We start from the raw sequence: 56,128 nt of genomic DNA, 5'->3' as shown, positions 1-56,128 counted from the left end.
CGGGCCATCGGGATCACTTCTACCGGCAGTGGGAACTGGCCCATCACCTCAACGGTTTTGGTGTTGTCGATGATGCAGATGAACTTGTCGGCCACGGCGGCGACAATCTTCTCGCGGGTCAGGGCAGCGCCACCGCCCTTGATCATGTCGCGGGTTCCGTTGATCTCGTCGGCGCCATCCACATAGACGGAGAGGGCGTCGATGTCGTTGAGATCATACACTGTGATGCCGAAGCCCTTGAGGCGCTCGGTGGAGGCCACGGAGCTGGATACCGCCCCCTTGATCTCATCCTTCATGGTCGCCAGCGCGTCGATAAAGTGGTTGACGGTAGAGCCGGTGCCCACCCCGACGATGGTGCCGGGAACCACGTACTTGAGCGCAGCCCAACCGGCCGCCTTCTTCATTTCATCTTGAGTCATGATCGTTCCTTAAGAAAAAAGCGGGCGCATTATATCCAACCCTGTACCCCGTCGCGACCTTGTTGCTCACGTTCCGGGGCAAAAAGCAGTGCGTGGTAAATCGTTTGCCTGTTTATTCTGCGTTTGCGCGCACAAAGCCGGGTCAGCCGGCTAAACACAGCCTATTCAAAGCGCCAGCAGTGGCTCGGGGTGATGATCTGGGGCAGTGGCACATCCCACTCCTCTTGCGGTACCTCCTCCACCTGCTGGCAGTCGTGGGCAATGCCCAGCGGTTTGGGGCCCAGCTTGTGCTCATGCCAGATGGCCAGCGTGCGATCGTAGTAGCCGCCCCCCATGCCAAGGCGATTGCCTGCAGCGTCGAAGGCAACCAGCGGGGTGCAAATCAGATCGAGGGTGCTGTGGGGCACCACCTGCAGGATATCCAGCTCTGGCTCTTCGATGCCGTAGCGGTTGCGCACCATGGGGCTGGTGGCGGTGTAGCGCAAAAAGAGCAGGTGACCCGGGGTAAAGGGGTGGAGCACCGGCAGGTAGACCTCTTTGTGCTGGGCCCACAGCCAGTGGATGGTGGGCAGGGGGTTGATCTCCCCGTCATTGGCCAGATAGAGGGCAATGCGTTTGGCGGCGAGGATCTCGGGGTGCTGCTTGAACTGGGCCAGCAGCTGTTGGGCTGCCTCTTGCTGCTCGGCCGGACTCAAATTTTTGCGACGTTGACGAACCAGTTGGCGCAGGGATTGACGTTCGGGTTGGGACTCATGCATGGGGAACCTCTGGTATAGCTGCGCATCGATGGCTTGAACGCGCTCTACCTTAGCACATTCACTCTGGACGTTAAGGGGGGACAGGGGCTGCGGTGCAGCCCCTGTTGCTGGCATGTCGGCATGCCAGCGTCTGATGTTATTGCTTGTCAGCCTTGCTGCGCATCTGATGTTTCACGAACACTGCAATTAGCGCCGCCACAGCGAGTGCTAATCCTGTGTAGAAGCGCATGGGCGTTATCCTGTTACTTGTCAGCCTTGCTGCGCATCTGGTGCTTCACGAACACTGCAATTAGCGCCGCCACAGCGAGCGCCATCGGGTAGAAGCTCATGCTCACCACTGCCAGCGGTGAGAGGGCGAAGATGGAGCCCAGCAGCAGTGCCTGTGCGCCCCAGGGGATCAGACCCTGGATCACGCAGGAGAAGATATCGAGCATGGAAGCGGCGCGGCGCGGGGTGACCCCGTGGTGCTCGGCCAGATCCCGGGCCACCTTGCTGGCGACGATAATGGCCACAGTGTTGTTGGCGGTGCAGAGGTTGGTGAGGCTCACCACCCCGGCGATGCCAAGCTCGGCCGCTTTCTCGTTCTGTTCACCGTTGTGCTCGCGGGTGAAACGGGCAATCAGGGCGCTGATGCGCTCGCTGATCCAGGCCAGCCCACCCTGACGCTCCATCAGGGCGCCGAGGCCACCGATCAGCATGGAGAGCAGGAAGATCTCCTGCATGCCGGTAAAGCCCTGATAGATATCCTTGCTGAATTGACCGATGGCGTAGCCGTTGACCATGCCCACAGTACCTGCGGCCAGAATGCCGATCCCCAGTACCACGAACACATTCACCCCGGCGAGCGCCAGCCCCAGAATGAGCAGATAGGGCATTACCTTGACCAGCTCGATGGCGTTGCCGTTGGCAGGGGCTTCACCCACTGACCCCAGGGTCAGATAGAGCAGGATCACCGCGATGGCGGCAGGAGCGGCAATCTTGAAGTTCTCGCGAAACTTGTCCTTCATCTCGCAGCCCTGACTGCGGGTGGCCGCAATGGTGGTGTCGGAGATGATGGAGAGGTTATCGCCAAACATGGCGCCGGAGAGAATGGTACCCGCCATCAGCACCGGATCGATACCGGCCGCTTGTGCCACACCCAGCGCAACCGGCGCCACGGCACCGATAGTGCCCATGGAGGTACCCATGGCGGTGGCAATAAAGGCAGAGATCAGGAACAACCCGGGCAGCAGCGCCCAGCCGGGGATGAGCGACAGACCGAGCGCCACGGTGGCATCAACGCCGCCGGTGGCCTTGGCCACACTGGCAAAGGCGCCCGCCAGCAGATAGATGAGGCACATCGCCATTATGTTGCTGTGGCCGACCCCCTTGAAGAAGGTCTCCAGATTGCTGTTGAAGCCCTCCTTACCAAGCAGCAGGGCGAGCATCACGGCAGGCAGGGCCGCCACGGGAGCGGGCAGCTGATAGAAGGCGAACTCGACCCCTTGCAGGGTCAGCCAGGTACCGGTACCGATAAAGAGTGCGAGAAAAACCAGGAGTGGCAGCAAGGCCCTGGCACTGGGTTGGATCTGGATCATGTGTTCCTCTGAAATTGAACAATGACCTCCTGTCATGCGCTGCTTTATGCCGTTATCGAAGATAAAAAGGGGAAAACAGGGCGGGCATCCTGCCGCATTGGGAGGCCACAGTAGTGACTCGCCCCTTTCTGGTCAAGGTAGACGTCCAGACGGATAGGTGTTTTTGTCTGGTGATTTTGTCACTTTGATTAAATCCGTTAAATGTTCGGATTAAATGAAATATCTCGTTGATTTGTCGGAGCGCTTGGTTGACTCACTGTGGGCTTTTCAAAGCGGGCGCAGGCTGGTAAAACGGTCTCTTTCCATAATTAAAAGTGATGAGAGGGTGGAGATGGACAATCCGATCCGTGTGGCCGTGATGGGCTGTAATGGTCGTATGGGCAAGGTGCTGCTGGAGGCCATCACCAATACCGATGGCGTGGTGGTCGGTGCGGCGCTGGAGCGCCCCGGTTCTGTGGTGATCGGTCTCGATGCCGGTGAGCTCAACGGGCTGGGCCATCTGGGTGTGGCGATCAGCGACAGCCTCGACAAGGTGCGTGACGCATTTGATCTGATCATCGACTTCACCCGCCCCGAGGTGACCCTGGCCAATCTGGCCTTTGCGCTGGCCCACCACAAGCAGATGGTGATCGGCACCACCGGCTTTGACGAGGCAGGCAAGGCGGCGCTCAAAGAGGCGGGCCAGCAGATCGGCATCGTGTTTGCCTCCAACTATTCGGTGGGTGTCAATCTGGTGTTCAAGCTGCTGGAGCAGGCCGCCAAGGTGATGGGGGATTACACCGATATCGAGATCATCGAAGGGCACCATCGCCACAAGGTGGATGCACCGTCCGGTACCGCGCTCTCTATGGGAGAGGTGGTGGCCAAGACGCTCGGACGTGACTTGAAAGAGTGCGCCGTTTATGGCCGCGAGGGGATCACCGGCGAGCGGGATCGCAACACCATCGGCTTTGCCACCATCCGCGCTGGCGATCTGGTGGGGGAGCATACCGTGATGTTTGCCGATATCGGCGAGCGGGTGGAGATCAGCCACAAGGCATCCAGCCGTCTGACCTTCGCCAATGGTGCGGTGCGGGCGGGCAAGTGGCTTAGCCAACAGCGAGCCGGTCTATATGACATGCAGGACGTACTCAATCTGAAGTGATCGACCTGATAGATCTGTTGTGAACCACCCCGGCTTGCCGGGGTTTTTACTGTCCAGCAATAGCATTAATGTAAAAATGGCAGCTTTGGTGCTGATTTTGCCTGAGTCAGGATAAAGAGGCTGTTTTGCTTGTTCTGCCAGATCGTCCCTCCCAAAATGTCATCGTCAGGTAACGAAGTTGAGTGGCATTTTGGCTCCCCCTGCGATTTTTTTACAGATCATCGAAAAGACTAAAAATTCAAACAAAGAAAAACGTTTTCTATTTTTTAGGTGCAATCTCTTGCCATTAAAATGGCATTTTTTTTACTATTTATATTTTTTGTTTAAATTATAACTCATTGTTTTGAATTTAAAATTAATCTGATTTTGTTGTTATTGAAGGTTTGACTGCCTCTTTTGATGGTGGTTTTTTCTTTTCTTTCAAAAATGGGGGTTGCAAAGGCGGTTAGTGCATAGATAATGGGTAAAGTTGCTTTTTTATTGAATTTAGATGCATTCAATCTGAGAAAAGACGTTGAATTGCCACTTTTTTTAAGTAAAATGCGCCCAATTTGCCAGAAATCTGCCGGTTTTGAGCCCTGTTTGAGACAGGGATTGAGCCCGCAACACCCAGGTAAGTTGCTGAATTTAAAGCTAAATAACTGGAGGTTGTCTTGAATCACACTGCATTGCTAGTGCTGGAAGATGGAACTGTGTTCAAAGGCGTGTCGATAGGCGCCGAGGGATGTTCCGTTGGTGAAGTGGTTTTCAATACGTCGATGACGGGCTATCAGGAAATCCTCACCGATCCCTCTTATTCCCGTCAGATAGTCACCCTCACTTACCCCCATATAGGCAACACCGGCACCAACAGCGAAGATGAAGAGTCCAGTCAAATCCACGCTCAGGGATTGATCATCCGGGACCTTCCGATACTTGCCTCCAATTTCCGCAATCAGCAATCCCTCTCCGATTACCTCAAGTCTCATAACATCGTTGGCATCGCCGATATCGACACCCGCAAACTGACCCGCATCCTGCGCGAGAAAGGCGCCCTGGCTGGCTGCATCCTTGCAGGTAAACAGGTTGATGAGGCTCATGCCCTCGAACAGGCCCGCGCCTTCCCCGGTTTGAAGGGGATGGACCTGGCCAAGGAAGTGACGGTTAGTGAAGCGTACAACTGGACCGAAGGGAGCTGGCAGCTTGGCAAGGGGCACATCACCCCGGATGCCGACCAGCTCAAATACCACGTGGTGGCTTATGACTTCGGCGTCAAGCGCAACATCCTGCGGATGCTGGTTGACCGTGGCTGCCGCCTGACCGTAGTACCGGCCAAGACCCCGGCCGCCGAAGTGCTGGCGATGAAGCCCGATGGCATCTTCCTCTCCAACGGCCCCGGTGACCCCGCGCCGTGCGATTACGCCATCGAGGCCATCAAGACCTTCCTCAATACCAATACCCCGGTGTTTGGCATCTGTCTGGGTCACCAGCTGCTGGGTCTGGCCTCCGGTGCCAAGACCGTCAAGATGAAGTTCGGCCACCACGGTGCCAACCACCCGGTCAAGAGCCTCGATGACAACACAGTGATGATCACCGCCCAGAACCACGGTTTTGCGGTGGACGAGCAGACCCTACCGGATTGCCTGCGCGCCACCCACGTCTCCCTGTTCGACGGCTCCTTGCAAGGCATTCACCGCACCGACCGTCCGGCCTTCAGCTTCCAGGGTCACCCCGAAGCGAGCCCGGGCTCGCACGACTGTGCCGGTCTGTTCGACCACTTTATTGAATTGATCAAGCAGTATCGCGCTTAAGAGGAAAAGAGAAGCCATGCCAAAACGTAACGACCTACAGAGCATCCTGATCCTCGGCGCCGGCCCCATTGTTATCGGCCAGGCCTGCGAATTTGACTACTCCGGCGCCCAGGCCTGCAAAGCCCTGCGCGAGGAGGGCTACCGCGTCATTCTGGTGAACTCCAACCCGGCCACCATCATGACCGACCCGGAGATGGCAGACGCCACCTACATCGAGCCCATCACTTGGGAAGTGGTGCGCGAGATCATCAAGAAAGAGCGCCCGGATGCGGTACTGCCCACCATGGGCGGCCAGACCGCACTGAACTGCGCGCTGGATCTGGAAAAACACGGGGTGTTGGCCGAGTTCGGGGTCGAGATGATCGGCGCCACCGCCGACGCCATCGACAAGGCCGAAGATCGCCGCCGCTTTGACATCGCCATGAAGAGCATTGGTCTGGAGTGTCCGCGCGCCGGTATCGCCCACAACATGGAAGAGGCGTGGGGCGTGCAGCAGATGGTTGGCTTCCCCTGCATCATCCGTCCCTCCTTTACCATGGGCGGCTCGGGCGGCGGCATCGCCTACAACACCGAAGAGTTCGTCGAGATCTGCGAGCGCGGTCTGGATTTGTCGCCGACCAAAGAGCTGCTGATCGATGAGTCGCTGATTGGCTGGAAAGAGTACGAGATGGAAGTGGTGCGGGATCGCAACGACAACTGCATCATCGTCTGCACCATCGAAAACTTCGACCCCATGGGCATCCACACCGGTGACTCCATCACGGTCGCGCCAGCCCAGACGCTGACCGACAAGGAGTTCCAGATCATGCGCAACGCCTCCATGGCGATACTGCGCGAGATCGGCGTCGAGACCGGCGGCTCCAACGTCCAGTTCGGTATCAACCCGAAAGATGGCCGCATGGTCATCATCGAAATGAACCCGCGGGTGTCGCGCTCCTCTGCGCTGGCTTCCAAGGCGACCGGTTTCCCCATCGCCAAGATTGCCGCCAAGCTCGCCATCGGTTACACCCTCGACGAGCTGATGAACGACATCACCGGTGGTCGCACCCCAGCCTCCTTCGAGCCGGCCATCGACTACGTGGTCACCAAGGTGCCGCGCTTCAACTTTGAAAAGTTCGCCGGTGCCAACGACCGCCTGACTACCCAGATGAAATCGGTCGGCGAAGTGATGGCCATTGGCCGCAACTTCCAGGAGTCCCTGCACAAGGCGCTGCGTAGCCTCGAGACCGGCAAGACCGGCTTCGACCCCATGGTCGACCTCAATGCTCCGGACTCCCTGACCCGCATCCGTCACGAGCTGCAGGACGCTGGCTGCGACCGTATCTGGTACATCGCCGATGCGTTCCGCGCCGGTCTCTCCATGGATGGCATCTTCAAGCTGACCAAGATTGACCCCTGGTTCCTGGTGCAGATTGAAGATCTGGTGAAGCTGGAAGAAGAGGTGAAAGAGCGCGGCATGGCCGGTCTCGATGCCGACTTCCTGCGCGCCCTCAAGCGCAAAGGCTTTGCCGATGCTCGTCTCGCCAAGATCCTCGGCGTGGCCGAAGGCGAAGTGCGCAAACTGCGTGCCCGCCACAACATCTTCCCGGTCTACAAGCGGGTCGATACCTGCGCCGCCGAGTTCGCCACCAACACCGCCTACATGTACTCCAGCTATGACGAGGAGTGCGAAGCGGCGCCGAGCAACCGTGACAAGATCATGATCATCGGCGGTGGCCCGAACCGTATCGGTCAGGGTATCGAGTTTGACTACTGCTGCGTGCACGCCGCGCTGGCCCTGCGCGAAGACGGTTACGAGACCATCATGGTCAACTGCAACCCTGAGACCGTCTCCACCGACTACGACACCTCTGACCGTCTCTACTTCGAGCCGGTGACCCTGGAAGATGTGCTGGAGATCGTGCGCATCGAAAAACCCAAGGGCGTTATCGTCCAGTACGGTGGCCAGACCCCGCTGAAGCTTGCACGGGCATTGGAAGCCAACGGCGTGCCGATCATCGGTACCAGCCCGGATGCCATCGACCGCGCCGAAGACCGTGAGCGCTTCCAGTCTGCGGTTGAGCGCCTCGGCCTCAAGCAACCGGAAAACGGTACCGTCACCGCGTTGGAGCAGGCAGTGCTGACTGCCGAGCGGATCACCTACCCGCTGGTGGTGCGCCCCTCTTACGTGCTGGGTGGCCGCGCCATGGAGATCGTCTATGACGAGACCGACCTGCGTCGCTACTTTGCCGAGGCGGTGAGCGTCTCCAACGAATCGCCGGTACTGCTGGACCGCTTCCTGGACGATGCTACCGAGCTGGACGTGGATGCCATCTGCGACGGCACCGATGTGGTCATCGGCGGCATCATGGAGCATATCGAGCAGGCCGGTATCCACTCCGGTGACTCCGGCTGCTCCCTGCCTCCTTATACCTTGTCCAAGAAAATTCAGGACGAGATCCGTGAGCAGGTGCGCAAGCTGGCACTGGAACTCGGTGTGGTCGGCCTGATGAACGTGCAGTTTGCGGTCAAGGGCGATGACATCTACCTCATCGAAGTGAACCCGCGCGCCGCCCGTACCGTGCCGTTTGTCTCCAAGGCGACCGGTGCTCCGCTGGCCAAGATTGCCGCCCGCGTCATGGCTGGTCAGTCGCTGCAACAACAGGGCTTCACCAAAGAGATCATCCCGCCCTACTACTCGGTGAAAGAGGTGGTACTGCCGTTCGCCAAGTTCCCGGGGGTTGACCCGCTGCTGGGGCCAGAGATGCGCTCTACCGGTGAAGTGATGGGGGTGGGCAACAGTTTTGCCGAGGCCTATGCCAAGGCCCAGCTGGGCGCCAGCCATGCCGTGCCAAAAGAGGGTCGCGCCCTGTTATCTGTTCGTCACAGCGACAAGGCGCTGGTGGTGGATTTGGCCGCCAAGCTGCTGGAGCTGGGCTACGAGCTGGATGCCACTCACGGCACCGCAGTGGCGCTGGGTGAAGCGAGCATCAACCCGCGCTTGGTCAACAAGGTGCACGAAGGGCGCCCGCACATTCTGGATCGCATCAAGAATGGCGAGTACACCTACATCGTCAACACCGCCGAAGGGCGAGTGGCGATCCAGGACTCCAAGCAGTTGCGCCGTGCCGCCTTGCAGCACAAGGTGGCTTATACCACCACCATGAATGAGGCGTTTGCCACCTGCATGGCCATCAGCATGGATGCCACCGCCAACGTCAACTCGGTGCAGGAGCTGCATCAGCGCGTGAAAAACCGCTAAGGAGTTTGCAGCGGGCATCAGCCTGACTTGCCAGACGACCAACCCCCGCCAGCAATGGCGGGGGTTTCTTTTTATCCGCCGCTGACAGTTCGGTGCGGAATGAGTGAGTCATTGAGGAAGGTCATGACTTCCGCATTGCAGTCAGCGGATGGCGCGTGGGGCGGCAAAAGTGGGCAAGGGGAGGGCGCAGAAGCGAGCGCGGGTTTCAACTGCCACAGGCAATCCTCTACAATGGCCTCACTTTGCTTGTCAGTGCAGCGCCACAGGTGCTGCCTGAAGTGGTCAACCCAAAATGGAAATGCTTATGACCGCAGTGCCTTCATGTCGTCTTATTGCCCTCAGTGTTGCCTTGCTGTTGGCCGGTTGCGCCAGTGATCCCGCCTCCGCCCCGACCAAAGAGGCGAGCGTCAGCGCCCCCAAGACACCGCCTGCCATGCAGCCGCGCAAACCGGCGGACATGAAGAGCCGCATCGTGACATTTCTGCCCCGCAATGTGGTCGATAAACAGGGGTGGGCCAGCGATGTGGTGACGGCGCTCACCACCCAGGGGGTGACGGTCAATGATCACAACGTCTGTAGCGTGCTGGCGGTGGCGGAGCAGGAGGCCACCTATCAGGCCGACCCCGTGGTGCCGGGTCTTGGCAAGATCGCCTGGAAAGAGATCAACGCCCGGGCGGCCAAGCTGCTGATCCCCGAATTTATGGTGCGGGCCGCGCTCTCCATCAACTCACCGACCGGCAAGAGCTATGCCGAGCGCATCGACAAACTGCGCACCGAGCGGGAGATGAGCGAGATCTTCGAGGACATGATCAGCATGCTGCCGATGGGCAAGACGCTGTTTGGCAACCTCAACCCGGTGCATACCGGCGGCCCGATGCAGGTGAGCATCGCCTTTGCCGAGGCCAACGCCCGTGGCTATCCCTATCCCATCAAGGATTCCATTCGCCACGAAGTCTTCACCCGCCGTGGTGGCATCTGGTTTGGCACCAAGCATATCTTCGGTTATCCCGCCGACTACCCGGATACTCTCTACCGCTTTGCCGACTTCAACGCCGGCTGGTATGCCAGCCGCAACGCCGCTTTTCAGGCCGCCGTCAGCCGCTTGAGTGGCAAAACTCTGGCGCTGGACGGAGACCTTATTCGCTATGACTCGGATCTGCCGGGCAATACCGAGCTGGCCGTCTACACCCTCGCCAACTGGGTCAATATGAGCAAACAGGCGATCCACCAGAGCTTGCGCAAAGGGGACACCGCCGAGTTTGCCGAGACCGATCTCTACCATCGCATCTTTACTCTGGCCGACCAGCAAGCGGGCAAGCGGCAACCCCGCGCCATCCTGCCCGGCATTCAGCTCAAGAGCCCCAAGATCACCCGCAACCTCACCACCGCCTGGTTTGCCAAGCGGGTGGATGACAGGGAACAACGCTGCGTGCGGCAGATGGCGACCATTCACTAAGAAGCATCAAGGGCGGCCAATTGGCCGCCCTTGATGCTTCCACAGGTGCAAGGAGGCTTATCTCTCCTCTGCTCGTAGCGTGATGATCTGCCGACATGTCGGATAACCGCTGCATCCCCAGAACTGATCCCCTTTGTTGCTGCCGCGGCGTGCTGTTCGTAGCACCATGGCATTGCCGCATTTCGGGCAGTGTTGCTGAGCGTGGCTCGCCTCAGAAGGTACGGGGATCATCTCTCTTACCACGCTTGCGGGGTTGTCCCGGGAAGAGGGCGTGGCAGGTTGGCTATGACGTGCCTTGAGCTGCGCCACATGCTGTCTGTGGGTCTGCCAATTGGCGGCCAGTCGCCCCCGCTGGATGGTGTCTATCACCCGAGTGACCTCGGCAGGGGTCAACACCGGCGTGGTTTTGCCCTTGATATAGCGAATAAGCCCGCGGTTCATCACGTTATCCGGCATCTGAGTTTTAAAGGTGCAGTCGCCAATAAAATAGATCACCGAGTGGAGTTGCTGATCCGCCAGCCCCAGCAAGGATTTGAGCGTCATCAGGTGCAGATAGTTCTGGCGCAGCGGATTTTGAAAGGTATGCCTGCGGCGATAGATCTGCTGAGTCCAGCTCTTATGGGCAGGATTGCCAAATATCCACCCCTTGATGTTTTTGGTCTCAATGACAAATAGCCCGAAGGGCGAGACGATCACATGGTCGATCTGGGTAGTGCCCTGCGGGGTTGGCAGCGTCACATCCTTGAGCAGGTGGTACTCCCGCTTGTCGAGAAAAAGCCGGATACCCAGATTGATAAAGGCCTCCCCGATCATCCCCTTGAACCAGGGGGTTTTGATCAGGGTGGCAATCAACAACAGGGGCAGCAGATACCAGAGCTGGCCCAGCAGAACCGCAATAACGGGTGTGAAGTCCATTTCACATTTATCCAATTAGTTGATTAGAGGGGATTCATGGCCTCTGGCCAGAGGAAATAAGGGCCAAATTTGGGGCTCATTCTAAACTCTCCCCCTTCCTCCTTTCCTTTGGCGGTCAGGTAATGCTTGCTGTCACGCAGCTCAAGCAAGCCGTGAGTCACCATTTTTTCCAGCAACTCATTGGTTTTGATCCCCCATTTTTGGGCCAGTTTGGATGAGGTCAGTTTCTCTGTGACAGCATCACTTTCACTGGCAGCAGGTTGTTGGGCCTCGGCTTCACTGACAACTCGCTCAAGTGATATGCGGACTTCATCACTGACCCGGATAATCCGTTGGGCCTCATCATAGGCATCACGATAAAGGTCATGATCTTCCGAGCGCTGGATCAACACCCCCATCTCGTTGTTATTGACCTGACTGAACTCGTAGAGATTCAGGCTGGTGACAATGCACATCTCCTCATTGAGATAGCACTTGGCATGGAGGTTTTTGCAAAAGCTGGTACGGATATAGGTGAGCTCTTTGAGCCAGCTGATCTCTTCCGGTTGCAACTCGCTTTTGCCATAGACGATCCGCACATCGATCTTGAGGCGGTTCTTGTCGGTGAGCAGCTCCTTGATCCTGTCATTGAGCTTGAGGAAGGGGCTGATCAGGATCAGGCGTTCTTTGGCATCTTTGATAAGTTCTTCAAGAAAATAGTTGGTTGCGCTGGTATTCAAAAACTTGGCCATGGCAAAAATCTCTATCCCTGTGGTGTAACTGGTGGCGCAAATACTTGGTTGGCGCTCGGCAGGTCATCTCCATTTCGGGCGCCGTGATCGCCCAGCCAGTGCGGCTGGCAATCGACATCATGGCTTCATGCGGATAATTGGGCGCCGAACTGAACCATCCTAACAATTTCATCAAAAGGAATATGTGACTGATTGCACTAACTCTGTGACAAGGCTGGATTTTTCGGGTGGCAGCGGTTGATGGCAAATTGCAGGTGCAAAAAAGCCCCTTGGCGGGGCTTGGTGTCTGGCAAGGCATGTGTCGGGGTTATCAATCGAACAGGATGCGGCCACTATGGCTCGGCTTGACCTGATTGCCATCGATAGGCAGGCACAAAATAACGGCTTAGAAACTCATGGCCAGTCCGATGGAATAACCGTTGGTGTTGTGGCTGAACATATAGCGGGCGACCAGACGGGTACGGCTGACTATGATGTCGTATTTGCTGCTGTCGAGCTCCAGCCCGAGACCAAGGGAGTTGAGGGAGTTGAACCCGAGCAGGCCGCGCTGCTCGCCGAGGTATTCGGTGCGCGCCCCCTCCATCACATAGCGCAGCGGGCGATCGAGCAGAGTCCAATCAAACACCGGGGCCCGGCGGCGCAGATAGAGGCCGATATTTTCGGCCTCCGCGCTGCCGCGCACGCTTTGCGTGGTGTTGCCAAAGCTTTGCAGGTGCTGGTAGGAGTAGCGCAGCTCGGCATCGATATCCTGCGTGTTGGAAAAGAGCTCATAGTCGAGCATCAGTGCCCCCCCCAGCCCGTACATATTAAGCTGACCACCGTCGAGAAAGTCCAGCGAGTAGCCTGTCTTGCGATCCAGCAGCCAGTTGCCGATCCGCAGATCGCTGGCCATGGTGCCCAAAGAGATGTTGGCGATGGGGCGCAGCACCCAGTGGCCACCACGCTGGTCTTCATGGAGGGCGATATCCCAGCCGACTCCGCCAGAGGCGGTCACGCTGTTCCATTTGGTCGGGAGGGTGCGGCTTTCGGTGCCGTTGCTTACCACGAACTGGGGGTCGTAGCGGCTAAAGCCGATGGCCCCTTCCAGATAGATGGGGACCGCTTCACTCATTGTGGCGCCACCACCGAGCTGGGTCATGTTGAGGGCGGCTGATTGACCAGTGCCGCTACCGATATCGAGGTTGCTGGCAGTGATGTCGGGCACCACAGAGAAGGCCATCAGCGAGAGCACCGCATTGGCGCGATCTTGCGCCCACTCCTGATCCTGGGTCGCGCCATGGACGGCGCTGCCGGATAGCGCCAGCAGCATCAGCCACAACATCTGCAATAAAGAGGAGAAGGGTCGGAGCATGAGCGTGATTCCCGATAAGCTGCGTCTGGTTGCCCTGGCTTTACTGTAGCGAGCTTCCCGCCGGTTGGCACGGGGTAAAGAGGGGGAATGAGCGTCGCTTGCGGTCGGTTGCCGCTGGGGGGCAAGCCTTTGCCACACCGGCGGCAGCCCCTTGCAGTTTGTTGCTAAAGCTTGTGGCCTGGCCGCCGATATCTCTGATGAGATCGTGTGGAGGGCAGGCAATTGAACGCTTGGGTGTTAGGGTTGGTCAGCATATCCGTGAGTATGCAGTTACAGGCTGGGGTGACCGAATTCGGTGCCGGTCTGGATCAATCCGTCTGGCGTTTGACCTCCGATACCCAGATTGAGTGTCGCCTCGAGCACCCCATTCCCAACTGGGGTACGGGGGCCTTTGTCAGCCGCGCCGGACGCAAGATTAACCTCGACTTCGAGCTCAAGGGCAAGCGGCCGCAGGCCCAGACCCAGACGGTGAGTCTTGGCATCATGCCACCGATCTGGCGCCCCGGCATCGCCGGGCGGGAAGTGAGCCAGCTTCACTTCTATCAGCAGTTTGATGGGCTGGTAGAGGGGCAGACTGCCTGGACTATGCTCGACGAGCTGGAAGGGGGGAGCATGCCCACCTTCCAGTATCGGGACTGGTATCGTCAGAACCGCGCGGTGCGGGTGTCGCTCTCGTCAGTCAACTTTCGGGTTAAATATCAGGCCTTTATCGATTGTCTGAGCGGGCTCTTGCCCTACAGCTTCAACGACATCGCCTTTAGCGTGCTCACCTACGACAAGAACAGCGACCAGCTCTCTATCGCCTCCAAGCGGCGGTTGGCGATGATCAGCGAGTTTATCAAGGCGGACAAGAGCATCGACGTGGTGGTGATCGACGCCTACAGCGACAGCTACGGCGGCCGCTGGCCGAACCAGAAACTCTCCGAGAAGCGGGCCGATGCCATCAAGAAGGTGTTTGTCGATCTGGGGCTGGAGCCTGGCAAGGTCTCGGTGGAGGGGCACGGCGAGAAGCAGCATGTCGCCTCCAACGAAACCGAGCAGGGGCGCGCCAAGAACCGGCGGGTGGTGATCAGCATGGGGCGTAACGGCGAGATCTAGCACCGCTATCGGCAGCAGGGCATAAAAAAGAGCGCCAGCGCGCTCTTTTTTGATCCTGCCATCTGGCAGTTAGAATCGGGCAGCTTAGACGCTGTCACCCAGACCGGTACCGGCATCTTTCTTGGCGATCAGTTCAATCTTGTAACCGTCCGGATCTTCGACGAAGGCGATCACGGTAGTGCCACCCTTGACCGGGCCCGGCTCGCGGGTGATCTTGGCACCGGCGGCACGCAGGGCGTCGCAGGTGGCATAGATGTCGTCCGCTTCCAGCGCGATATGGCCGTAGGCAGAACCCAGTTCGTACTCGCTCACCCCCCAGTTGTAGGTCAGTTCGATCACCGCATCGTCTTTCTCATCACCGTAACCCACGAAGGCCAGGGTGTACTTGTACTCGCTGTTCTCGCTCTTGCGCAGCAGCTTCATGCCGAGGACGCGGGTGTAGAAGTCGATGGAGCGTTGCAGATCGCCGACACGCAGCATGGTATGCAGAATTCTCATTGCTCAGTTCTCCGGGTTGGTGATGTGTACTGCTTTCAATCTCGGTTGCGAGGCTATCAGCTCTCTGGATAGACCTTCTCTTTGTACTCGCACAAGTCTTCGATAATACAGGAACCGCAGCCGCAGATGTTTGCGAGCGAGACAGCTATGGCGGTGGTGGTACCCAGTCACTCAGCTCTCTGGATAGACCTTCTCTTTGTACTCGCACAACTCTTCGATGATACAGGAACCGCAGCCGCAGATGTTTGCGAGCGAGACAGCTATGGCGGTGGTGGCACCCGGTCACTCAGTTCTCTGGATAGATCTTCTCTTTGTACTCGCACAAGTCCTCGATGATACAGGAACCACAGCGCGGCTTGCGAGCGAGACAGGTGTAACGCCCGTGCAGGATCAGCCAGTGGTGGACATCCAGCTTGAACTCGGCGGGCACCACTTTGAGCAGCTTCTCCTCCACCTGATCCACGTTCTTGCCTACCGCAAAGCCGGTACGGTTCGATACCCGGAAGATATGGGTATCGACGGCGATGGTGGGCCAGCCAAAGGCGGTGTTGAGCACCACGTTGGCGGTCTTGCGGCCGACACCGGGCAGGGCTTCCAGTGCTTCGCGGTTCTCCGGCACCTCGCCACCGTGGCGCTCCAGCAGGATGGCGCAGGTCTTGATGACGTTCTCGGCCTTGGTGTTGAAGAGGCCAATGGTCTTGATATAGCTCTTGAGCCCATCCACCCCGAGGCTCAGCATCCCTTGCGGGGTGTTGGCCACCGGATAGAGTTTGTCGGTCGCCTTGTTGACGCTGACATCGGTCGCCTGTGCCGAGAGCAGCACGGCGATCAACAGCTCGAACGGCGAGTTGAAGTTGAGCTCTGTGGTGGGGTGGGGATTGTTCTCCCGTAGCCGTTCCAGGATCTCTCTGCGTTTCTGGTTGTTCATGCCTTGCGTCCGATCATAGCTCGGTCGCCCGGACGCGGGCCGGGGCAACGTTGCAGTGGGCAACAGTGGTAGCCTGTTTGCGATCACGCCAGTCGTTGATGGCGTTCTTGGCGGCGATCAGCAGCCCCAGCCCGATAAAGCCGCCCGGCGGCAAAATCGCCAGCAGCAGGCTGGCATCGGCGTGGAACAGCTCGATGCGCAGGGATTTGGCCCACTCGCCCAGCAGCAGCTCGGCGCCATCAAATAGGGTGCCCATGCCGATGATCTCGCGCATGCCGCCCAGTACCAGCAGCACCAGAGTAAAGCCAAGGCCCATCATCAGGCCGTCGAGGGCCGCCAGCAGCGGCGGGTTCTTGGAGGCATAGGCCTCGGCGCGGCCGATGATGATGCAGTTGGTGACGATCAGGGCGATAAAGATGCCGAGCGCCTGATAGAGGCCATAGGTGTAGGCGTTCATCAGCAGCTGCACGCTGGTCACCAGCGAGGCGATGATCATTACATAGACCGGGATGCGAATATCCTTCGGCACCCAGTTACGCACCAGCGAGACGGCAAGGTTGGAGCAGACCAGCACTGCCATGGTGGCAAGGCCCAACCCCAGCGCATTGGTAAAGGTGGAGGAGACGGCGAGGGTCGGGCAGAGCCCCAGCACCTGCACCAGCGAGGGGTTGTTCTTCCACAGCCCCTGACTCATCAGCTCCTTGAGCTCGCCCTTACGGCTTTCCAGCTCGGCAATCGGGGCTGCGCCCGTTTCAATCTGTTCCATCTCGTTCATGACGGCTCGACTCCGTTAGTGCGCCGCCGGACAAGCCGGGGCGTTGCTGAGCAGTTCGGGTTGCTCCTGCTGCAGTTTCAGCAGGTTCTTCACCGCCTTGACCACGGCTCGCGGGGTGATGGTGGCGCCGGTAAAGGCATCGTACTCGCCGCCATCCTTCTTCACCGCCCACTGGGGCTCGTTGTCATGGGTCAGGAATTTTCCGGCAAAGCGGTTGATCCAGTCCGATTTTTTCAGCTCGATCTTGTCACCGAGGCCTGGGGTCTCGTTGTGAGCGAGCACTCGCACGGCGGTGATGGTGCCCTTGGCATCAAAACCCGCCACGATGCGGATCGCCCCGCTGTAGCCATCCGGCGCGATCGCCTCCAGCGCATAGCCGGTCACCACGCCATTCTTGCTGGCGGTGTAGAGGGCCTGCGGCTGATCACTGCCGAGATATTTCCTGCTGGTCACCTGCTTGCAGCTGGCCACCAGATCGTTGTCATAGCTCCCCTCCGGCAACAATACCGAGAGAGTCTGCTGCTTCTCCAGCTGCTGCTGGTGGGCGATTTTATCCTTGGTCAGCTCGTTGGTCAGTACCACCAGTGCGGTACAGCCCAGCGCGAACATCGCCAGAATAAGGCCGTTCTTGCGCATGCTCTTTAACATGTCCGGGCTCCGTCAGCTGTGATGGGGAAAGAGGGCAGAAACATCATTGGCGACGGGCTCCATACACTTTCGGGCGAGTCAGGCTGTCGATAAAGGGTACGCAAAGGTTGGCCAGCAGCACGGCGAAGGCGAACGCATCCGGATAGCCGCCAAAGCGGCGAATGATGTAGACCAGCACCCCGATCAGCACGCCATAGACCAGTCGGCCGCGCGGCGTGGTGCAGGCACTCACCGGATCGGTGGCGATAAAGAAGGCCCCCAGCATGGTGGCGCCGCTAAAGAGATGGAAGATCGGGGTGGCGGTCGCATCCGGGCTCACCAGATAGCCGATGGTCGAGGCCGCCAGCAGGGCACCGAGAATGGCGGTGGGAATGCGCCAGTTGATCACCTTCTGTTGCAGCAGGAACAGGCCGCCCAGCAGGTAGCCGAGGTTGACCCAGCTCCAGCCGATGCCGCCCCAACCCTCAAACAGCGGGCCACTCAGGATCTCACCGGTGGTGAGCCCCTGGGTCAGGCCGGTTTTCAGGGTATCGAGCGGGGTCGCCATGGTGAGACCATCCACCCCTTGCTTGAGCTGGGCCATGCTGTAGCCGTCGAGGCTAAAGCCGGTAAAGATGACCGAGGTTGCATCACCAAAGCCGAGGCTGTAGGCGCGCACACTCTCTGGCGGCAGCCAGCTGGTCATCTGCACCGGGAAGGAGACCAGCAGCAGCACATAGGCGACCATGGCCGGGTTGAACAGGTTCTGGCCCAGTCCGCCGTAAAGGTGCTTGGCGACTATGATGGCAAAAGCGGTGCCCACCACCAGCATCCACCACGGCAGCAGCGGCGGCAGGGAGAGACCGATCAGCACGGCGGTGAGCGCCGCACTGCCATCCATCAGGGCAGGCTTGATGGCGTGGCCACGGAGCTTGAGCACCAGCGCCTCGCACGCCAGCGCAGTCACCAGCGCCAGCAGGATCTGGATAAAGGAGCCCCAGCCGAAGAACCAGGTCTGGGCCAGCAAGCCTGGCACGCAGGCCAGGATCACCAGCAGCATCAGGGTTCGGGTCTGTTTGCGGTTATGGGCAAACGGCGCAGTCGCAATATTGAACATGAGTCTGTCGATTACCTTGTGGTTGTTCGGTCGGCTGACGGTGCATCTTCAGCGGCAGTCTCGGCGGCTCTGGCTGCCTCGGCCGCCAGCTTCTTTGCCTTGGCGCGGGCCACAGCAGCCGCAATGGCCGCTTTTTTCGGATCAACCGGGGCGTCAGCCGCAGGGGCGCTCGCTTCAGGCGCGGCAGCGACGGCAAGTGGTTGCTCACTGCTGGCGGCGTCGGATTGCTCCGATTGAGCCGGTGCGCTTTCCCCCTCACCATTCTGCTGCGCCAGCTTTTTGGCCTTGGCACGGGCGATGGCTGCGGCGATAGCGGCTTTCTTGGGATCAACAGCTTCGCTTGCTGCAACAGCCGTATCGCTCGGGCTGGTGGTCACTTCGCTCTTGGCTAGCGCCACGTCGCGGGTGTCTGCGCTTGCAGCTGGCTCACTCTCTGCACTTTCTGCATTCTCAGCACCGGCACTCTCGCCCTGCTGCGCCAGCTTTTTGGCCTTGGCGCGGGCAATGGCAGCGGCGATAGCCGCCTTCTTGGGATCGGCGGGCACATCGCTTTGGGTGCCTGCGTCGGCTGCTGCGCTGTTATCTGCGCTTACCGGCTCGCCACTGGCTTCGGCCTTTTTGGCTTTGGCGCGGGCAATGGCTGCTGCAATTGCCGCCTTCTTGGGATCGGCGGGTGCATCGCTGTGGGTGCCTGCGTCGACAGCTGCGCTGTTATCTGCGCTTACCGGATCGCCACTGGCTTCGGCTTTTTTGGCTTTGGCGCGGGCGATGGCAGCGGCAATGGCCGCTTTTTTCGGATCTGCCGTTTGCGGCTCGGCATCTACCGCAGGCGCAGCAGCGGTTTCGGCAGCCGCAGGCTCGGCGCTATCGCCCGCTTGCGCGGCTTTCTTGGCCTTGGCCCGCGCCAGTGCGGCGGCGATGGCTGCTTTTTTGGGATCGCTGGCGGGGTCAACCGCCTCGGCGGATTGCGGCGCAGCGGCTGCGGTTTCGCTGTTTGCGCTTTCGGCCAGCTTGGCGGCGCGGCGCGCTTCCGCTTCCCGTTTGCGGGCTTCGCGGGCGGCAATCACTGCGCTGTTGTCGGGCAAGCCCTCGGCCGAGGCCGCAATGGCGGTGATGGGCGCATCCTGCTTGGCCTTGATGCGGGCCAGCGCAGCGGCCACCGGATCTTCCCCGCCAGCAGCCGTCATGGTCTGACGACGCTGGGCGGCCGCTTCGGCGTGGCGCGCTTCGCGGGCTGCTTTCTCCCGCTCGAAACGAGCCTGCTTGGCCTCGAAGCGCTGCTTGGCGCGTTCGGCCTTTTCGGCCTCGGCACGGGCTTCGCGAATGTCGTCTTTGGCGATCTTGTAGTACTGCACCAGCGGGATCTCGCTGGGGCAGACCCAGGCGCAGGCGCCGCACTCGATGCAGTCCATCAGGTTGAGCTTCTCGGCCTTGTCATACTCCTTGGCCCGGCTGTACCAGTAGAGCTCTTGCGGCAGCAGGGTGGCCGGGCAGGCATCGGCGCAGGCACTGCAACGGATGCAGGCTTGCTCCGGGCCGGGGGCGGGCAGTTCGGCCTGCGTCGGCGCCAGCAGGCAGTTGGTGGCCTTGACCACCGGCACCATGGCGTGGGGCAGGGTAAAGCCCATCATGGGGCCCCCCATGATCACCCGTTGCTCCGCTTCCGGTTGCAGCTCGAAACGCTGCAACAGCCAGCGCACCGGCGTACCGAGGCGCACCCAGGCGTTGCCGGGCTTCTTGAAGCTGTCGCCGGTAAGGGTGACGATCCGCTCGATCAGCGGTTCGCCGTCGATAATGGCGCGCTTGATAGCAAACACGGTGGCGACGTTGAGCACCATGATGCCGATATCGACCGCGCGGCCCCCCTTGGGCACCTGACGGCCGGTGAGCAGTTCGATGGTCTGCTTGGCACCGCCCGAGGGGTACTTGGTCGGCACCGTCTTGACCAGCACATCCTCGTCTGTGGCGTGGCGGGTCAGTTGCTCGATCGCCTCGGGCTTGTTGTCTTCCACCCCGATCAGGGTCAGCTTGGGTTTGAGCAGGTGCTTGAGCACCCGGATGCCATCCATGATCTCGCCTGAGTACTGCTGCATCAGCCGATCATCGGTGGAGATATAGGGTTCGCACTCCAGCCCGTTGACGATCAGGATCTCGGTGAGCTGACCGCGGCCGTCGAGCTTGCTGTGGGTCGGGAACACGGCGCCGCCAAGGCCCGCTACCCCCGCCTGCTGGATGCGCTCAAGCAGCTCGCCCCGCTCCAGATTCCAGTAATCGGTTTTGCCATTGCGCTCGCCCCAGGCATCTTCGCCATCGGGGGTGAGAATGACGCAGAGATCGTCGAGCCCGGAGGGGTGGGCCACCGTGTGGTTGCCAATCTCGGTGATGGTGCCCGAGGTGGAGGCATGCACCGGCACCGTCCGCCCCTTGGCGTAACGGGTCAGCGGCTGGCCTTTTTTGACCTTGTCGCCCACCTGCACCAGCAGATCGCCGGCGGGGCCTGCGTGCTGGCGCAGCGGAATAATCAGGCGCGGTGGCAGACCGGCGTCCACCACCGGGCTCTGGCTCGATTGCAGCTTGTTGTCGGCGGGGTGAATGCCGCCGTGAAAATCCCAGAGCGTGCCGGCTTTGATTCGTTCGAGTAAGGAATACATGGTTGCTCCGCTGTTTATTCCACTATCTTGACCGGAATCTTGCCCGGAACATGCACGTTATTGAGATCCCACTTCCAGTTATCGACCGTGGTGGGCAGCGGGATCATCTCGATGCAGTCGGTCGGGCAGGGATCGACACAGAGATCGCAACCTGTGCACTCGTTGGCAATCACGGTATGCATCGCCTTGGTGGCGCCGACGATGGCATCCACCGGGCAGGCCTGAATGCACTTGGTGCAGCCGATGCACTGATCTTCGTGGATAAAGGCGACCTTCTTGACCGGCACCGCTGCCTCGTCACTGCCCCCCAGCGGCTGGGGCTCGACCCCCATCAGATCGGCAATCTTGCGCATGGTGGCCTCGCCACCGGGTACGCACTTGTTGATCTGATCGCCGTTGGCGAGCGCCTCGGCGTAGGGTTTGCAGCCGGGATAGCCGCACTGGCCACACTGGGTCTGGGGCAGCAGGGCATCGAGCTGATCGACGATGGGGTCTGCTTCCACATGAAACTTGACGGCGGCAAAGCCCAGGATAATCCCGAACGCCAGCGCCAGCAGGGTGAGCACCAGAATGGCAAAGAGAATATGGATCATGGTTATATCTTGATTAGGCCGGTAAAGCCCATAAAGGCCAGCGACATCAGACCGGCGGTGATCATGGCAATCGACACCCCGCGAAACGGCGCGGGCACATCGGCGGCGACCAGACGCTCGCGCATGGCGGCAAACAGGATCAACACCAGCGAGAAGCCGGTGGCGGCGCCAAAGCCGTAGATCACGCTCTGGATAAAGTCGTGTCGCTCATTGATGCTGAGCAGCGCCACCCCGAGCACCGCACAGTTGGTGGTGATCAGCGGCAGGAAGATCCCCAGCAGGCGATAGAGGGTCGGGCTGCTCTTGCGCACCACCATCTCGGTAAACTGCACCACCACGGCGATCACCAGAATAAAGGCGAGGGTGCGCAGATAGGCGATATCCAGCGGCATCAGGATATAGTGCTCCACCAGATAGGAGCTGGCACTGGCGAGTGTCATCACGAAGGTGGTCGCCAGCCCCATGCCGATGGCGGTTTCCAGCTTGCCGGAGACCCCCATAAAGGGGCAGAGGCCGAGGAATTTCACCAGCACGAAGTTGTTAACCAGCACGGTGCCGATCAATAAAAGCAGGTACTCAGTCATCAATTACCGTCACTGAAAGTCGGGTTATCCGGGTTTGAAGGCGGCCGGTATTATCTGATGTTAGGGCCAGTTAAACAACCGCAAGGCCGCATGGTTATTAGTCAAATGGCCAATATCAACACAGTTCCAGGAGGCTGTGCGCACTTTTCGGGCAGAGAGGGAGGTAGCGAATTCTGGAATGGTGTGAATGCTCGCACATTTTAAAGATTGGGGGTGGTGATGGCGTCACATACCCATAACATATTGATGCATAAAGCAATCAGCCACGTTACTCTATGTCCTCCTCGCCTGTAGACAGAGCAATGAACATGTTTGAACAGCTTGCTGACGTTTTTTCTTCTGCCGCATTCAAGTACCTGTCAGTCGTTGATGCAGATCCAAAAAGTTCCCACCAGCATGAAATCGGCGGCCTTGTTAATGCCGGTATTGGTCGGGAATTGGGGATGCCTGACGATGGGAGCCAGCTCACTATCCGGGCGACGATGGTCTATTTGAGCGAGAGCTATGATGAACCGCTGGTCTCGGAAGATATCGTCACCTGGTATGATTCTCGGTATCAAAAAGAGGATCGAGGGGCTGAGTGGCGGCTTTACTACAAATCAAATGATGTCAGCAATCGTTTCAAGCCTGGAGATTTCTTCCTGATTGCCCTGACTCGGGAAGGTTCTCTCCTGATGATTTTTTGTCCTCCACATAGCGATTTTGAATTACAAATTCGCTCACTATTTGGTGCGCGGACTGTGGAGGCTAATGAAAAGGGACTGACACGATTAAATATTGGGAAAGGGCTGGCTGTTCCGATTAGATTAATGCTTGCTCGTTATGGCATAGAGATTGGCCATAATGGCCCAGACTATCTTGACATTATTCTGGACAGGTTCGGTGCGGCATTTCCTAAAACCAAGGACTTCTCTGCATTTACCAGAACATTGGCAAAAAATATCTGTCCTTTTGAAGAGCCAGATAGTGCACTGATTGAATGGATGGAGGTAGAAGAATCTGCATTTCGGCAATTGGAAAGGCATATTGTAAAAGAGACTCTGTTAGCCGGTTTTGGGGAAAATGGCGATGACGTTGATGAATTTGTTCGCTTCTCCCTGAGCGTGCAGAATCGTCGCAAGTCTCGCAGTGGTCATGCTTTTGAAAATCACATTGAGTTTATTTTAAATAAGTCGGGCGTTGATTTTGAACGTGGTGGTTTAACTGAGGCGCGTCAGAAACCGGATTTCATATTCCCAAGCTCTGCTTGTTATGCAGACAAGCATTTCCCTTCCAGCAAACTAAGGATATTAGGGGCTAAAACCACTTGTAAAGATAGATGGCGTCAAGTATTGGCAGAAGCTGCGAGGGTGGAACGTAAGCATCTGATTACCATGGAGCCTGCGATCAGTGAAAATCAGACAGAACAAATGCAAGCGAATAACTTGCAACTTGTTGTACCTACGACCATTCAACAAACTTATACACCTGAGCAGCGGCCTCAATTAATGTCATTTCGAGATTTCATTAACGAGGTAAAAGACTGCCAGTAGAAAATTAAGCCCGCCATAGAATTGATGGCGGGCTTTTTGATTATTTTTCCTTTGTTTTCATTATGTATGGCTTCATTAATTTAGCCACGGCAGCAAATACCGGAACTACGACAGAGTTGCCAAATTGACGATAGGCTTGGGTATCTGAAACGGGGATTCTGAATTTATATTCACCCGGCTGTTCAAATCCCATCAGTCTTGCACACTCTCTGGGAGTCAGACGGCGTGGTCTGTTCTGCTGATTTTCCTCATTATTGAATTCGGTCTCTGCCAATGTCATATCCCAACCACGATCAATCAGAATTTCAGAACCATCTTTATGGTAACGTGCAGACAGTGTTCTTGCGACTGTTGCCGGGTTTTTCGGGTCAACAAGACCATAGCCAAAGCCATTTCCTTTAGCTTGATGCTTTTTCGCATACTGATATAAATAAGACCACAGCTTGGGAGTCAAAATATATTTTGAGTCAAGCTTTTCAACTGGTTCAAGCAGATCTGCAAAAGTAATCCTGTTCTCAGGAAATAATGTGGCAACATCTTTTAGCGTGAAACCTTCATGCAGGTTCAGGTCTTTTCTGAAACCGACAAGCACAATGCGTTCGCGGTGTTGGGGGATGAAGTGTTTGCCATCTATAACCTTGGGGTCACTCGAACCATTAACATCCAGGTCTGAAACCCAATAACCCAACTCGGTCAATGCTTCCTTGATTACTCGGAATGTATTTCCTTTGTCATGGCTTTTCAGGTTTTTTACATTTTCAAGCACAAAGGCTGTTGGCCTTTTTGCATCAATGATACGTGCCACATCAAAGAATAAGGTTCCTTGAGCTTCGCACTCAAATCCATGGGCGCGTCCAAGTGAGTTCTTCTTGGATACACCTGCCAAGGAGAATGGCTGGCACGGGAAACCGGCAAGCAGTACATCGTGATCCGGAATTTCTTTATCTATGTGGGCATAGACAAAATCACGATTGTCATTGTCCGGCATGGTGATTTCACGGATGTCGGAATTAAATTTGTGTGCAGTTTCGCCACAGTACCAGTTGGCTTTGTAAGTTCTGACAGCCTGTTCGTTCCACTCACTGGTAAAGACACATTGCCCACCAATATCCTCAAAGCCTTTACGAATGCCGCCAATACCCGCAAACAGGTCAATAAATTTGAAATCGTAATGGCCATGATGCTTGGGGGGGGAAGGGATGAGACTTTTCAGCATTTCTGTTTCGACATGAGTCAGCGGCTTTTGTTCGATCTTGCCATTGAACCAGCGGTTCAGGGCTTCACGAGTCCAGTCGGCATCGCCCAATGCACGTAGCTTTTCAGCAACTTGCTTCTGGTCGTAGATTTCGAGGACTTTTTCCATCAGATGGCGATCTTCAGCTTTGCGTTTGCTGGAGAATGCCTGATCTTCTTCAGGTGTGTTGTGTACAGAGGAGGTTGAATGTGTCATATCAAAATCTGGGCGTGTTGCAGTTGCGCGGAATCTTATCACTCATTTAACCCAGAGAGAACGCCTGGGGCTGTAAAAAAACACAGTATCTATCATTCGCCTTCAAACGAGTATCTGTATGCCTGACATAGTGAATGCAGAGACCAGAAGCCGGTTTATGGCCGGGATTAAGAATGCCAATACCAAGCCGGAGATACAGATACGTCAGTTGCTGCATCATGCCGGGTTTCGCTACCGTCCGCACAATGCAGCCTTGCCTGGCAAGCCAGATCTTTGGCTTGCGCGCTACCGTGCTGTGATCGAGGTGAATGGTTGTTTCTGGCATGGGCATGGCTGTCATCTTTTCAAACTGCCATCTACCAGAACAGCCTTCTGGCAAACCAAGATCGCGACCAACCGTGACCGGGATCGTCGGCATTTGGTCGAACTTGAACAACTGGGTATCCGCCGCTTGACGATCTGGGAGTGTGCCCTGAAAGGGCGTTTGCGACATGATCCAGAACGATTGATTCTGGTTATCGGATGGTGGCTGACCAGTGGTGAAAGTCACTGTGAAATTGCTGGAGGATGTGAGTTAAATTTTCAGAGTGAATAGAAAACGATTAAACCAATAATAAAAATAGCTAAATTTTCAAGCATCTCTTTATATCTATAAGTATGATTTAAACATGGGGTGTAAATTATTTATTATTATCCGAGTACAGCTGAAAATGGTATGCTGTTTAATGTTGACAGACCGTTTGATAAGACGTGGTGGATATATGAAAACAGATGTATTGATAGGTGAGCTGAATCGGCGTTATCCAATGATAGGTTTGTCTGCTGATTGGGTTTATCAGACGTGGCTAATCAGCGGTGATGTAACAAAAGGACAAGTGATCTTCGAGAATGAAGACAGTAGCTTGTATGAGTTACTATCATTTTCATATGATGATGACGAAAATTTAATTGCAAAGTTGGTGTATTCAGGTTCTCTTAGGAATGTAGTTGAAGCAGCTGGAGTTAATTACAGTGAATAGGATGCCTTGACACATAACGGTCATGTTTTAATTATTTTTTTCTAGATAGAGATAGCACTAACAGTATTTGGTTATCAAATATGGTTTTCTCTCTGGAGTTTGGGCAGTGCTATATCACCACCAGGAGGTGGCAATGATCAGCCATATCGACCATCTGGTATTGACGGTCAGCGATATTGAACGGGCCGTGGCGTTTTACAGCTCAGTGCTCAATATGGAGGCCATCACCTTCGGTGCGGGGCGCCGGGCGGTGGGGTTTGGCAACCAGAAGATCAATCTGCAACTGCTGGGGCAGGAGCCGCGCAATCGGGCGCAGGTGGGGTCGGGGGATGTCTGCCTTATCACCCACTGGCCGCTGGCGCAGGTGATGGCCCAGCTGGCCTGCCACGGGGTGGAGATTGTCGAGGGGGCGGTGACCAAAAGCGGTGCCTGCGGACTGATAGAATCTGTCTACTTCCTCGACCCGGATCAGAACCTGATTGAGGTCAGTCGTTATCCCTGACAGGACTGGCGCGGCGCCTGACGGTGCGACGCCTATCAGAATCTGTCTATTTCCTCGACCCGGATCAGAACCTGATTGAGGTCAGTCGTTATCCCTGACAGGACTGGCACGGCGCCTGACGGTGCAACACCTATCAGAATCTGTTTACTTCCTCGACCCGGACCAGAACCTGATAGAAGTCAGCATCTATCCCTGATCCCCCTGAGCCATCCCCCCCCCATCGCCATCATCATGAGAAAGAGGCCGTCAATTGACGGCCTCTTTCTCATATCGCTATTGGCCCAGCGTCAACGGCGCTTGGCCGATGTGGCAGAGCCGCCCTAGAAAGGTGCGCTGCTCTCGTCGCTCTCCTGTAAAAACTGCTCCAGCTCGGCCTGATAGGCCTCGTCGTTTTGACGGCTGTTGGCAGGTTTTAAAGCCGCAGGCCGGGTGACGGGAGTGGCGGTGAGGGTCTCCATCACCCGCTGCTGCAGATAGGGGTAGAAGGGGTTGGAGGAGGTGCGGGTTAGGGCGCCGGGGTTGACGATCAGCACCCCGCGCTCGCCACGCAGGGCCAGACCGCCGAGATTGATGCCGTATTGCTCACGCTGCTCCGGACGCGCCGCCATGCCATAGAGGGGGTCGTCCATCGGGAAGGGCAGCGCCACATGTGAGAGGGAGTAGATCTCCTTGGGATAATCGATACCCAGCAGGCGGACTTGCTCAGGCTGGTCGACGGTGGCCAGCGTCTTGGCCTGTGTCGCGGGGGAAGCGGGCTCGACATTGCCCACCACGGTGAGGCGGTAGTGTTGGGGGGCGTTTGGCAGCAAACGGTGCAGCGCCAGCTCGGAGGCCGAGCTCATCAGCGGGCCAAATAGGGTGCTGCGGTTGATATCAAACAGCACCAGTTCGCTGCCGTTGGCCGGCAGGTAGTGGTAGAGATCGGCAATGATGGAGCGGGTGCTGACGGTGTAGTCCATCACCGACTGGAAGGTGAGGGCGGGGGGAAACGCCGCCAGCTCGCCACTGGCGGCCAACTGTCGCACCTGCTGCTGGATGGCGTGAGTCAGGCGATAGGACTGGCGCGCGCCGTTGACCGGAAACGAGTTGTACTTGAACGGGTTGAACTCCGGCATGGTGTCGAGCCAGGCGGCATTGGCAAAGGCGGGCAGCAGGGCCGGTACGGCCTTGAGCCCGGCGAAGCGGGCAAAGCGGGTCACCCCGATCATCGGGGAGATCAGCACCAGCCGATCCGGTTTTGCCAGTGTGCCGCTCTGATCGGCCAGCGCATCGAGCGCATATTTCACCGCCAGTGCGCCGCCGTTGGAAAAGCCCACCAGATGCAGCGGCCGCTTGCCTGGTGTCAGCAATTTGGCTTCCCGCACCGCCAGTCGGGTGGCGGCCAGCCAGGTCTCCCAGTCCACATCCACCAGCCCGGCGGGCACGGTGCCGTGGCCGGGGATCCGCAGCCCCAGTGCGATAAAGCCCTGCTGCTGATAGCGTCTGGCCAGATGGCGCAGGCTATAGGGGGAGTCGGTCAGGCCGTGCAGCAGCACAGCCACCCCTTTGACTTCCCCCTCGGGGCGCAGCAGGTAGGAACGGTTCCAGTTCTCCTGAAAACGGGCGGGATTGATGGGGGAGTCCTGATAGTAGCGATTGCTGGCCAGTTGCTGTGCTGGCGGCGTTTTGGCGACCACCTCGCTGGCCACCAGCTCGAACAGCTGCGTTTCGCGGGCCAGATAGGCTTGCCAGTCGCTGTGATCAAGCTCATCGGCACTGAGTTCGGGGGGCACTACTGTGTGCCACAGCTGCAGCGGCGCGCCCTGCCAGGCGAAGTAGGCGATCACTGCCCATGCGGTCAGCAACAGCAGCAACAGGGTCAGCAGAGCACGGCGGATGAGGCGGCGAGTATGAGCCAGCATGGTGCAATCCTTGGCGATAGGGGGTGAAGCCGCATCTTGGCGGGGCGAGTTCGGCGCAGCACCCAAGGCGCTGACAACCGGCTTAAAGCCTAATGGAAACAAGATGATATGTATAGTTGATGGCGATGGGCCGCGCCGGAGCCGGGCGTCTGCTCCCGCCAGCAACGTCAGGCTGGCAGCGCCGGGGTTGTGTCGTGTGCGTGTCGTGTGCGTTGTGTCGGCTTGAGCGTATCACCGGATGGCTGCCCGATCCCCGTGGCCCTGTAACTATCTGCCCCTGAAAGGGGCCAATTATGCTACTGTAGCGGCGTTTTTTGCGGGTTAGGCTGGCATTGGCCTTTTTTGAAGATGGAATGGTATGCAGAACTTTGATGCAGTGAATTGGCTGATCCAGCAGACAGCCTTCCCAGCGTGGCTGACGCTGGCAAATGGACAACAGAATGGGGCCAAGGCCCTGTGGCAGGTGACCCATGCTGGCTAATGAATCCATGCGTCTGAACAAGTACATCAGCGAGAGCGGCATCTGCTCGCGCCGTGAAGCCGACCGCTTTATCGAGCAGGGTCAGGTGTTTATCAACGGCAAGCGGGCCGGGATCGGCGATCAGGTGCAGGCTGGCGATCTGGTCAAGGTCAATGGTCAGGTGATCGAGGCCCGTGAGGCAGACAGTCTGGTGTTTATCGTGCTCAACAAGCCGGTGGGCATCGTCAGTACCACAGAGGCGGGCGAGAAAGACAACATCGTCGATTTCGTCAACCACAGCACCCGGGTTTTTCCCATCGGGCGACTCGACAAGGATTCGCAGGGGCTGATCTTCCTGACCAACCACGGCGATCTGGTCAACAAGATCCTGCGGGCGGGCAACGATCACGAGAAAGAGTATCTGGTGACCGTCGACAAGCCGGTGACCGACGAGTTTGTGCGCGGGATGGCGGCCGGGGTGCCGATCCTCGGTGCCGTCACCAAGAAGTGCAAGGTGAAGAAAGAGGCGCCGTTCGTCTTTCGCATCACGCTAGTGCAGGGATTGAATCGCCAGATCCGCCGCATGTGCGAGTACTTCGGCTTTGAGGTAACCAAGCTGGAGCGTATTCGCATCATGAACGTCAGCCTCAAGGGGGTGCCGGTGGGTGAGTGGCGCGATCTGACCGACGACGAGCTGATCGAGCTGTTCAAGCTGATTGAGGACTCCTCCTCCGAGGTGAAACCGGCTAAAGGCGACAAGCCCAAGGTGGCCAAGGCCCCAGCTGGCAAAGTGGCGCCCGGCAAGAAGCCGCGCCGCGATGACGATCACGAGATCGGTGGCCGCCCCAATGTGCCGGGCCCGGATGCCTTCGAGAATAAGAGCCCGGTAGGCAAGGGTGGCGCGGGTAAAGGGGCTGCCAATAAAGGCGGCGTTGGCAAAGCGGCTACAGGTAAAGGGGCCCCCAACAAGGGTGGCAAACCGGCCGCAGGCAAGCCGCGCGCCGGTCAGTCAGGACGGCAGAAGAAGGGGCGCTGAGTTGCAACCCTGAGCGGCGTCTGCTTCACCTTGTTATTCCCAACACCGTTATCCCCAACACACCGGCCTCAGGCCGGTGTGTTGCTTTGGGCCGCCGCCTTTTTTGCCGCAGGCATGTTAGCCGCAAGCGTTGGCAAGATGGCGGACGGCAGCCGCATGGCGCGAGGGTAGTAGCGCGGGTCGAGGCGCAGCACCAGCAGGCTCATCAGCAGCAAGCCCCCCAGTTGCCACTGCCAGGCGGCCGCGAAGTCGCCGAAATGGTGATAAAGCCGTGCCGCCACCCAGGGGCCGGTGGCTGCCAGCATAAAGCCGAAGCCCTGCATCAGGGCGCTCAAGGTGCCCGCGCGGCGCGGGTCGGGCAGGTGATCGAGCGCTATCACCATGATCAGCGAAAAGCTGCCGCCAAGCCCTGCGCCGCACAGCATGCACCAGAGCATGGGGGCCGCCTGTGGCGCCAGCCAGAGACCGGCAAATCCTGCCAATTGCATGGCGATGGCCAGCGCCATCCAGGGTCGTCGGTCCATCTTGCGGGCCGCCAGCAGCGGCAGGCCAAGACCGCTGGCAGTCTGCGCCAGCGCTAGCCAGGCCACCAGCTCGCCCGCCTGCGCTGGGCTCCACCCTTGCGCCATATAGGCGGGGGCCAGCCAGGCCACCACAATGCCGTAACCGCTGTTGATGATGCCAAAGCAGCTGATCAGCAACCAGCAGCGGGGCAGGGCAATCAGGCGCTGTTCGCCGTGGGGAATGGCGATTGCAGCGGCGCGTGGCAGGCGCACTTTCCACCCTAGCCAGACGAGGGCCAGCAGCAGCGGCAGGCTCCAGAGCGCCAGTGCTCGCGACCAGTCGAGGCTCGCCGCCAGCCGTGGCGTGAGGCTGGCGCCGAGCGCCCCGCCTCCCATCATGCAGGCGGAGAAGATCCCCATCACCAGCGGCACCTTGTGGGCGAACGCCTGCTTGATCAGTGCCGGCAGCACCCCCTGAACCAGCGCCGACCCCAATCCACAGAGGGCCGCGCTGGCGATCAGCAGGGCGCCGCTTTGGGCATCGAAGCGCATGGCGCTGCCAATGCCGAGCAGCAGCAGGGCCGCCCCCAGCAGTTGGCGCGCACTGGCGCGCCGACGCAGGCTCGGGGTGAGCAGCACGCCAATCCCGATCAGCCACAGCGGCAGCAGGGTGAGCCAGGCGAGGGTATCCATCCCCAGCGCCAGCCGCTGGTCAATGGCTTGGGCCAGCGGGCCGATGGCGGTGAGAAAGGGGCGCAGGTTCAGGCCAATCAGGATCACCAGCACCAACAGGGCGGTCTGGCCTGCTGGTTGATCCGCATTTTGTTGCTTCATTGGGTGTCGTTTCCGGTTCTGGGAGAAACAGGGGGCATTCGGGACGCGGAGTCATCGGGGCTGAACATGGCAGAACACCGTCAAAGGAGGCAAAAACGTCAGCCTAGCGGGGTCGAAAGTCATTTGGAAATTAAATGATAGAATGGGTTTCAGTGGTTTTGTAAATGGAGTGCCCCGTGCTGGATCCCCTGTTACTGCGCAGTTTTGTCGCCATTATCGACACCGGCAGCTTTACCCGCGCCGGTGAACGGGTCCATCTGACCCAATCCACCATCAGCCAACAGATCCGCCGCCTTGAGCTGCAGCTCGGCTGCCCGCTGCTGGATCGCGCTGGCCGTCAGGTGGTGGCGACGGCGGAGGGGGAAAAATTGTTGGGGCTGGCCCGCCGCATTCTGGCGTTGCTGGCGCAGGCTGAGGAGCAGGTGACGGAAGGGAGCGTGGCGCTCAGCCTCGGGGTGCCGGAGGATTTCGCCGCCGGTGCCATCACCCCGGTGCTGGCCGCCTTTGCCCGCGACTACCCTGAGGTGCGGCTGGAGGTGCAGAGCGGTCTGAGCCACGAGCTCTGGCAGCGCTTCGAGGCGGGGGAGCTGGATCTGGCGCTGGTCAAGCAGACCCGGGGGCAGGGTTCGCCCCTTGCCAGCTGGCGTGAGCCGCTGGTGTGGGTCGACAGTCGCGACTGGCCCGCCCGGGATCGCGAGCCACTGCCGCTAGTGGTGTTCCCGAGTGAAGGGCTCTATCGGCGACAGATGATCGAGGCGCTCGATGGTCTGGGGCGGCGTTGGCGCATCGCCTATGTCAGCGCCAGTCTCGCCAGCTTGCAGGGGGCGGTGAGTGCGGGGATCGGGGTGAGCTTGCTGCCCAAGCGGTTGATGCCCGCCGATCAGCAGGCCCTGAGCCAGTGGCCCAAGGTGGCGCCGGTGGAGCTGGCATTACATGCCGGGGTAAGCGGGGGCGAGCCGCTCACCCGTCTGAGTGCGGCCCTGATCGCTCTGTGCGACGAGGTGATGGGGCCGCAGTGAGTGGCTGAGTGGGGGAAAACTGACGCCGGAAAAAGCGCGGGGGGATCAGTGATCCGCCCCCTCCGCCAGCTTGCGCTGGTAATCCTGTTTCACAATGGCCAGCGCCGCCAGCACCAGTTCGGGGGCAAGCCCGTTGGTCTCCAGCAGTTCGATGAGATCCACCGCGAGTTTCACCTCGGGCGGGGCAGTTTCCAGTGACATTCGGTTTGGCCTCGGTTGGTTCGGGTTGCAGCAATAAGGGGGGAGTATACAGGGGCGCCGCCGTTGGTCGAAAGCACCCCGCTGTGTCGGGTAGGGAAGTCACCAAGGTCAGAGGTGCTGGCGCATCTCCTTGTCGATCTCCTCGCGCAGGGCAATCAGCTTTTTAGCGTACTGCTGCAACTGCAGATCGCTCTCGCTTACCGGCTGCCACTGGGGCACCGGGGTCGGTTTGCCCTGCTCATCCATCGCCACAAAGATGATGATGCAGTGGGTGGTTTTGTGGCGCTCGGTCTCGGTGGGGTGGCGGCTGTAGACATCCACCGCCAGATGCATGCTGGTGGTGCCGGTGTGGATCACCTGGGCGTGCACCTCCACCAGTTGGCCAATCTGGATGGGGCGCAAAAAGCGGATCCCTCCCACATAGACGGTCACCGCATAGCCGCCGCACCAGCCCGCGGCGCAGGCATAGCCCGCCTGATCGATCCACTTCATCACCATGCCGCCATGAACCTTGCCGCCGAAATTGACGTCAGAAGGTTCGGCCAGAAATTGCAGGGTCAGTTCGCGATTGGGCACAGTCACATCCTTATTGCCTGAAGAGTTTCCCTGAGCTTTGCCCCATCGGGCTGCCCGGTCAAGGGTTCATCCCCGATTCAGGGGGGCGGGGTCACTATCTTGCTTTACGTATCCCGATTTCAGATTTCTTACCCGCAGGAGTGACGCCATGAAACAGATGCTGGAACAGTTGCTGGGGGCTGGCAAAGGCTGGCTCAATGACGGAGGAGACAAGCGCAAGGGGCAGATGCAGGGGGCGCTGGCCGGTGGCGCGCTCGGTCTGCTGCTGGGCAACAAGAAGGTGCGCAAATATGGCAGTCAGGCAGCTGCTGTAGGCGGCGCTGCAGCCCTTGGCGGATTGGCTTACAAGCTCTATCAGGATTGGCAGGCCCAGCAGTCGGCACCCGCTCAGCCTACCCATCCCATCAGCGCGCTGGAAGGCAATGCGCTGGATGCCCGCGCCGCTTTGCTGGTACGCGCCATGGTGGCGGCGGCCCGGGCCGACGGCCATATCGATGCTGGCGAGCGCGAAAAGATCCAGCAGTACCTGACCGAACAGGGCCAGAGCGATGCTGCCCGCTGGATTGACGCCGAGCTGGCCCGCCCCCTAGATCCCCACGCGCTGGCGCGGGAAGTGACTGATATGGAGCTGGCGACCGAGGTCTATCTCGCCTCCCTGCTCGCCATCGAGGTGGATCACTTTATGGAGCGCGGCTATCTCGACGAACTGGCTCGCGCCCTCAAGCTCGATGACAACCTCAAAGGAAGCATCGAGCGGCAGGTGGCCCAACTTAACGCCCCCGCCTGATATCCCTCACCGCCATGGATTGCCGATAACGCCCCGCAAGGGGCGTTGTTATTTTCAGTTTTCGCCACGTTACTTTTCACCGAGCTGCGCGGCAATCAGCGCAGCCAGTCGGGTGAGGGCCTGCTCCAGCTGCTCGCTCCAGGGATGGGAGCTGTTGAGGCGCAGGCAGTGGTTATGTTGCCCCTGACTGGAAAAGAGTGCGCCGGGGGCCACTGAAAAACCGCTGCCAAGGGCTTGGGCGTGCAGGGCGCGGCTGTCGAGATGGGCGGGAAACTCCAGCCAGAGGAAGTAGCCGCCATCGGGGGAGGAGATCCGCACTTCGCCCGGCAACAGCCGCAGCAGCGCGGCCCGCATCTGCTGCTGGCGCTGAACCAGAGTGTGGCGCAGGCGGCGAAAGTGGGCATCCACCCCGCCTTGGCGCAGCATCTCGGCCAGTGCCAGTTGGCTCGGCACATTGGTGGAGAGGGTGGACATCAGTTGCAGCCGCTGCACCCGCTCGGCATGGGGCCCCGCCACCACCCAACCGACTCGAAAGCCCGGCGCCAGACACTTGGAGAACGAGCTGCAGAGCAGGCTGTCGCCGCGCTGATCCCAGTGCCAGATCGGCTTGGGGCGCTCGCGGCCAAAGTAGACCTCCGCATAGACATCATCCTCCACCAGCGGCACCCCGTGGCTGTTGAGCAGCGCCATCAGCCGCTCTTTGTGGCTATCCGGCATGGTGTGGCCCAGCGGGTGCTGCACATTGCCCATCAGCCAGCACGCCTTGACCGGCATGCGGGTGAGGGCGTCGGCCAGCATCTCAAGATCGATACCCACCCCCGGAATGACCGGGATCTCCACCGCCTTGAGTTTCAGTCGCTCGATGGCCTGCAGGGCGCCATAGAAGGTGGGGGACTCCACCACCACCCAGTCACCGGGCTCGGTCAGCACTTGCAGACTGAGGGAGAGCGCCTCCATGGCGCCGGTGGTGATGATGATCTCCTGCGGATTGACCGCCACCCCGTCGCTGGCATAGCGCTGGGCGATGGCGCGGCGCAGCGCCTCGTTGCCGGGGGGAAGGTCGGCCACCGTGCTGAAGGGATCGAGCTTGCGCATGCAACTGGCCAGCGCCCGCCCGAGCTGGGGGTGGGGGAACAGGGTCGGGTCAGCCACCGACATGCCAAGGGGCACCAGCTCCCGTGACTTGCTCGCCTGCAACACCTCGAACACCAGATCGTTGATATCCACCGAGCCGCTGTAGTGGGTCTGGCTTGGGGTGTGCTGCATCAGCTGCGGTGAGGCCGCCTTGACGTAGTAGCCGGACTGGGGGCGGGCGAGGATCCGCCCCTGACTTTCGAGCAGTTGATAGGCCTGCAACACCGTCATGGGGCTTAGCCCATGGGTCTTGCAGCTCTGGCGAATGGAGGGGATGCGCTCCCCCGGTTGCCAGATGCCATCGTCGATCTGGCTTTGCAGGCGGTCGGCCAACTGCTGGTAAAGGGACATGATCTGGATCAACTGTTATAGGTGTAATTCAATATAACTGCATCTGTTATAGGTGTCATGCTCCGTGGTGTACTTGTCAAACACGAAACGTGTAGAGCAAATACAACAAAAGAGAGTGACGCATGATCAATCCGGATGACGTGGTCAGCCTGTCTCGCCTGCAATTTGGCGCCACGGCTCTGTTCCATTTCCTGTTTGTCCCCCTCACGCTGGGGTTGTCCTGGATCCTGGTGATCGCCGAGTCGGCCTATGTGATGACCGGCAAAGTGATCTATCAGGACATCACCCGCTTCTGGGGCAAGCTGTTTGGTATCAACTTCGTCATGGGGGTCACCACGGGGATCACCATGGAGTTTCAGTTCGGCACTAACTGGGCTTATTACTCCCAATATGTCGGTGACATTTTTGGCACCCCGCTGGCTATCGAGGGGCTGATGGCCTTCTTCCTCGAATCGACGCTGGTGGGGCTCTTCTTCTTCGGCTGGGACAAGCTCTCCCGTGGTCAGCATCTGCTGGTGACCATGCTGGTGGCGCTCGGCTCCAACCTCTCGGCGCTGTGGATCCTGATCGGCAACGGCTGGATGCAAAACCCGGTGGGGGCCGAGTTCAACCTGCTGACCGAGCGGATGGAGCTCGTGGATATCGCCGCCGTGCTGTTCAACCCGGTGGCGCAGGTGAAGTTCGTTCACACCGTCGCGGCGGGCTATGTCGCCGCTTCCATGTTCGTGATGGGGGTGAGCAGCTGGTATCTGCTGCGCAAAACCGAGGTGCAGTTTGCCCTGCGCTCCTTCGCCATCGCCTCCGGCTTCGGGCTGGCGGCCATCCTCTCGGTCATCGTGCTGGGGGATGAGTCTGGCTATCGCACCGGCGAGGTGCAGAAGGTCAAGCTCGCCGCCATCGAGGCGGAGTGGGAGACCGAGCCGGCGCCAGCCTCCTTTACCCTGTTCGGCTTCCCGGATCAGCAGGCGGAAACCACTCACGCAGCCATCAAGATCCCGTATCTGATGGGGATCATCGCTACCCGCTCCATCGATGAGGCGGTGACCGGCCTCAAGGATATCAAGGTGCAGAACGAGGCGCGCATCCGCAGCGGCATGGTGGCGGCCGAGGCCCTCGACCAGATCCGACGCGGTGATGACAGCCCGGCCAACCGCGCCCGCTTCGAGCAGCACGGCAAGGATCTTGGCTACGGCATGCTCCTGACCCCCTATGCCAGCAATATCGCCAAGGCCGGTGAGGCGGAGATCGCCAGGGCGGTCGATGACTCCATCCCGCCAGTGGCGCCGCTGTTCTGGGGCTTTCGGGTGATGGTGGGGCTTGGCGTCACCATGCTGGGACTGATGGTGGTGAGCTTTATCCAGCTCTGCCGCAACCGGCTGCAAGACTCGCCACGGCTGCTCAAGACCCTGCTCTGGAGTATTCCGCTGCCCTGGATTGCCATTGAGGCGGGCTGGCTGGTGGCGGAACTCGGCCGTCAACCCTGGACCATCAGCGACGTGCTGCCGGTCTCGGCCTCGGTCTCGTTGCTTCAGCCGGGCCAACTCTGGTTCAGCCTCATCGCCATCTGTTCTATCTACACCCTGCTGCTAGTGGTGGAGCTGTTCCTGCTGCGCCATGTGATCCGCAAGGGGCCCGCCATTCTCCATACCGGCCGTTACGCTGGTGAACAACCCGAACTTGCGAGGATCGCCTGATGGATTACGCAACCTTGAAACTCATCTGGTGGGGGCTGGTGCTCTTCATGATGGTCGCTTTTATCGTGATGGATGGCTTCGATCTCGGCATCGCCATGTTGCTGCCGGTGGTGTCGAAAGACGATGAAGACCGCCGTCTGGTGATCAACAGCGTGGGGCCGGTGTGGGAGGGCAATCAGGTATGGTTGATCGCCGGTGCCGGTGCCCTGTTCGCCGCCTGGCCGCTGGTCTATGCCGCCGCCTTCTCGGCGCTTTATATCCCCATGGTGGTGTTGTTGCTTGGGCTATTCCTGCGCCCGGTCGGCTTTGACTATCGCAGCAAGCTGGCCGATCCGCTGTGGCGTCGCTGGTGGGATCGGGCGCTGGTGGCCGGTGGTCTGGTGCCAACCCTGATCCTCGGCGCTGCCATCGGTCTGGTGATGGAGGGGCTGCCGTTTCGTTTCGACGAGGGGCTGCGGTTGCACTACGGGGCGTTCAATTTCCACTGGGGCTGGCTGCTCTCGGTGCTGGCCACCGCGATCTCTCTGTTGCTGCTCCATGGCGCCAGCTTTTTACAGGCCAAGGTGACGGGCACCCCGGCGCTGCGCGCACGGGGGATTGCCATCCTGCTGGCCCCGCTGGTGACCCTCTGTTACCTGCTGGCCGGTTGGCATCTGGTGGATCTGCCGGGCTATCAGCTGAGCGGATTCGGTGCTCAGCCCTTTGACCCCAATGCCGCTATCACGCCCTTGATGAAAGGGGTGATCCCCCAGAGTCATGGCTGGCTGCAGAACTATCTGGATTATCCGCTGCTGTGGCTGGTGCCGATCATCGGGGCGCTGGCGCCGCTGGTGAGCGGGATTGCCGCCTGGTTGGAGCGGGGCCGGATTGCGCTGCTGGCCAGTGGGCTGGCCTGCGCCGCCATGCTCTGCTCGGTGGCCATTGCCCTGTTCCCCTTCGTGCTGCCCTCATCCCTCGATGCGGTCAGCAGCCTGACCCTGTGGGACAGCACCTCCAGCTACAAGACCCTGGCCATCATGTTCGGCATCGTGCTGGTGCTGCTGCCGGTCAACCTTGGCTACACCGGCTGGGTTTACCGGGTGGTGCGCGGCAAGCTCGACCGTGCCCGCATCAAGCGCGACAGCCATCAACTCTACTGACCATAAGGAGGACGCTATGTGGTACTTCACCTGGATTTTGGGCCTCGGCTTCGCCCTGCTGCTGGGCCTGTGCAACCTGCTCTGGCTGGAAGCGCGCTGGCAGGCGGACGAACGGGACGGCAACTGACGGTGGGGGGCAAGCCGCCCCTCACCATGGCCGGTGGCTGGCGTTCACACGTCGCCATCGGCCCCTCTCACCCCTCTTTAAACGACACAAACGATACAAACGACACACTTTCAACCGACAACCAACCGACAGGTAATTGTGATGAAACAGAGATTGAAAGCGGTGGCGCTGGCCATCGGGTGCGCGCTCACCGTCGCCCCGGCCTGTGCCGAACCGGTACAACTGACGCCACTGGATAAAACCTTCACCCTGCAGGTGCTCGGCAGTGGTGGCCCCATCTCCGACGATCTGCGCGCCTCCTCCAGCGAGGTGATCTGGTGGAAGGGGAAATCCCGCATCCTGATCGATGCCGGTGGCGGTGTCTACCTGCGCTTCGGCCAGGCGGGGGCCAAGCTCGAAGAGGTCGATTTTATCGGCATCAGCCACTTTCACACCGACCATGTGACTGACTTGCCCGCCCTGCTCAAGGGGGCCTATTTCTTCGAGCGCAGCGATCCGCTGGATCTGGCGGGGCCCGAGGCGGGCTCGGCCTTCCCCAGCATGAGCGGCTACTTTGATGCTCTCTTCAATAAAGACAAGGGCGCCTATGCCTACCTGAGCGGCTTCAAGGATGGCACCGATGGCCTCTTCCCCATCACCCTGCACGATGTGCCCTACCAGAGCCCGCAGCCCCACACCGTCTATCAGCAGGATGGGCTGACCATCACCGCCCTTGGCATCCCTCACGGAGATGTGCCCTGTCTGGCCTATCGCATCGAGAGCGCCGAGGGGACCATCGTCATCTCGGCGGATCAGAACGGCAGCAACCCGGCCTTTGTGCCGTTTGCCAAGGGGGCCGACATTCTGGTGATGCCGCTCGCCATCCACGAAGCGGCCGACCCGGTTTCCGCCTCGCTCCACGCCAAGCCGTCGGTGGTGGCCAAGATTGCCGCCGAGGTGAACCCCAAGCTGCTGGTGCTGAGCCACTGGATGGGGGTTGGCCTCAATCACAAGAAAGAGGCGATGGCCATCGTCAAACAGCAGTTCCACGGCCAGATCGTGGCCGCCCGTGATCTCTCCAGCTACCCCGTTTCATCTGTCAAGGAGTACGCTCATGAGTAACTCAAGCAGCAACAAAACCACCGGTAAACTGACCCTCTCCATCGCCATGACCAGCCTGATTGCCCTGACCCCGGGACTGGCGCTGGCGGCCACCCCGAGCGATGCGCCGGTGAAGGCCGCCCCCAGCGAACAGCACGGCGGCAAGTGCGCGGCGGGCAAGTGCGGCACCGAGAAGCGCTTTGAAAAGCAGGCTTTAGATAGCGATCCGCAGGGTCGGCTGGTGCGCGCTCGCGATGGCAAGTGCGGTGTGGCGGAGCAGGGGATTGATGGCGACACATCCAGTGCCAACAACGGCAGCAAGATGACGGAGGGGGTATGCGGCCAATAAGCTCCTGCAGTCGGGGGATTGGGCTGCGCCAAGAGCATCTCGATGCGCTCTGCTCCGGCCCCATCCGCCCCGGCATCGACTTTCTCGAGCTGGCGCCGGAGAACTGGATGGCCATCGGCGGCGCCAAGCGGGCGCAGCTGCATCAGCTGGCCGAGCGTTATCCGTTGGTGGCCCACGGGCTCAGTCTCTCCCTCGGTGATTGTCAGCCCCTCAATCTCACCTTGCTCAGCCAGATCCGCACCTTCCTGGACGAGTTCGGCATCGAGATCTACAGCGAGCACCTGAGCTTTTCTCGCGACCAGCAGGGCTATCTCTACGAGCTCTTACCGGTGCCGCGCCAGTGGGAGAACATCCCCTATCTGGCAGAGCGGATTGAGCAGGTGCAGGAGGCGCTGGCCCGCCCGCTGGTGCTGGAAAATATCTCCTACTACCACGGCTATGACCACGAGATGCCGGAGGAGGATTTTCTCGCCGAGCTGGTGGCGCGCAGCGGCTGCGAGCTGCTGCTCGATATCAACAACGTTTTTGTCAACAGCCGCAATCACGGTTACTGCCCCAAGCGGATGATCGCCGGGCTGCCGAGCCAAGCGATCCGCTACTTCCATATCGCCGGTCATCTGGAAGAGGCGGATGGCACCCTGCTGGATACCCACGGTCGTCCAGTGTGCGAGGCGGTGGTGGCGCTGGCCCGTTATACGGTGCAGACCCATGGCCTGCGCCCCCTGCTGCTGGAGCGGGATCACCATCTGCCACCGCTGGCAGAGCTGGAGGCCGAGCTGGCACGGGTGCACGGCGCCTGTTGTGAGGCGCTCGACCATCAGGTGCGGGAGGTGCGCTATGGATAGACGGTTATCACTGATCACTGCGCCCCAAACGGCGCCGCAGCGGATGCAGCAGCAGACCGCCTGGCTGGCGAGCCGGGTGCGGCTGCCGCAGGATGGCATTGCCAGCCACTATGCCCGCAGCGTGCGCGCCAATGTGGCGTCGGTGCTGGAGAGCGCCTTTGTGCTCACCCACGGCCACTGGGCGCCGGTAGACAGATCGCAGCTGGTGGAGGGCTTTGTTATTCAGCACGGCGCCGAGGCCCCCGAGTTTCACCATATCGCCACCGAGTTTGTCCGCTATGTGCAGCATCGCCACGGCGAGGGCTCCCTCAACTGGCCCAGACAGCGGCTGGCGCTGCTGGAGTATGAGTGGGCCTGCCTCTGTGTCGAGATTGACGAAGGGGTAGTGCCGCAAGTTATGGCGGGGGAGGAGGTGACGGCGGAGAGTTCACTTCGGCTCAATCCTACCCTGCAACTGCTGGAACTCCCCTTTGTCATCCGTCGTAGCGGCGTGCTGCCGACCCGGCAGGGCAACCACTGCTATGGCCTATTTCGCAGCCCGGATCATCAGGTGGTGACCCAGCGGTTGCGCGAATGGGATGTGGCACTGATCCAGCTGCTGCAACAGCAGCCGGGGATCGCCCAAGCCGCGTTCCAGCAACAGGTGCAACAGGTTCGCAGCGACTTTGATCTGACCGAGTGGGCGCGCCATTTTCACCGGCTGGGTCTGCTGACCCTGCCCGTTGGCGAGCGCCAGCCCGGCGCCCCTGTGTCCTGACTTAGGCCCTCATTTAGCAAACACCAAGGAGAATTTCCATGAACAACACCCTGATCCAGTGGTACGAACGGGCGGTGGCCCAGTGCAAGCGGCTCGATTTTCTGGCCCTGCTGGCCATTCGCCTCTATCTGATTCCGGTCATCTATGTGGGGGCCCACTCCAAGGTGGTGGGCTTTGCCGGCACCGTCGCCTGGTTTGGCGCGCCAATCTCGGAAGGGGGGCTCAACCTGCCATTCCCGACCCTGCTCGCCTTTCTGGCGGCGGGCACCGAGGTGCTGGGCTGCATCTGCATCGCCCTTGGCCTCTTTACCCGCATCATGGCCATTCCCACAATCTTCCTGATGAGCGTGGCGAGCGCCATGGTGCACTGGAAGCACGGCTGGGACGCCATCGCTACCGGCAGCATGGAGGCCACAGTGCGCCTCAACGGCTTTATCGAGTGGCTGGCGGCCAACTTCCCCGGTCGCTACAACTACATCACCGAGCTCGGGGATCCCGTGATGCTCAACAACGGGATGGAGTTTGCCGCCACCTACTTCGTGATGCTGCTGGTGCTGCTGGTTTACGGCGGGGGCCGCTACGTCAGCCTCGACTACTGGCTCAAGCGGGCAGTGAACAAGGGGGCAGTGGTTTCTCGCATGGCATAACAACCAACAACAATAACAGCGCGTGAAAAGAGACGAGCGGCCTGAGCCGCTCGTTTTTATTTGATGACAGGATAGGGCAGAGTTGCATGCTGGCGCGCTCAATATTGGGGGCAGGCCAGTGCCAGTCTGGCCTCACGTCGTTCGCTGACATGGGTCAGCCCATAGGCCAGCAGCACGATCAGGGCGCCGATCCAGGGGGTGTGGATCAGACCAAGGTGCTCCACTACCAGACCACCGACGATCGATCCCAGCGCAATGCCGACGTTGAAGGCGGCGATATTGAGGCCCGATGCCACATCCACTGCCTTGGGGGTATGGCGCTCGGCCTGTTGCACCACCAGCACTTGCAGACCCGGCACGTTGCCGAAGGCAAAGGCGCCCCACACCAGCACGGTCAACACGGCCAGCACAGGATGGGGCGCGGTGAAGGTGAGGGCCAGCAGCACCAGCGCGAGACCGGCAAACAGCAGCTTGAGGGCGGGCAGGGGGCCCAGACGGTCGGCCAGCTTGCCACCCCAGATATTGCCGATGGCGACCGATACCCCGTAGACCAGCAGAATGAGGCTCACCGCACCGGCGCTAAAACCGCTTATCTGCTGCAGGATGGGGGCGAGGAAGGTGAAGGCCGTGAAGGCACCGCCGTAACCCAGCGCCGTCTTGGCGTAGACCAGCAGCAGCGGCTTGTTGGTCAGCACGACAAGTTGCTCGCGGATGGTCGAGGCCGCCCCCTTGGGCAGGTTGCTCGGGATCAGCAGCAGGCTACCCACCATGGCGACGAGGCCCAGCAGGCTGACCACCAGAAAAGTTTCACGCCAGCCAAACACCTGACCAATCCAGGTGCCAAGGGGGACGCCGGTCACCAGCGCCACGGTGAGGCCGCTGAACATGATGGCGATGGCGCTCGCCGCCTTCTCTTTGGCCACCAGCCCGGTGGCGATGGTGCTGCCCACCGAGAAGAAGACCCCGTGCGCCAGTCCGGTGAGGATGCGGGCCACGATCAGGCTCTCGTAACCGGGGGCCTGCCAGGCCAGCAGGTTACCGGCGGTAAAGAGCGCCATCAGCCCCACCAGCAGCCACTTGCGCGGCACCTTGCCGGTGAGCGCCGTGAGCACGGGGGCGCCGATGGCGACACCAAGGGCATAGAGGCTGACCAGCAGCCCCGCCGAGGGCAGCGATACATTCAGCTGTTCTGCGATGGTGGAAATAAGCCCCACGATCACAAATTCGGTGGTGCCGATCGCAAAGGCACTTAAGGTGAGGGCAAATAACGCCAGTGGCATAACAACTCCTTGGATAGGGACTCCCGACGGGAGAATGGCGCCAGTATGGGGGGGCAGTTTGTTGGCAAAAATGACGGTAACAGCAAATGACTTTTGATAAATTAGCATCAATGGCGGTGAGCCGCAGGGGTTCTCGTTATCTTCTGTGCGACCGCTAATCAGTGATCGCCATCGCAAAGTGGAGTGGCTGTGAACCCTTTTGGGACTCGCTTAAGCTCCAGTACAAGATGGTCAGCATAGGATTGCCTTTGATGATCCCTCTTGTACCGGTCGTGTCACGGCCGTCTCTTGTTTGACAGGTAACATGATGAAATTAAACCGACTCTCCTCTCTTTTGCTGCTGTGCGGCGCCTTTGCGGTACAGGCTGGCCAGAGCGATCCCTTATCTGCCTGGAATGATACGGCGGCCAAGCAGGCGATCACCCGCTGGGTGACCAATGCCACCGATCAGCAGCAGGCCACCTTTATCCCCCAAGAGAAGCGCCATGTGGTGTTTGACAATGACGGCACTCTCTGGCCAGAAGCACCCATGACCTATCAGCTGCAGTTTGCGATGGACGAGATCAAGCGCCTGGCGCCGGAACACCCGGAGTGGAAAGCCGATCCCATCGTCGCGGCAGTGTTGAGCAATGACCTCAAGGCCGTGGCCAAATCGGGAGAGAAAGGGCTCGCCAAGCTGGTGGGGCTGACCCACAGCGGCATGACCACCACCGAGTTTGCCGAGCGGGTCAGCCGCTGGGTCAACAGCAGCAAGGATCCCCGTTTTGGCTGCCACTATGATCAGCTCGGCTATCTGCCGATGAAGCAGCTGCTGAACTACTTGCGGGACAATGGCTTCCAGACCTGGATTGTCTCCGGTGGCGGCGTCGACTTTATGCGGGTGATGTCTGAGCAGATGTATGGCATCCCGCCCCAGCAGGTGATTGGCTCCTTCACTCTTGGTGAGTTTGCCCTGACCGGGCAGGGCAGCGAGATCCGCAAGACCATGAACGGCGCCTTCTTTGATGACGGCAAGGCCAAACCGGCGGCCATCCACCTCTTTATGGGGCAGCGCCCGGTCGGCGCCTTTGGCAACAGCGATGGCGACGTGCCCATGCTGCAATACACCTCAACCAACCCGGATTACCACACCTTTGGCCTGCTGGTGCACCACACCGATGCCAAGCGCGAATACGCCTACGACAGCCATCCGCCAGCCAGTGGCAAGCTGATCGACGGACTGACGCAGGCAAAAGCGCGAGGCTGGGTAGTGGTCGATATGAAATCAGACTGGAATCAGGTGTTTGACCCAGCCCTCTGCCAGAACGCCCGTTAAGCGTGGGAGCTGCGTCTGGCATCCACAGGGCTAGATGCCTGTACGAGGCAAGTGAGAAAACAGGGAGAGCGAGCTGTCGATAGAGCCTCGCTCTCTTACGCCTCGAAGCGTCTTTGTCACCTGTTTTTTGCCAAGGCCCGCTCCACATAGAGGTAGCCGATGCCCATTACCTGCTGGGGGCGGGTCAGTTCACCGAAGCGCAGCTGGGTCGCATTGACCGCATCGCTGCAGTCGAACGGGTTGGCGCCGGTCTGACTGACGATGGTTTGCAGCCAGCTTTCACCAAAGTCGCAGCTGCGGCCATAGAGCCAGATGTGGTTGATGTTGAGGATATTGAGGAAGTTGTAGAGGCTCAGGCCAATGGCGCGGGCCCCTTCGTCCACCAGAGTGCGGATCATGGCATCCCCCTGATGGTAGAGCGCGAGCAGCCGGGCAGTATCCAGCTCCACACCCGCCTGCGCCGGGTTGTCGGCACTGGCTTGTTGCTTGAGAAACACCCGGGCCCGTTTTTTGATGGCAAACAGCGAGGCGACCGTCTCCAGGCAGCCATAGCGGCCGCAAGCACAGGCGCTGCCGTCCGGATTGATGATGGTGTGGCCTATCTGGCCGCTGCCAAACAGGGCACCCCGGTAGATCTGACCGTTGATGATAAAGGCCGACCCTATGCCGTAATCGACGTTGATGACGCAAAAATCCCCGTTTCCTTCTCGGCCCTGCCACTTCTGGGCCAGTGCCAGCATGATGCAGTCGTTATCCACCATCACCTCGCAACCCAGGCGCTCCTCCAGCAGGTACTTGAGCTCGACCGGCGCGTGCCAGGGGGCTTGTGGCATGGTTTGCGACACCCCGGTGGCCGGGTTGACCTGACCGTGTACCGCTAGAGCCAGCCGGATCGCCAGCCCCTTGTGGCGGCGTTTGTGCTGGTAGTAGTGCGCTTCAATCAGGCGCAGCAGTTCATCGGGGGTCTGCGGGGCAATCTTTTGGTCGCTGAACTCACCCTGCGGGGTGATCAGGTTATCCACCAGTATGCTCTCCAGACGGGTGGGGCTGATGTTGAGGCAGAGGATAGCCCCCTGGCCACTGGCAATGCGGTAGCTGCCGCCATTGATGCCGCGCTGGGAGAGGTTCTGTTCGCTGTGGCTGATGGCGCCGTCGGCCACCAGTTCATCGAGGATCTTGCTGACCGCCGGGATGGAGAGTTCGCAGTGGCGGGCCAGGGTGGACTTGCTCGCCTCCTTGAGCTGATAGAGCAGGGCCAGCAGCACCTGCTTGTTGTGGTGGCGGACCTTCTGGTTGTTCAACCCTATGTTCATCGCTTAACTAAACTCCGCTTACTGTATTGCGTGATCTTTCGGCAATTAATGCAGCTTTAACCATTCTAATCTGGTCTCACTGAAAACTTTACTAACAAATGTTGAGTGAGGCGAGATTAATGAGAGCTGATGTAAAGGTCTGGGTAGAGACCATCTCACTGCCGACCTACGAGGTGGGTGCCGAAGATCCCAACCCCATGTTTCTCGAGAAGCGGGTCTATCAGGGCTCCTCGGGGGCCGTCTATCCCTATGGGGTGATCGACACCCTGACCGGTCAGAAGCAGATGAAGTCCTATCAGGCGGTCTGGCTGGAGAACGACTTCATCAAGGTGATGCTGCTGCCGGAGTTGGGTGGCCGCATCCACCGTGCCTACGACAAAGTGATGCAGCGGGATTTCGTCTATTACAACGAGGTGATAAAGCCGGCGCTGGTGGGGCTGGTGGGTCCCTGGATCTCCGGTGGCATCGAGTTCAACTGGCCGCAGCACCACAGGCCCACCACCTTTATGCCGGTGGATTTCACCATTGCGGAGCGGGAGGGCGGTGCCAAGACCGTTTGGTTGGGCGAGGTGGAGCCGATGCGCGGTCTGCAGGTGATGGCGGGCTTTACCCTCTATCCGGACAAGGCGCTTATCGAGATCACCGGCAAGGTGTTCAACGGCAACGACACGCCGCGCCACTTCCTCTGGTGGTCCAACCCGGCAGTGAAAGGGGGTGATGCCCACCAGAGCGTCTTCCCGCCCGATGTGACCGCCGTCTATGACCACGGCAAACGCGACGTCAGTGCCTTCCCCATCGCCCGTGGCACCTACTACAAGGTGGACTACTCCGCTGGCGTCGATATCTCCCGCTACCGCAACATCCCGGTGCCCACCTCCTATATGGCGGACAAGTCCGACTACGACTTCGTCGGCGCCTACTGCCATGACGAGCAGGGCGGCCTGTTGCACGTGGCGGATCACCATGTTTCGCCGGGCAAGAAGCAGTGGAGCTGGGGCAACTGTGACTTTGGTCTGGCCTGGGATCGCAACCTGACCGATGACAACGGCCCCTACATCGAGCTGATGACCGGGGTCTATACCGATAATCAGCCTGACTTCACCTGGCTGGATGCGGGGGAGGAGAAGGTGTTCGTGCAGAACTTCCTGCCCTACAACACCCTCGGCACCCTGCAAAATGCCAACACCCGCGCCGCCATCAAGCTGGAGCGCACCGACGACGGCCTGCTGTGCGGTGCCTACGCGATCGCGCCGCTGTGCCATGCCCGTTTCGAAGTGAGTGACGAAGGCTGCGTGCTGTTCACCCAGACGCTGGATCTGCAACCGGGTCAGGCCTGGCTTGAGCCGCAGGCCATCACCAGCGAGGGACGTTTGCAGGTACGCCTGCTGGATGAGCAGGGGCAGTCGATCTTGAGTTATCTCGAGCATCAGCCCGTGGGCGAAGCACTGCCAGATCCGGCCACAGCGCCGGAGCCAGCCGTCAATCTCGACTCGGTCGATGAGCTCTACTTCATCGGCCAGCATCTTGAGCAGTATCTGCACGCCAGCCGCTCGCCCTTTGATTACTACCTGCGAGCGCTGGAGCTGGATGGTGGCGACTATCGCTGCAATCTGGCGCTGGCAACGCTGGAGTACAACCGCGCCAACTATGAGCAGGCGCTGGCCTACGTCAATCAGGCGCTGGTCCGTGCCCATCGCCTCAACAAGAACCCTCAGTGTGGCAAGGCGAGCTTGCTGCGCGGCCACATCGAGGAGCGTTTGGGCCAGTTTGATGCCGCCTTCGATGACTTCTACAAGGCGACCTGGAGCGGTAACTGCCGCGACAGTGGCTTCCTCGGGCTGGCCCGCATCGCCATGGTGCGCCGTGACCCGCTGCAGGCGCTGCCCTTTGTCGAGAAGAGTCTTGCGGTCAACGGTACCCACTATGGCGCCATCGCCCTCAAAGGGTTGGCGCTGCTGGAGTCCGGTCAGCGGGCGGCGGCCATCGCCTATATCGACGAGCAGCGCGTCCGTTATCCGCTTCACTATCAGCTGGCCTTCCTGCGCTGGCTGGCAAGCGAGCAGCCGAGCGATCTCGAGGCGCTGCGCACCCTGTGCAACGGGCGCGGGGTGAACCTCTGTTTCCTGGCGAGCAATCTGCTGGCATTGGGACGCCCCGAGCTGGCGCAGCAACTGCTCTCAACACTGCCGGTGGAAGAGACCCTGCCGCTGCTGTTCCAGGCTGCGCTACTGCCGGAAGGTGAGGCGCAAGATGCCCTGCTGCAACGGGCCGAGCAGGCCTTTGGTCACAAGGTGCGCTTCCCCAATACCCTTGGCGAGGTGGCCATGCTGGCGCAACTGCCCCACAGCTGGTTTGCCAGCTATCTGCTGGGCTGCTTCCACTACAGCAAGCGCAGCTACCCGCAAGCCATCGCACTGTGGCAGCAGGTGTGCGAGCAGGCACCCGGATTTGCCCCGGCCTGGCGCAACCTTGGCATCTATCACTTCAACAAGAGCGGCGATCCGGTTGCGGCCGAGCAGTGTCTGAGCCGGGCCTTTGCCCTCAAGCCAGACGACGCCCGTCTGCTGTTTGAACTGGATCAGCTGCACAAGCGCTGCGTCATGGCCCCCGCAGAGCGGCTGGCGCTGCTGGAGGCGCATCGTGAGGTGGCCCTCAAGCGCGACGACCTGACTGCCGAACTGCTCAGTCTCTATCACATCACCGGCCAGCTGGATGCGGCGGCCGAGATCTTGCGGCTGCGCGAATTCCATCCTTGGGAGGGGGGCGAGGGCAAGGTGACCGGTCAATACCTCATCAATCAGCAGCGCCGGGCGCTGGTGTTGATGACTCAGGGACGTCACGAGCAGGCTATTCCGTTGCTGCAACAGGCGCTGCACTACCCCCTCAATCTGGGGGAGGGGCGTCTGGTGGGGCAAACCGACAACGATATCCACTACCTGTTGGCGCTCTGCCATCTGGCTTGTGACAACCAGAGTCTGGCGGCCCAGTGCCTGCAACAGGCCTGTCTCGGTCAGGGGTCGCTGGGGGCCAGCCGCTACTACAACGATCAGCCGGTGGATTACCTCTTCTATCAGGGCATGGCGCTGGCGCGTCTTGGCCGGGTTGCGGAGGCCCATCGTCTGTTTGAGGGGATGGTCGCCTGGGCCGAACAGGCGATGGGCGAGTCGGTCGAGGCGGATTTCTTCGCCGTCTCACTGCCCGACCTCATCGTGCTGGATGACGATCCGCAACACAAACATCGCCAGCACTGTCTGCTGGTCAGGGCGCTCGGCCTGTTGGGGCTGGGTCAGCGGGATGGTTGTGAACAGACCTTGCGAGAGCTGCTCACCCTCAACCCGGCTCACGACAAGGGGCACCTCTTTGCCCTGATCTGCCGCGAGCTGTCACTCAACTCACAACACTCATAACAAAAACCGGCGCCCCGCCACGGTGAGGGGCGCCACTGCACCTTACAATCGACAAGATAGAAAGGATGAGACATGGAACGCACGAAAAATCAATTGGATACGAATGGGCTCAATATGAGCTACATCTGGATGATCTGCTTGGTGGCCGCCTGCGGTGGCCTGCTGTTTGGTTATGACTGGGTCGTGATTGGCGGGGCCAAGCCCTTCTATGAGGCCTATTTCGCCATCACGGATCCGGCCCAGTCCGGCTGGGCCATGAGCTCGGCGCTGGTGGGCTGCGTGCTGGGGGCCGCCATCTCCGGCTGGTCTTCCGACCGCTTCGGTCGCAAGAAGCCGCTGATCCTGGCCGCCATCCTCTTCACCATCTCTGCGTGGGGCACTGCGGCGGCCAGCAACTTCGATCTGTTTGTGGTCTATCGCATCATCGGCGGGATCGGCATCGGTCTGGCTTCTGCGCTCTCGCCCATGTACATCGCCGAGATCAGCCCGGCCGACAAGCGGGGCAAGTTTGTGGCCATCAACCAGCTCACCATCGTGATCGGGGTGCTGGCGGCCCAGCTGGTCAACCTGATGATCGCCGATCCGGTGGCGAGCAACGCCACTCAGGCCGATATTCTAGCCACCTGGAATGGTCAGTCCGGCTGGCGCTGGATGTTCGGTGCCGAACTGGTACCGGCGCTGGCCTTTCTGGTGTTGATGTTCTTCGTACCGGAGTCGCCGCGCTGGTTGGCCAAAGATGGTCAGTATGAGAAAGCCTCCCGCATGCTCGGCAAGATTGGCGGTGATGCCTATGCCAAGCAGACCTTGGCCGATATCCGTCAGACCCTGGTGGGCGAGACACACAAGGTGTCGCTGTCAGAGCTGGGCAAACCCTCGGTGCGGCCAATCCTCATCATCGGGATCGTGCTGGCGGTATTCCAGCAGTGGTGCGGCATCAACGTCATCTTCAACTATGCGCAGGAGATCTTTGCCTCCGCCGGGTTTGACATCAACAGCACCCTCAAATCCATCGTCGCCACCGGCCTTATCAATCTGCTGTTTACCCTGATTGCACTGCCTATGGTGGACAAGATCGGTCGCCGCAAGCTGATGCTGATTGGCTCGGCGGGGCTGACCATCATCTACGGCATGATGGCGGCGGCCTATGCCACAGGCGTACTGGGGCTGCCGGTATTGCTGCTGGTATTGGCGGCCATCGCCATCTATGCCCTGACCCTGGCGCCGGTCACCTGGGTGCTGCTCTCGGAGATCTTCCCCAACCGGGTGCGGGGTCTGGCGATGTCAGCCGGAACCTTGGCGCTCTGGATCGCCTGCTTCGTCCTGACCTACACCTTCCCGCTGCTCAATGCCGGGTTGGGTGCTGCAGGCAGCTTCCTGCTCTATGGCCTCATCTGTTTCGCTGGTCTCATCTTCATCTATCGCAAGGTGCCCGAGACCAAGGGGGTGACGCTGGAGGCACTGGAGGCTCAGCTGGCCCAAGGCAAGGTGGAGCTGACGCCGACCAAGGCGAGCGCCTCGGCATGACGGTATACACATTAAACAACCCGCATCTTAGGATGCGGGTCTCTGCACAAGGGGCCTGTCTGCTGGGGCTGGAGGATGATAAAGGGCGCCCGCTGCTGCGCGACACGGACCCGGCGCAGCCATGGCATCCCGGGCAGAGCGCGCTGTTTCCCATGGTGCCGCTGGCCAATCGGGTAGCGGGCAATCGGTTCGAGCTGTGGGAGGATGACTGTTCGTTGCCCGAGAGCGAGCTCGATCCCGACTTCTTTTTGCATGGGGATGGCTGGTTGCAGCCTTGGCAACCGGTGGCGTTGACCGACAGCTCGGTGACCTTGCAGCTCACCAGCCAGAATGGCCCCTTTCACTATTTGGCGGAGATCGACTATCGGCTGCAGGGAGCAAGCCTGGTGGCGCGGATCAGCCTGACCCATCTTGGGGAGATCCCCTGCCTCTACGGCGCGGGTTTCCACCCCTTTTTCTGGCGTGACGAGCAGACAAAGATTCGCTTTCTGGCGAGCGGTGTCTGGCAGGAGGGGGAGGATCATCTGCCGACCGACTGGTCGAGCAGGCTTGCGCCCCACCTCGATTTTCGTCAGTGGCAGCGCCCGCAAGGGTGGCTCAACCACTGTTACGGCGGCTGGCGCGGTCAGGCCGAGATCGATCATCCTGCTCGCCAGCAGCGCCTGCTGGTTTCAAGCGAGTGTGCCTTCCTGATGCTCTACCAGCCCGATGACACGAGTGGCTTTGTCTGTCTGGAGCCCCAGAGTCACGCCGCCAATGCCCACCACATGGCAGGTCACCCCGGTTTGCGGTTACTCGCAAGAGGTGACCGTATGAGTATCGGTATGACCTTGACAGTGGTGTCCGGGGGCTAACGCAATCCAGCTTCGATCAGTGGGGATCCGCCGGTACCAGCAGTACCTCGATCCCGGCATGCTGCAAACCAGTCAGCATGTCTGCAGGCAGCGCATCATCGGTGATCAGTGTGTGAATGCGTTGAGTATCAATGATCCTGTGGAGGCTGGAGCGGCGAAATTTGCTGGAATCTGTGACCACTATGATTTTCTTGGAAACTTGGCACATGCAGCGGTTAATGCGCGCTTCATCCTCGTGATGGGTACTGACGCCACATTCAAGATCGATTCCATCCACCCCGAGAAACAGCATATCGAAATGGTAGTTTTGCAGGGATTGTTCTGCTTGCGCACCATAGAACGAGAGTGACTTGCGGCGCAGGTGACCGCCGGTCATCAACAGGTCGACTCCCTCCGCCTCCAGCAGTGCATTTGCCACGTTCATACCGTTGGTCATCACCAGAATCTCCTGATGCTCCCGCAGATGACGAGCCACCTCCAACGTGGTTGTACCCGAATCGAGGATGAGGCGACTCCCTGGTTGCACCAGCGTCGCCGCCAGTGCACCGATCCGCTGTTTGACCGGCGTATTGAGCACGCTCTTGTCGGCAATGGTTCGCTCGGGCACCGCCTGATTGGGTTCGCACAGCAGGGCGCCACCATAGGCGCGCACAGCAACCCCTTGTTTTTCGAGGAATGCCAGATCATTGCGAATGGTGACGGTCGACACCTGATAATGGGTAGCCAGTTCGTTGACCTGAACGCTGCCATTGCTGCGCAGCTGCTGAATGATCCGCTCCCGCCGCTCACTGGTGCCGAGTACGCTCTTTTCAGTTATTTGCATAGTCTCTTCTATAAGTCTGTTGTGGTGAAAAATTTCTTTCACTTCGTTACGTTTTCATATTAACGCTCAGCATAAGAGTCAAATCAAGCATTGCTGAACTTTTTCACAACGACTTCTCATTTCTCATTTCTTAAAATCTTTCAATACCTTTCTTTTTGTGATCCGCATCAAGAAGGTAGAACTCTTTTGTTTCGTTTTCTTTGTGTTGTTACTAGAGTAAAGGAAATCAAGTGAAAGCTCTCTTTCATCTGGAGCAACGAAGGAAGATCAAAATGAAATCCATGCAGTCACTGGTCGAAAGACATAAACAGGGAGAACCGGTCGGGATCTATGCCGTCTGCTCCGCTCACCCGCTGGTGCTGGAGGCCGCTTTGTGCTTGGCCGCCGAAGGGGATCAACTGCTGCTGGTCGAGGCCACTTCCAATCAGGTGGATCAGTTCGGTGGTTACACTGGCATGACCCCGGCCGATTTTCGCGATCGCCTCTATCAGCTGGCTGCCGAGTGCCACTTTCCAGCGCACCGACTGATTCTTGGAGGGGATCACCTTGGTCCAAACCGTTGGCAAGGTGAGCCCGCCGAGCAGGCCATGGCCCATGCCGAGGATCTCATCGCCTGCTATGTTGCTGCCGGTTTCAAAAAGATCCATCTTGACTGCAGCATGTCTTGTCAGGGGGACCCGGTGCCGCTGACCGATGAGCTGGTCGCCGAGCGGGCCGCCCGTCTGGCGCAGATCGCCGAGCAAACCTGTCTGGCCAAATTTGGCCAGAGCGATCTGGTCTATGTCATTGGTACCGAGGTGCCGGTTCCGGGCGGTGCCCATGAAGAGCTGGCCGAGCTGACTGTCACCACGCCGGAAGCCGCCCGTCATACCCTGGAAGCCCACCAGCAAGCCTTCGCGCAGGTCGGTCTGGCCCATATCTGGCCCCGGGTCATTGGGCTCGTTGTCCAGCCCGGGGTCGAGTTTGACCACACCCACATTATCGATTACCAATCAGCGAAAGCGGCACCACTGAGTCGGATGATCGAAGCCTACCCCCATCTGGTGTTTGAGGCTCACTCCACCGATTACCAGACCCCCGAGGCTTATCGTCAGCTGGTTCGCGACCACTTTGCCATTCTCAAGGTCGGTCCGGCCCTCACCTTTGCCCTGCGTGAAGCGTTGTTTTCCCTTGCCGCCATCGAAGAGGAGTTGGTTGTCGCCAAGGCGTGCTCGGGCCTGCGCCAGGTGATGGAAGAGACCATGCTGGATCGCCCCGACTTCTGGCGCAGCCACTATCAGGGCAACGCCAACGAATGCCGACTCGCGCGCGGTTACAGCTACTCAGACCGCATTCGCTACTACTGGCCCGATGCGCGCGTAGATGAGTGCTATGCCAGATTGCTCACCAACCTGGCCGCCGAGCCCATCCCCTTGCCACTGCTCAGCCAGCACATGCCCCTGCAGTACCGCAAGGTACGTCAGGGCACGTTGGCGGCCAATCCCCATGAGCTCATTCTCGATCAGGTGCAGGAAGTGTTGCGCAGCTATGCCAATGCCTGCGGCACAGTCTGCCCCTGTCCTTCCCAGCTTGACCCTGTTGTTTAAGGAGTTGTAGACATGATCCTTGGTTATTCAGAAGAGATGCTGCGCACGGCCAACGGCCTAGCGACAGCCCATGAAATAGAGCAACAACCGGCCACCTGGCGAGAGACCCTTGCCATGGTGGAGGAGTGCCGCACTCCGCTGGATCGCTTTCTTACCCCTCTCTTGTCCCATCGCAATCTGCGGGTGATCCTGACCGGTGCCGGTACCTCTGCCTTTGCCGGACGAGCGTTGGCCCCTTACCTCTCTGGCCACTTGAAGGCCCGGTTCGAGGCGATTGCCTCCACCGATATCGTCACCGATCCGGCCGAGTATCTGGCCGAGGATTGCCCGACTCTACTTATCTCGTTCGCTCGCTCAGGCAATAGCCCGGAAAGCGTGGCCGCCGTTGAGCTCGCCAGCCAACTGCTCGGCAACTGCCATCATCTGGTACTCACCTGTAACGGTGAAGGGGCGCTCTATCGCCGCTGCCAGCAAGATGCCCGCTCTCTGGCCCTGTTGATGCCGCCCCAAACCAATGATCGCGGCTTCGCCATGACCAGCAGCCTCACCAGCATGATGCTGAGCTGTCTTGCCGTCTTCCTGCCGAGCCAGTTCAACCAGCAGGTGTGTGCGCCGCTGGCTGGCGTCAGTGAAGCGATCCTTGAGCAGGTTGTTCAGCGGGTACCAGCATGGAATGAGCCATTGCCACAACGGGTCATCTATCTTGGCAGCGGCAGCCTGCAAGGGGTTGCCCAGGAGTCAGCCCTCAAGTTGCTGGAACTGACCGGTGGCCGACTGGTCGCCATGTTTGACTCTCCCACCGGCTTTCGCCATGGCCCCAAATCCATCGTCAATGCACAGACCCTGATCGTCCAGCTCATCTCCAACGACCCCTATACCCGTCAATATGATCTGGACCTGCTGCGCGAACTGCGGGCTGATGGACAGGCAGCCCGGGTGGTCGCCATTGCTGACCAGCATGATCCTCACATCGAACAGGGTGAGCACATCTATCTGCCCCACACCCTCCACTGTGATGATGCCCAGCTGGCCTTCGGTTACCTGCTCTATGCCCAGTTCTATGCCTTTCATACCTCGTTGAGCCTCGGCATCAGCCCGGACAATCCTTGTCCGACCGGGCAAGTCAACCGGGTCGTACAAGGGGTAAAAATTTATCCATATAAAAGCTAGGAATGAGAATCAACGAACAGAAATTGCTATAAAGATTAATCGCTATACACATGAATACATTGAATATTTATGTTTGTGAACGCTTTCATCTTTCGTGGTCTGTTTGTTGTTAATCATTAGAAAAAGGAGTGAGTCACATGTTAGGCATCATTATCACGGGGCATGGCGGTTTTGCCAGTGGACTGGCAAAGGCAATGGAACAGATCCTCGGTGAACAGCCATATGTGGCGGCAATTGATTTTCCCGAATCATCGACCACCAGCAAGTTGGAGCATCAACTTGCAGAAGCCATGTCGGCAGTAGAGCAGGGTGATGGTCTGAGTGTCAGTGAATTCCGTATCCAGGCCCTTGCCTGTGGTCACCGGGGCCTCACGTCGCTGGCGGATGAAATGCAAAAAGATCGCCAGGCAGAAGCAAGTCTGGTCGAGGAGGGCATTTAAATGGCTTCACGGATCCGTGCCCGCCGCCTGCTGACCGAGCAGGGCTGGCTGGAGCATCAGGAGCTTACCCACCAAGAGGGCATCATCACCGCGATCGCCCCCATCACAGATGCCGATCCGGTGCGGGATGTCGATCTGCTGGTCCCGGCCCTGATCGATGGTCATGTCCACGGCGGCGCCGGTGTGGATGTGATGGACAACGACAGCAACGTCCTCGGCA

53 protein-coding genes and 1 pseudogene (2 of these 54 running past the window's edge) are annotated in these 56,128 nt (G+C 59.5%); 29 read left to right on the top strand and 25 right to left on the bottom strand.

The window, feature by feature from the left end:
- The 3 genes from rpiA to ACY8FN_RS17245 all read right to left on the bottom strand — a co-directional run.
- Positions 1 to 419: the 5' portion of a ribose-5-phosphate isomerase RpiA gene (gene rpiA / locus ACY8FN_RS17255; RefSeq protein ID WP_098969773.1), read on the bottom strand. 235 nt of this gene lie to the left of the window's left edge; 419 of the gene's 654 nt are visible here — the first part of the coding sequence; the start codon lies at positions 417 to 419; its stop codon lies beyond the left edge, outside the window.
- A 161-nt stretch (positions 420 to 580) separates the two neighbouring features.
- Entirely contained in the window at positions 581 to 1,177 is a 597-nt protein-coding gene (locus tag ACY8FN_RS17250) for a 5-formyltetrahydrofolate cyclo-ligase (RefSeq protein WP_463100701.1), read from the bottom strand.
- 242 nt (positions 1,178 to 1,419) lie between these two features.
- Entirely contained in the window at positions 1,420 to 2,754 is a 1,335-nt protein-coding gene (locus tag ACY8FN_RS17245) for a Na+/H+ antiporter NhaC family protein (RefSeq protein ID WP_438578289.1), read from the bottom strand.
- Positions 2,755 to 3,085: 331 nt separating this feature from the next.
- On the opposite strand from ACY8FN_RS17245, the gene dapB reads away from it, so the two are divergent.
- Positions 3,086 to 3,898 (top strand): 4-hydroxy-tetrahydrodipicolinate reductase, encoded by an 813-nt coding sequence (dapB, locus tag ACY8FN_RS17240; RefSeq protein WP_139719000.1) that lies wholly within the window; start codon positions 3,086 to 3,088, stop codon positions 3,896 to 3,898.
- A 335-nt stretch (positions 3,899 to 4,233) separates the two neighbouring features.
- Here the strand turns inward: dapB and ACY8FN_RS17235 are convergent, their stop codons facing one another.
- Complete coding sequence (locus tag ACY8FN_RS17235) at positions 4,234 to 4,560, bottom strand: hypothetical protein (RefSeq protein ID WP_463100700.1); 327 nt, start codon at positions 4,558 to 4,560, stop codon at positions 4,234 to 4,236.
- Between ACY8FN_RS17235 and carA the strand changes: the two genes are divergently transcribed.
- The 3 genes from carA (at position 4,552) to ACY8FN_RS17220 (ending at position 10,385) form a co-directional block, all read left to right on the top strand.
- Entirely contained in the window at positions 4,552 to 5,688 is a 1,137-nt protein-coding gene (gene carA / locus ACY8FN_RS17230) for a glutamine-hydrolyzing carbamoyl-phosphate synthase small subunit (RefSeq protein ID WP_463100699.1), read from the top strand. The two genes, ACY8FN_RS17235 and carA, sit on opposite strands and share 9 nt — an antisense overlap.
- Before the next feature lie 16 nt (positions 5,689 to 5,704).
- Positions 5,705 to 8,929, top strand: a complete 3,225-nt coding sequence (gene carB, locus ACY8FN_RS17225; RefSeq protein WP_101315284.1) for a carbamoyl-phosphate synthase large subunit — start codon at positions 5,705 to 5,707, stop codon at positions 8,927 to 8,929.
- A gap of 304 nt (positions 8,930 to 9,233) precedes the next feature.
- On the top strand, positions 9,234 to 10,385 hold the full coding sequence (locus ACY8FN_RS17220; protein WP_463100698.1) for a DUF1615 domain-containing protein: 1,152 nt from the start codon (positions 9,234 to 9,236) through the stop codon (positions 10,383 to 10,385).
- 57 nt (positions 10,386 to 10,442) lie between these two features.
- Here ACY8FN_RS17220 and ACY8FN_RS17215 read toward each other — a convergent pair whose 3' ends face one another.
- The 3 genes from ACY8FN_RS17215 to ACY8FN_RS17205 all read right to left on the bottom strand — a co-directional run bounded on the left by ACY8FN_RS17215 (position 10,443) and on the right by ACY8FN_RS17205 (position 13,340).
- Positions 10,443 to 11,300 carry a nuclease-related domain-containing protein gene (locus ACY8FN_RS17215; RefSeq protein WP_463100697.1) on the bottom strand — a complete coding sequence of 286 codons (858 nt, stop codon included), beginning with the start codon at positions 11,298 to 11,300 and terminating at the stop codon, positions 10,443 to 10,445.
- 23 nt (positions 11,301 to 11,323) lie between these two features.
- The gene (locus ACY8FN_RS17210; RefSeq protein WP_463100696.1) at positions 11,324 to 12,031 is read right to left on the bottom strand and encodes a phospholipase D family protein; all 708 of its coding nucleotides are present in this window, start codon (positions 12,029 to 12,031) and stop codon (positions 11,324 to 11,326) included.
- 385 nt (positions 12,032 to 12,416) lie between these two features.
- On the bottom strand, positions 12,417 to 13,340 hold the full coding sequence (locus ACY8FN_RS17205; RefSeq protein ID WP_463101192.1) for a hypothetical protein: 924 nt from the start codon (positions 13,338 to 13,340) through the stop codon (positions 12,417 to 12,419).
- A gap of 264 nt (positions 13,341 to 13,604) precedes the next feature.
- Between ACY8FN_RS17205 and ACY8FN_RS17200 the strand changes: the two genes are divergently transcribed.
- Entirely contained in the window at positions 13,605 to 14,480 is an 876-nt protein-coding gene (locus ACY8FN_RS17200) for a flagellar protein MotY (RefSeq protein ID WP_172954882.1), read from the top strand.
- Between the two features lie 84 nt (positions 14,481 to 14,564).
- Here the strand turns inward: ACY8FN_RS17200 and gloA are convergent, their stop codons facing one another.
- The 9 genes and pseudogenes from gloA to rsxA form a co-directional block, all read right to left on the bottom strand.
- Positions 14,565 to 14,978: a lactoylglutathione lyase gene (gene gloA / locus ACY8FN_RS17195; protein WP_033137974.1), complete on the bottom strand. Its 414-nt coding sequence runs from the start codon at positions 14,976 to 14,978 to the stop codon at positions 14,565 to 14,567.
- A 56-nt stretch (positions 14,979 to 15,034) separates the two neighbouring features.
- Positions 15,035 to 15,137, bottom strand: a pseudogene (locus tag ACY8FN_RS17190) (endonuclease III); the annotation flags it as partial.
- A 127-nt stretch (positions 15,138 to 15,264) separates the two neighbouring features.
- Positions 15,265 to 15,906: an endonuclease III gene (nth, locus tag ACY8FN_RS17185; RefSeq protein ID WP_463100695.1), complete on the bottom strand. Its 642-nt coding sequence runs from the start codon at positions 15,904 to 15,906 to the stop codon at positions 15,265 to 15,267.
- A gap of 13 nt (positions 15,907 to 15,919) precedes the next feature.
- Positions 15,920 to 16,681, bottom strand: a complete 762-nt coding sequence (locus tag ACY8FN_RS17180) for an electron transport complex subunit E (protein ID WP_463100694.1) — start codon at positions 16,679 to 16,681, stop codon at positions 15,920 to 15,922.
- A gap of 15 nt (positions 16,682 to 16,696) precedes the next feature.
- Complete coding sequence (gene rsxG / locus ACY8FN_RS17175; RefSeq protein ID WP_463100693.1) at positions 16,697 to 17,329, bottom strand: electron transport complex subunit RsxG; 633 nt, start codon at positions 17,327 to 17,329, stop codon at positions 16,697 to 16,699.
- Between the two features lie 43 nt (positions 17,330 to 17,372).
- The gene (rsxD, locus tag ACY8FN_RS17170) at positions 17,373 to 18,425 is read right to left on the bottom strand and encodes an electron transport complex subunit RsxD (RefSeq protein ID WP_463100692.1); all 1,053 of its coding nucleotides are present in this window, start codon (positions 18,423 to 18,425) and stop codon (positions 17,373 to 17,375) included.
- Positions 18,426 to 18,436: 11 nt separating this feature from the next.
- A complete protein-coding gene (gene rsxC, locus ACY8FN_RS17165) occupies positions 18,437 to 21,076 on the bottom strand; it encodes an electron transport complex subunit RsxC (RefSeq protein WP_463100691.1) in 2,640 nt (879 codons plus the stop codon).
- A gap of 14 nt (positions 21,077 to 21,090) precedes the next feature.
- Entirely contained in the window at positions 21,091 to 21,669 is a 579-nt protein-coding gene (rsxB, locus tag ACY8FN_RS17160; protein ID WP_101315266.1) for an electron transport complex subunit RsxB, read from the bottom strand.
- 2 nt (positions 21,670 to 21,671) lie between these two features.
- Complete coding sequence (rsxA, locus tag ACY8FN_RS17155) at positions 21,672 to 22,253, bottom strand: electron transport complex subunit RsxA (protein ID WP_139691707.1); 582 nt, start codon at positions 22,251 to 22,253, stop codon at positions 21,672 to 21,674.
- Between the two features lie 308 nt (positions 22,254 to 22,561).
- Here rsxA and ACY8FN_RS17150 point away from each other — a divergent pair, with 308 nt between their 5' ends.
- Complete coding sequence (locus ACY8FN_RS17150) at positions 22,562 to 23,785, top strand: type II restriction endonuclease (RefSeq protein WP_463100690.1); 1,224 nt, start codon at positions 22,562 to 22,564, stop codon at positions 23,783 to 23,785.
- Positions 23,786 to 23,825: 40 nt separating this feature from the next.
- Here the strand turns inward: ACY8FN_RS17150 and ACY8FN_RS17145 are convergent, their stop codons facing one another.
- Positions 23,826 to 25,235: a DNA cytosine methyltransferase gene (locus ACY8FN_RS17145; protein WP_463100689.1), complete on the bottom strand. Its 1,410-nt coding sequence runs from the start codon at positions 25,233 to 25,235 to the stop codon at positions 23,826 to 23,828.
- A 118-nt stretch (positions 25,236 to 25,353) separates the two neighbouring features.
- Between ACY8FN_RS17145 and ACY8FN_RS17140 the strand changes: the two genes are divergently transcribed.
- The 3 genes from ACY8FN_RS17140 (at position 25,354) to ACY8FN_RS17130 (ending at position 26,756) form a co-directional block, all read left to right on the top strand.
- Positions 25,354 to 25,830 carry a very short patch repair endonuclease gene (locus ACY8FN_RS17140; RefSeq protein WP_463100688.1) on the top strand — a complete coding sequence of 159 codons (477 nt, stop codon included), beginning with the start codon at positions 25,354 to 25,356 and terminating at the stop codon, positions 25,828 to 25,830.
- 166 nt (positions 25,831 to 25,996) lie between these two features.
- Entirely contained in the window at positions 25,997 to 26,254 is a 258-nt protein-coding gene (locus ACY8FN_RS17135) for a hypothetical protein (RefSeq protein ID WP_463100687.1), read from the top strand.
- A gap of 133 nt (positions 26,255 to 26,387) precedes the next feature.
- Positions 26,388 to 26,756, top strand: a complete 369-nt coding sequence (locus ACY8FN_RS17130; protein WP_463100686.1) for a VOC family protein — start codon at positions 26,388 to 26,390, stop codon at positions 26,754 to 26,756.
- A 320-nt stretch (positions 26,757 to 27,076) separates the two neighbouring features.
- On the opposite strand, the gene ACY8FN_RS17125 is transcribed toward ACY8FN_RS17130, so the two are convergent.
- Positions 27,077 to 28,657: an alpha/beta hydrolase gene (locus ACY8FN_RS17125; protein WP_463100685.1), complete on the bottom strand. Its 1,581-nt coding sequence runs from the start codon at positions 28,655 to 28,657 to the stop codon at positions 27,077 to 27,079.
- A 358-nt stretch (positions 28,658 to 29,015) separates the two neighbouring features.
- Between ACY8FN_RS17125 and ACY8FN_RS17120 the strand changes: the two genes are divergently transcribed.
- Both ACY8FN_RS17120 and rluF read left to right on the top strand, forming a co-directional pair.
- Positions 29,016 to 29,138 (top strand): hypothetical protein, encoded by a 123-nt coding sequence (locus ACY8FN_RS17120; protein ID WP_256028901.1) that lies wholly within the window; start codon positions 29,016 to 29,018, stop codon positions 29,136 to 29,138.
- Positions 29,128 to 30,153, top strand: a complete 1,026-nt coding sequence (rluF, locus tag ACY8FN_RS17115; RefSeq protein ID WP_463100684.1) for a 23S rRNA pseudouridine(2604) synthase RluF — start codon at positions 29,128 to 29,130, stop codon at positions 30,151 to 30,153. The genes ACY8FN_RS17120 and rluF overlap by 11 nt, the downstream gene beginning before the upstream one ends.
- Positions 30,154 to 30,221: 68 nt before the next feature.
- On the opposite strand, the gene ACY8FN_RS17110 is transcribed toward rluF, so the two are convergent.
- Entirely contained in the window at positions 30,222 to 31,490 is a 1,269-nt protein-coding gene (locus ACY8FN_RS17110; RefSeq protein ID WP_463100683.1) for a cyanate transporter, read from the bottom strand.
- 176 nt (positions 31,491 to 31,666) lie between these two features.
- Between ACY8FN_RS17110 and ACY8FN_RS17105 the strand changes: the two genes are divergently transcribed.
- Complete coding sequence (locus ACY8FN_RS17105) at positions 31,667 to 32,509, top strand: LysR family transcriptional regulator (RefSeq protein WP_463100682.1); 843 nt, start codon at positions 31,667 to 31,669, stop codon at positions 32,507 to 32,509.
- 45 nt (positions 32,510 to 32,554) lie between these two features.
- On the opposite strand, the gene rsmS is transcribed toward ACY8FN_RS17105, so the two are convergent.
- Both rsmS and ACY8FN_RS17095 read right to left on the bottom strand, forming a co-directional pair.
- Positions 32,555 to 32,710 (bottom strand): pleiotropic regulatory protein RsmS, encoded by a 156-nt coding sequence (gene rsmS / locus ACY8FN_RS17100; protein WP_101315252.1) that lies wholly within the window; start codon positions 32,708 to 32,710, stop codon positions 32,555 to 32,557.
- A 108-nt stretch (positions 32,711 to 32,818) separates the two neighbouring features.
- Positions 32,819 to 33,286 (bottom strand): acyl-CoA thioesterase, encoded by a 468-nt coding sequence (locus ACY8FN_RS17095; protein WP_005337580.1) that lies wholly within the window; start codon positions 33,284 to 33,286, stop codon positions 32,819 to 32,821.
- A 148-nt stretch (positions 33,287 to 33,434) separates the two neighbouring features.
- Between ACY8FN_RS17095 and ACY8FN_RS17090 the strand changes: the two genes are divergently transcribed.
- Positions 33,435 to 34,073, top strand: coding sequence for a tellurite resistance TerB family protein (locus ACY8FN_RS17090; protein WP_139718983.1), 639 nt, complete (start codon positions 33,435 to 33,437; stop codon positions 34,071 to 34,073).
- Between the two features lie 69 nt (positions 34,074 to 34,142).
- Here ACY8FN_RS17090 and ACY8FN_RS17085 read toward each other — a convergent pair whose 3' ends face one another.
- A complete protein-coding gene (locus tag ACY8FN_RS17085) occupies positions 34,143 to 35,558 on the bottom strand; it encodes an aminotransferase-like domain-containing protein (protein WP_463100681.1) in 1,416 nt (471 codons plus the stop codon).
- 122 nt (positions 35,559 to 35,680) lie between these two features.
- On the opposite strand from ACY8FN_RS17085, the gene ACY8FN_RS17080 reads away from it, so the two are divergent.
- The 8 genes from ACY8FN_RS17080 (at position 35,681) to ACY8FN_RS17045 (ending at position 42,196) form a co-directional block, all read left to right on the top strand.
- The gene (locus ACY8FN_RS17080) at positions 35,681 to 37,252 is read left to right on the top strand and encodes a cytochrome ubiquinol oxidase subunit I (protein WP_463100680.1); all 1,572 of its coding nucleotides are present in this window, start codon (positions 35,681 to 35,683) and stop codon (positions 37,250 to 37,252) included.
- Positions 37,252 to 38,391, top strand: a complete 1,140-nt coding sequence (gene cydB, locus ACY8FN_RS17075) for a cytochrome d ubiquinol oxidase subunit II (RefSeq protein WP_463100679.1) — start codon at positions 37,252 to 37,254, stop codon at positions 38,389 to 38,391. Before ACY8FN_RS17080 ends, cydB begins: the two co-directional genes overlap by 1 nt.
- A 16-nt stretch (positions 38,392 to 38,407) precedes the next feature.
- Entirely contained in the window at positions 38,408 to 38,518 is a 111-nt protein-coding gene (gene cydX / locus ACY8FN_RS17070) for a cytochrome bd-I oxidase subunit CydX (protein ID WP_005337572.1), read from the top strand.
- Positions 38,519 to 38,659: 141 nt separating this feature from the next.
- Positions 38,660 to 39,619: an MBL fold metallo-hydrolase gene (locus tag ACY8FN_RS17065; RefSeq protein ID WP_463100678.1), complete on the top strand. Its 960-nt coding sequence runs from the start codon at positions 38,660 to 38,662 to the stop codon at positions 39,617 to 39,619.
- Entirely contained in the window at positions 39,612 to 39,947 is a 336-nt protein-coding gene (locus ACY8FN_RS17060) for a hypothetical protein (RefSeq protein WP_101315240.1), read from the top strand. Before ACY8FN_RS17065 ends, ACY8FN_RS17060 begins: the two co-directional genes overlap by 8 nt.
- A complete protein-coding gene (locus tag ACY8FN_RS17055; protein ID WP_463100677.1) occupies positions 39,935 to 40,792 on the top strand; it encodes an MbnB/TglH/ChrH family RiPP precursor modification enzyme in 858 nt (285 codons plus the stop codon). Before ACY8FN_RS17060 ends, ACY8FN_RS17055 begins: the two co-directional genes overlap by 13 nt.
- Positions 40,785 to 41,549 (top strand): DUF2063 domain-containing protein, encoded by a 765-nt coding sequence (locus ACY8FN_RS17050; RefSeq protein WP_463100676.1) that lies wholly within the window; start codon positions 40,785 to 40,787, stop codon positions 41,547 to 41,549. The genes ACY8FN_RS17055 and ACY8FN_RS17050 overlap by 8 nt, the downstream gene beginning before the upstream one ends.
- Positions 41,550 to 41,587: 38 nt before the next feature.
- A complete protein-coding gene (locus ACY8FN_RS17045; RefSeq protein ID WP_463100675.1) occupies positions 41,588 to 42,196 on the top strand; it encodes an HvfX family Cu-binding RiPP maturation protein in 609 nt (202 codons plus the stop codon).
- A gap of 98 nt (positions 42,197 to 42,294) precedes the next feature.
- Here ACY8FN_RS17045 and ACY8FN_RS17040 read toward each other — a convergent pair whose 3' ends face one another.
- On the bottom strand, positions 42,295 to 43,476 hold the full coding sequence (locus ACY8FN_RS17040) for an MFS transporter (RefSeq protein WP_463100674.1): 1,182 nt from the start codon (positions 43,474 to 43,476) through the stop codon (positions 42,295 to 42,297).
- Between the two features lie 307 nt (positions 43,477 to 43,783).
- Here ACY8FN_RS17040 and ACY8FN_RS17035 point away from each other — a divergent pair, with 307 nt between their 5' ends.
- Positions 43,784 to 44,791 carry an HAD family hydrolase gene (locus tag ACY8FN_RS17035; protein WP_463100673.1) on the top strand — a complete coding sequence of 336 codons (1,008 nt, stop codon included), beginning with the start codon at positions 43,784 to 43,786 and terminating at the stop codon, positions 44,789 to 44,791.
- 116 nt (positions 44,792 to 44,907) lie between these two features.
- Here ACY8FN_RS17035 and ACY8FN_RS17030 read toward each other — a convergent pair whose 3' ends face one another.
- The gene (locus ACY8FN_RS17030) at positions 44,908 to 46,104 is read right to left on the bottom strand and encodes an ROK family protein (RefSeq protein ID WP_463100672.1); all 1,197 of its coding nucleotides are present in this window, start codon (positions 46,102 to 46,104) and stop codon (positions 44,908 to 44,910) included.
- Between the two features lie 119 nt (positions 46,105 to 46,223).
- Here ACY8FN_RS17030 and ACY8FN_RS17025 point away from each other — a divergent pair, with 119 nt between their 5' ends.
- The 3 genes from ACY8FN_RS17025 (at position 46,224) to ACY8FN_RS17015 (ending at position 51,889) form a co-directional block, all read left to right on the top strand.
- Positions 46,224 to 49,511, top strand: coding sequence for a DUF5107 domain-containing protein (locus ACY8FN_RS17025; RefSeq protein ID WP_463100671.1), 3,288 nt, complete (start codon positions 46,224 to 46,226; stop codon positions 49,509 to 49,511).
- A 72-nt stretch (positions 49,512 to 49,583) separates the two neighbouring features.
- The gene (locus tag ACY8FN_RS17020; protein WP_463100670.1) at positions 49,584 to 51,035 is read left to right on the top strand and encodes a sugar porter family MFS transporter; all 1,452 of its coding nucleotides are present in this window, start codon (positions 49,584 to 49,586) and stop codon (positions 51,033 to 51,035) included.
- Positions 51,032 to 51,889: an aldose 1-epimerase gene (locus ACY8FN_RS17015; protein WP_463100669.1), complete on the top strand. Its 858-nt coding sequence runs from the start codon at positions 51,032 to 51,034 to the stop codon at positions 51,887 to 51,889. Before ACY8FN_RS17020 ends, ACY8FN_RS17015 begins: the two co-directional genes overlap by 4 nt.
- A 16-nt stretch (positions 51,890 to 51,905) precedes the next feature.
- Here ACY8FN_RS17015 and ACY8FN_RS17010 read toward each other — a convergent pair whose 3' ends face one another.
- Complete coding sequence (locus ACY8FN_RS17010; protein WP_139690664.1) at positions 51,906 to 52,712, bottom strand: DeoR family transcriptional regulator; 807 nt, start codon at positions 52,710 to 52,712, stop codon at positions 51,906 to 51,908.
- 272 nt (positions 52,713 to 52,984) lie between these two features.
- On the opposite strand from ACY8FN_RS17010, the gene kbaZ reads away from it, so the two are divergent.
- The 4 genes from kbaZ to nagA all read left to right on the top strand — a co-directional run.
- Entirely contained in the window at positions 52,985 to 54,298 is a 1,314-nt protein-coding gene (gene kbaZ / locus ACY8FN_RS17005; RefSeq protein ID WP_463100668.1) for a tagatose-bisphosphate aldolase subunit KbaZ, read from the top strand.
- Positions 54,299 to 54,310: 12 nt separating this feature from the next.
- A complete protein-coding gene (locus tag ACY8FN_RS17000; protein WP_463100667.1) occupies positions 54,311 to 55,468 on the top strand; it encodes an SIS domain-containing protein in 1,158 nt (385 codons plus the stop codon).
- 137 nt (positions 55,469 to 55,605) lie between these two features.
- Entirely contained in the window at positions 55,606 to 55,908 is a 303-nt protein-coding gene (locus ACY8FN_RS16995) for a PTS sugar transporter subunit IIA domain-containing protein (protein WP_463100666.1), read from the top strand.
- On the top strand, positions 55,909 to 56,128 hold the beginning of the coding sequence (gene nagA / locus ACY8FN_RS16990) for an N-acetylglucosamine-6-phosphate deacetylase (RefSeq protein ID WP_463100665.1). It continues 980 nt past the right edge of the window; 220 of the gene's 1,200 nt are visible here — the first part of the coding sequence; its start codon is at positions 55,909 to 55,911; its stop codon lies off the right edge, out of view.

The sequence above is a fragment of the Aeromonas sp. 160P genome (assembly GCF_055193095.1).
Note: the sequence above shows the minus strand (reverse complement) of the source record. Positions and strands in the feature narration are given on the sequence as shown.

Coding starts and splice junctions, on each gene's coding strand:
- ACY8FN_RS17250 (WP_463100701.1), bottom strand. CDS start 1,177: ATGCATGAGTCCCAACCCGAACGTCAATCCCTGCGCCAACTGGTTCGT.
- ACY8FN_RS17245 (WP_438578289.1), bottom strand. CDS start 2,754: ATGATCCAGATCCAACCCAGTGCCAGGGCCTTGCTGCCACTCCTGGTT.
- dapB (WP_139719000.1), top strand. CDS start 3,086: ATGGACAATCCGATCCGTGTGGCCGTGATGGGCTGTAATGGTCGTATG.
- carB (WP_101315284.1), top strand. CDS start 5,705: ATGCCAAAACGTAACGACCTACAGAGCATCCTGATCCTCGGCGCCGGC.
- ACY8FN_RS17220 (WP_463100698.1), top strand. CDS start 9,234: ATGACCGCAGTGCCTTCATGTCGTCTTATTGCCCTCAGTGTTGCCTTG.
- ACY8FN_RS17215 (WP_463100697.1), bottom strand. CDS start 11,300: ATGGACTTCACACCCGTTATTGCGGTTCTGCTGGGCCAGCTCTGGTAT.
- ACY8FN_RS17210 (WP_463100696.1), bottom strand. CDS start 12,031: ATGGCCAAGTTTTTGAATACCAGCGCAACCAACTATTTTCTTGAAGAA.
- ACY8FN_RS17205 (WP_463101192.1), bottom strand. CDS start 13,340: ATGCTGCTGGCGCTATCCGGCAGCGCCGTCCATGGCGCGACCCAGGAT.
- gloA (WP_033137974.1), bottom strand. CDS start 14,978: ATGAGAATTCTGCATACCATGCTGCGTGTCGGCGATCTGCAACGCTCC.
- nth (WP_463100695.1), bottom strand. CDS start 15,906: ATGAACAACCAGAAACGCAGAGAGATCCTGGAACGGCTACGGGAGAAC.
- ACY8FN_RS17180 (WP_463100694.1), bottom strand. CDS start 16,681: ATGAACGAGATGGAACAGATTGAAACGGGCGCAGCCCCGATTGCCGAG.
- rsxG (WP_463100693.1), bottom strand. CDS start 17,329: ATGTTAAAGAGCATGCGCAAGAACGGCCTTATTCTGGCGATGTTCGCG.
- rsxD (WP_463100692.1), bottom strand. CDS start 18,425: ATGTTCAATATTGCGACTGCGCCGTTTGCCCATAACCGCAAACAGACC.
- rsxC (WP_463100691.1), bottom strand. CDS start 21,076: ATGTATTCCTTACTCGAACGAATCAAAGCCGGCACGCTCTGGGATTTT.
- rsxB (WP_101315266.1), bottom strand. CDS start 21,669: ATGATCCATATTCTCTTTGCCATTCTGGTGCTCACCCTGCTGGCGCTG.
- rsxA (WP_139691707.1), bottom strand. CDS start 22,253: ATGACTGAGTACCTGCTTTTATTGATCGGCACCGTGCTGGTTAACAAC.
- ACY8FN_RS17150 (WP_463100690.1), top strand. CDS start 22,562: ATGTTTGAACAGCTTGCTGACGTTTTTTCTTCTGCCGCATTCAAGTAC.
- ACY8FN_RS17145 (WP_463100689.1), bottom strand. CDS start 25,235: ATGACACATTCAACCTCCTCTGTACACAACACACCTGAAGAAGATCAG.
- ACY8FN_RS17140 (WP_463100688.1), top strand. CDS start 25,354: ATGCCTGACATAGTGAATGCAGAGACCAGAAGCCGGTTTATGGCCGGG.
- ACY8FN_RS17135 (WP_463100687.1), top strand. CDS start 25,997: ATGAAAACAGATGTATTGATAGGTGAGCTGAATCGGCGTTATCCAATG.
- ACY8FN_RS17130 (WP_463100686.1), top strand. CDS start 26,388: ATGATCAGCCATATCGACCATCTGGTATTGACGGTCAGCGATATTGAA.
- ACY8FN_RS17125 (WP_463100685.1), bottom strand. CDS start 28,657: ATGCTGGCTCATACTCGCCGCCTCATCCGCCGTGCTCTGCTGACCCTG.
- ACY8FN_RS17120 (WP_256028901.1), top strand. CDS start 29,016: ATGCAGAACTTTGATGCAGTGAATTGGCTGATCCAGCAGACAGCCTTC.
- rluF (WP_463100684.1), top strand. CDS start 29,128: ATGCTGGCTAATGAATCCATGCGTCTGAACAAGTACATCAGCGAGAGC.
- ACY8FN_RS17110 (WP_463100683.1), bottom strand. CDS start 31,490: ATGAAGCAACAAAATGCGGATCAACCAGCAGGCCAGACCGCCCTGTTG.
- rsmS (WP_101315252.1), bottom strand. CDS start 32,710: ATGTCACTGGAAACTGCCCCGCCCGAGGTGAAACTCGCGGTGGATCTC.
- ACY8FN_RS17090 (WP_139718983.1), top strand. CDS start 33,435: ATGAAACAGATGCTGGAACAGTTGCTGGGGGCTGGCAAAGGCTGGCTC.
- ACY8FN_RS17085 (WP_463100681.1), bottom strand. CDS start 35,558: ATGTCCCTTTACCAGCAGTTGGCCGACCGCCTGCAAAGCCAGATCGAC.
- ACY8FN_RS17080 (WP_463100680.1), top strand. CDS start 35,681: ATGATCAATCCGGATGACGTGGTCAGCCTGTCTCGCCTGCAATTTGGC.
- cydB (WP_463100679.1), top strand. CDS start 37,252: ATGGATTACGCAACCTTGAAACTCATCTGGTGGGGGCTGGTGCTCTTC.
- cydX (WP_005337572.1), top strand. CDS start 38,408: ATGTGGTACTTCACCTGGATTTTGGGCCTCGGCTTCGCCCTGCTGCTG.
- ACY8FN_RS17065 (WP_463100678.1), top strand. CDS start 38,660: ATGAAACAGAGATTGAAAGCGGTGGCGCTGGCCATCGGGTGCGCGCTC.
- ACY8FN_RS17060 (WP_101315240.1), top strand. CDS start 39,612: ATGAGTAACTCAAGCAGCAACAAAACCACCGGTAAACTGACCCTCTCC.
- ACY8FN_RS17055 (WP_463100677.1), top strand. CDS start 39,935: ATGCGGCCAATAAGCTCCTGCAGTCGGGGGATTGGGCTGCGCCAAGAG.
- ACY8FN_RS17050 (WP_463100676.1), top strand. CDS start 40,785: ATGGATAGACGGTTATCACTGATCACTGCGCCCCAAACGGCGCCGCAG.
- ACY8FN_RS17045 (WP_463100675.1), top strand. CDS start 41,588: ATGAACAACACCCTGATCCAGTGGTACGAACGGGCGGTGGCCCAGTGC.
- ACY8FN_RS17040 (WP_463100674.1), bottom strand. CDS start 43,476: ATGCCACTGGCGTTATTTGCCCTCACCTTAAGTGCCTTTGCGATCGGC.
- ACY8FN_RS17035 (WP_463100673.1), top strand. CDS start 43,784: ATGAAATTAAACCGACTCTCCTCTCTTTTGCTGCTGTGCGGCGCCTTT.
- ACY8FN_RS17030 (WP_463100672.1), bottom strand. CDS start 46,104: ATGAACATAGGGTTGAACAACCAGAAGGTCCGCCACCACAACAAGCAG.
- ACY8FN_RS17025 (WP_463100671.1), top strand. CDS start 46,224: ATGAGAGCTGATGTAAAGGTCTGGGTAGAGACCATCTCACTGCCGACC.
- ACY8FN_RS17020 (WP_463100670.1), top strand. CDS start 49,584: ATGGAACGCACGAAAAATCAATTGGATACGAATGGGCTCAATATGAGC.
- ACY8FN_RS17015 (WP_463100669.1), top strand. CDS start 51,032: ATGACGGTATACACATTAAACAACCCGCATCTTAGGATGCGGGTCTCT.
- ACY8FN_RS17010 (WP_139690664.1), bottom strand. CDS start 52,712: ATGCAAATAACTGAAAAGAGCGTACTCGGCACCAGTGAGCGGCGGGAG.
- kbaZ (WP_463100668.1), top strand. CDS start 52,985: ATGAAATCCATGCAGTCACTGGTCGAAAGACATAAACAGGGAGAACCG.
- ACY8FN_RS17000 (WP_463100667.1), top strand. CDS start 54,311: ATGATCCTTGGTTATTCAGAAGAGATGCTGCGCACGGCCAACGGCCTA.
- ACY8FN_RS16995 (WP_463100666.1), top strand. CDS start 55,606: ATGTTAGGCATCATTATCACGGGGCATGGCGGTTTTGCCAGTGGACTG.